Origin of the sequence: Streptomyces sp. NPDC002044 (genome assembly GCF_040296725.1) — a bacterium.
GTDB classification, from domain to species: Bacteria; Actinomycetota; Actinomycetes; order Streptomycetales; family Streptomycetaceae; genus Streptomyces; species Streptomyces antarcticus.
In genome coordinates this window covers 1-54928 of record NZ_JBEOXU010000032.1, presented here as the reverse complement: position 1 = coordinate 54928, position 54928 = coordinate 1, and the positions used below count along the sequence as shown (strand labels likewise).

55 protein-coding genes and 1 tRNA gene are annotated in these 54928 nt (G+C 72.2%); 26 read left to right on the top strand and 30 right to left on the bottom strand.

Translation table 11 applies throughout. The features are described from left to right. Nucleotides 1-184: 184 nt before the first annotated feature. Both ABT106_RS11550 and ABT106_RS11545 read right to left on the bottom strand, forming a co-directional pair. The gene (locus tag ABT106_RS11550; RefSeq protein ID WP_030011983.1) at nucleotides 185-388 is read right to left on the bottom strand and encodes a cold-shock protein; all 204 of its coding nucleotides are present in this window, start codon (nucleotides 386-388) and stop codon (nucleotides 185-187) included. Nucleotides 389-704: 316 nt separating this feature from the next. Beyond that, nucleotides 705-968 (bottom strand): MerR family transcriptional regulator, encoded by a 264-nt coding sequence (locus tag ABT106_RS11545; RefSeq protein ID WP_267721227.1) that lies wholly within the window; start codon nucleotides 966-968, stop codon nucleotides 705-707. A 310-nt stretch (nucleotides 969-1278) separates the two neighbouring features. On the opposite strand from ABT106_RS11545, the gene ABT106_RS11540 reads away from it, so the two are divergent. Then, nucleotides 1279-1926, top strand: a complete 648-nt coding sequence (locus ABT106_RS11540) for a response regulator (protein ID WP_351275447.1) — start codon at nucleotides 1279-1281, stop codon at nucleotides 1924-1926. A gap of 52 nt (nucleotides 1927-1978) precedes the next feature. Here the strand turns inward: ABT106_RS11540 and ABT106_RS11535 are convergent, their stop codons facing one another. The 5 genes from ABT106_RS11535 to ABT106_RS11515 form a co-directional block, all read right to left on the bottom strand. Continuing rightward, nucleotides 1979-3292 (bottom strand): sensor histidine kinase, encoded by a 1314-nt coding sequence (locus ABT106_RS11535; protein WP_351275445.1) that lies wholly within the window; start codon nucleotides 3290-3292, stop codon nucleotides 1979-1981. 88 nt (nucleotides 3293-3380) lie between these two features. Next, entirely contained in the window at nucleotides 3381-4847 is a 1467-nt protein-coding gene (locus ABT106_RS11530; protein ID WP_351275443.1) for a serine hydrolase domain-containing protein, read from the bottom strand. A 151-nt stretch (nucleotides 4848-4998) separates the two neighbouring features. Next, complete coding sequence (locus ABT106_RS11525; RefSeq protein WP_351275441.1) at nucleotides 4999-5475, bottom strand: iron chaperone; 477 nt, start codon at nucleotides 5473-5475, stop codon at nucleotides 4999-5001. Next, a complete protein-coding gene (locus tag ABT106_RS11520) occupies nucleotides 5472-5972 on the bottom strand; it encodes a helix-turn-helix transcriptional regulator (RefSeq protein WP_502979309.1) in 501 nt (166 codons plus the stop codon). Before ABT106_RS11520 ends, ABT106_RS11525 begins: the two co-directional genes overlap by 4 nt. A gap of 41 nt (nucleotides 5973-6013) precedes the next feature. Next, nucleotides 6014-6424 (bottom strand): VOC family protein, encoded by a 411-nt coding sequence (locus ABT106_RS11515; RefSeq protein ID WP_351275437.1) that lies wholly within the window; start codon nucleotides 6422-6424, stop codon nucleotides 6014-6016. 590 nt (nucleotides 6425-7014) lie between these two features. Here ABT106_RS11515 and ABT106_RS11510 point away from each other — a divergent pair. From ABT106_RS11510 to metC, 6 genes are all read left to right on the top strand, one after another. Next, nucleotides 7015-8166, top strand: coding sequence for an ATP-grasp domain-containing protein (locus ABT106_RS11510; RefSeq protein ID WP_351275435.1), 1152 nt, complete (start codon nucleotides 7015-7017; stop codon nucleotides 8164-8166). A gap of 142 nt (nucleotides 8167-8308) precedes the next feature. Further along, nucleotides 8309-9523 carry a radical SAM protein gene (locus ABT106_RS11505; protein WP_351275433.1) on the top strand — a complete coding sequence of 405 codons (1215 nt, stop codon included), beginning with the start codon at nucleotides 8309-8311 and terminating at the stop codon, nucleotides 9521-9523. Between the two features lie 22 nt (nucleotides 9524-9545). Continuing rightward, nucleotides 9546-10814, top strand: coding sequence for an ATP-grasp domain-containing protein (locus tag ABT106_RS11500; protein ID WP_351275431.1), 1269 nt, complete (start codon nucleotides 9546-9548; stop codon nucleotides 10812-10814). Further along, nucleotides 10811-11752 (top strand): sulfurtransferase, encoded by a 942-nt coding sequence (locus ABT106_RS11495; protein ID WP_351275429.1) that lies wholly within the window; start codon nucleotides 10811-10813, stop codon nucleotides 11750-11752. Before ABT106_RS11500 ends, ABT106_RS11495 begins: the two co-directional genes overlap by 4 nt. Further along, a complete protein-coding gene (locus ABT106_RS11490; RefSeq protein ID WP_351275427.1) occupies nucleotides 11749-13041 on the top strand; it encodes an MFS transporter in 1293 nt (430 codons plus the stop codon). The genes ABT106_RS11495 and ABT106_RS11490 overlap by 4 nt, the downstream gene beginning before the upstream one ends. Then, nucleotides 13038-14276 (top strand): cystathionine beta-lyase, encoded by a 1239-nt coding sequence (gene metC, locus ABT106_RS11485; protein WP_351275425.1) that lies wholly within the window; start codon nucleotides 13038-13040, stop codon nucleotides 14274-14276. The genes ABT106_RS11490 and metC overlap by 4 nt, the downstream gene beginning before the upstream one ends. Before the next feature lie 203 nt (nucleotides 14277-14479). Here metC and ABT106_RS11480 read toward each other — a convergent pair whose 3' ends face one another. From ABT106_RS11480 to ABT106_RS11470, 3 genes are all read right to left on the bottom strand, one after another. Then, a complete protein-coding gene (locus tag ABT106_RS11480; RefSeq protein WP_351275423.1) occupies nucleotides 14480-15370 on the bottom strand; it encodes a class I SAM-dependent methyltransferase in 891 nt (296 codons plus the stop codon). Nucleotides 15371-15495: 125 nt separating this feature from the next. Continuing rightward, a complete protein-coding gene (locus tag ABT106_RS11475; protein ID WP_351275449.1) occupies nucleotides 15496-16062 on the bottom strand; it encodes a helix-turn-helix domain-containing protein in 567 nt (188 codons plus the stop codon). A 102-nt stretch (nucleotides 16063-16164) separates the two neighbouring features. Continuing rightward, nucleotides 16165-17592 carry a glycosyltransferase family 87 protein gene (locus ABT106_RS11470; RefSeq protein ID WP_351275421.1) on the bottom strand — a complete coding sequence of 476 codons (1428 nt, stop codon included), beginning with the start codon at nucleotides 17590-17592 and terminating at the stop codon, nucleotides 16165-16167. Between the two features lie 114 nt (nucleotides 17593-17706). Between ABT106_RS11470 and ABT106_RS11465 the strand changes: the two genes are divergently transcribed. Further along, a complete protein-coding gene (locus ABT106_RS11465; RefSeq protein WP_351275419.1) occupies nucleotides 17707-18849 on the top strand; it encodes a molybdopterin-dependent oxidoreductase in 1143 nt (380 codons plus the stop codon). Next, nucleotides 18849-19289 (top strand): hypothetical protein, encoded by a 441-nt coding sequence (locus ABT106_RS11460; protein WP_351275417.1) that lies wholly within the window; start codon nucleotides 18849-18851, stop codon nucleotides 19287-19289. The genes ABT106_RS11465 and ABT106_RS11460 overlap by 1 nt, the downstream gene beginning before the upstream one ends. Here the strand turns inward: ABT106_RS11460 and ABT106_RS11455 are convergent. Genes ABT106_RS11455 through ABT106_RS11445 form a run of 3 tightly spaced genes read right to left on the bottom strand, consistent with a single transcriptional unit; the run spans nucleotide 19245 to nucleotide 21234 of the window. After that, nucleotides 19245-19919, bottom strand: a complete 675-nt coding sequence (locus tag ABT106_RS11455; protein WP_351275415.1) for a class I SAM-dependent methyltransferase — start codon at nucleotides 19917-19919, stop codon at nucleotides 19245-19247. The genes ABT106_RS11460 and ABT106_RS11455 overlap by 45 nt on opposite strands. Beyond that, complete coding sequence (locus tag ABT106_RS11450) at nucleotides 19901-20521, bottom strand: TIGR04282 family arsenosugar biosynthesis glycosyltransferase (RefSeq protein WP_351275413.1); 621 nt, start codon at nucleotides 20519-20521, stop codon at nucleotides 19901-19903. The genes ABT106_RS11455 and ABT106_RS11450 overlap by 19 nt, the downstream gene beginning before the upstream one ends. Next, the gene (locus ABT106_RS11445; protein WP_351275411.1) at nucleotides 20518-21234 is read right to left on the bottom strand and encodes a glycosyltransferase family 2 protein; all 717 of its coding nucleotides are present in this window, start codon (nucleotides 21232-21234) and stop codon (nucleotides 20518-20520) included. Before ABT106_RS11445 ends, ABT106_RS11450 begins: the two co-directional genes overlap by 4 nt. Nucleotides 21235-21469: 235 nt before the next feature. Between ABT106_RS11445 and ABT106_RS11440 the strand changes: the two genes are divergently transcribed. After that, on the top strand, nucleotides 21470-22042 hold the full coding sequence (locus ABT106_RS11440) for a dihydrofolate reductase family protein (protein WP_351275409.1): 573 nt from the start codon (nucleotides 21470-21472) through the stop codon (nucleotides 22040-22042). 66 nt (nucleotides 22043-22108) lie between these two features. On the opposite strand, the gene ABT106_RS11435 is transcribed toward ABT106_RS11440, so the two are convergent. Beyond that, a complete protein-coding gene (locus ABT106_RS11435) occupies nucleotides 22109-23173 on the bottom strand; it encodes an NAD-dependent epimerase/dehydratase family protein (RefSeq protein WP_351275407.1) in 1065 nt (354 codons plus the stop codon). Between the two features lie 90 nt (nucleotides 23174-23263). Continuing rightward, on the bottom strand, nucleotides 23264-24241 hold the full coding sequence (gene sigJ / locus ABT106_RS11430) for an RNA polymerase sigma factor SigJ (protein ID WP_351275405.1): 978 nt from the start codon (nucleotides 24239-24241) through the stop codon (nucleotides 23264-23266). A gap of 197 nt (nucleotides 24242-24438) precedes the next feature. On the opposite strand from sigJ (ABT106_RS11430), the gene ABT106_RS11425 reads away from it, so the two are divergent. Next, on the top strand, nucleotides 24439-24846 hold the full coding sequence (locus ABT106_RS11425; protein ID WP_351275403.1) for a hypothetical protein: 408 nt from the start codon (nucleotides 24439-24441) through the stop codon (nucleotides 24844-24846). 13 nt (nucleotides 24847-24859) lie between these two features. Here the strand turns inward: ABT106_RS11425 and ABT106_RS11420 are convergent, their stop codons facing one another. Together ABT106_RS11420 and sigJ (ABT106_RS11415) are read right to left on the bottom strand one after the other, a co-directional pair. Continuing rightward, on the bottom strand, nucleotides 24860-26083 hold the full coding sequence (locus tag ABT106_RS11420; protein ID WP_351275401.1) for an NAD(P)/FAD-dependent oxidoreductase: 1224 nt from the start codon (nucleotides 26081-26083) through the stop codon (nucleotides 24860-24862). 115 nt (nucleotides 26084-26198) lie between these two features. Next, a complete protein-coding gene (gene sigJ / locus ABT106_RS11415; protein WP_351275399.1) occupies nucleotides 26199-27152 on the bottom strand; it encodes an RNA polymerase sigma factor SigJ in 954 nt (317 codons plus the stop codon). Nucleotides 27153-27212: 60 nt separating this feature from the next. Between sigJ (ABT106_RS11415) and ABT106_RS11410 the strand changes: the two genes are divergently transcribed. The 3 genes from ABT106_RS11410 to ABT106_RS11400 all read left to right on the top strand — a co-directional run bounded on the left by ABT106_RS11410 (nucleotide 27213) and on the right by ABT106_RS11400 (nucleotide 28794). Continuing rightward, nucleotides 27213-27731: a hypothetical protein gene (locus tag ABT106_RS11410; protein ID WP_351275397.1), complete on the top strand. Its 519-nt coding sequence runs from the start codon at nucleotides 27213-27215 to the stop codon at nucleotides 27729-27731. Next, nucleotides 27728-28168, top strand: coding sequence for an NUDIX hydrolase (locus tag ABT106_RS11405; protein ID WP_351275395.1), 441 nt, complete (start codon nucleotides 27728-27730; stop codon nucleotides 28166-28168). Before ABT106_RS11410 ends, ABT106_RS11405 begins: the two co-directional genes overlap by 4 nt. Nucleotides 28169-28287: 119 nt before the next feature. Next, nucleotides 28288-28794: a DinB family protein gene (locus tag ABT106_RS11400; protein ID WP_351275393.1), complete on the top strand. Its 507-nt coding sequence runs from the start codon at nucleotides 28288-28290 to the stop codon at nucleotides 28792-28794. 12 nt (nucleotides 28795-28806) lie between these two features. Here the strand turns inward: ABT106_RS11400 and ABT106_RS11395 are convergent, their stop codons facing one another. The 5 genes from ABT106_RS11395 to ABT106_RS11375 all read right to left on the bottom strand — a co-directional run bounded on the left by ABT106_RS11395 (nucleotide 28807) and on the right by ABT106_RS11375 (nucleotide 31454). Further along, a complete protein-coding gene (locus tag ABT106_RS11395; RefSeq protein WP_351275391.1) occupies nucleotides 28807-29061 on the bottom strand; it encodes a hypothetical protein in 255 nt (84 codons plus the stop codon). Between the two features lie 167 nt (nucleotides 29062-29228). Further along, the gene (locus ABT106_RS11390) at nucleotides 29229-29522 is read right to left on the bottom strand and encodes a DUF7701 domain-containing protein (protein ID WP_351275389.1); all 294 of its coding nucleotides are present in this window, start codon (nucleotides 29520-29522) and stop codon (nucleotides 29229-29231) included. Further along, entirely contained in the window at nucleotides 29519-29986 is a 468-nt protein-coding gene (locus tag ABT106_RS11385) for a RipA family octameric membrane protein (protein WP_351275387.1), read from the bottom strand. Before ABT106_RS11385 ends, ABT106_RS11390 begins: the two co-directional genes overlap by 4 nt. Beyond that, nucleotides 29983-30366, bottom strand: a complete 384-nt coding sequence (locus ABT106_RS11380; protein ID WP_351275385.1) for a hypothetical protein — start codon at nucleotides 30364-30366, stop codon at nucleotides 29983-29985. Before ABT106_RS11380 ends, ABT106_RS11385 begins: the two co-directional genes overlap by 4 nt. 158 nt (nucleotides 30367-30524) lie before the next feature. Next, nucleotides 30525-31454: a hypothetical protein gene (locus tag ABT106_RS11375; protein WP_351275383.1), complete on the bottom strand. Its 930-nt coding sequence runs from the start codon at nucleotides 31452-31454 to the stop codon at nucleotides 30525-30527. A gap of 585 nt (nucleotides 31455-32039) precedes the next feature. Between ABT106_RS11375 and ABT106_RS11370 the strand changes: the two genes are divergently transcribed. Together ABT106_RS11370 and ABT106_RS11365 are read left to right on the top strand one after the other, a co-directional pair. After that, entirely contained in the window at nucleotides 32040-33041 is a 1002-nt protein-coding gene (locus tag ABT106_RS11370; protein WP_351275381.1) for a hypothetical protein, read from the top strand. Between the two features lie 412 nt (nucleotides 33042-33453). After that, nucleotides 33454-34101: a hypothetical protein gene (locus ABT106_RS11365; protein WP_351275379.1), complete on the top strand. Its 648-nt coding sequence runs from the start codon at nucleotides 33454-33456 to the stop codon at nucleotides 34099-34101. Nucleotides 34102-34396: 295 nt separating this feature from the next. Here ABT106_RS11365 and ABT106_RS11360 read toward each other — a convergent pair. Further along, nucleotides 34397-34467, bottom strand: a tRNA-Gly gene (locus tag ABT106_RS11360). Between the two features lie 480 nt (nucleotides 34468-34947). Between ABT106_RS11360 and dcd the strand changes: the two genes are divergently transcribed. Next, nucleotides 34948-35535 carry a dCTP deaminase gene (dcd, locus tag ABT106_RS11355; RefSeq protein ID WP_351275377.1) on the top strand — a complete coding sequence of 196 codons (588 nt, stop codon included), beginning with the start codon at nucleotides 34948-34950 and terminating at the stop codon, nucleotides 35533-35535. After that, nucleotides 35532-36029, top strand: a complete 498-nt coding sequence (locus ABT106_RS11350; protein ID WP_351275375.1) for a phosphoribosyltransferase — start codon at nucleotides 35532-35534, stop codon at nucleotides 36027-36029. The genes dcd and ABT106_RS11350 overlap by 4 nt, the downstream gene beginning before the upstream one ends. 103 nt (nucleotides 36030-36132) lie before the next feature. On the opposite strand, the gene ABT106_RS11345 is transcribed toward ABT106_RS11350, so the two are convergent. The 3 genes from ABT106_RS11345 to ABT106_RS11335 form a co-directional block, all read right to left on the bottom strand. Then, nucleotides 36133-37044 (bottom strand): YIP1 family protein, encoded by a 912-nt coding sequence (locus ABT106_RS11345; RefSeq protein ID WP_351275373.1) that lies wholly within the window; start codon nucleotides 37042-37044, stop codon nucleotides 36133-36135. Nucleotides 37045-37260: 216 nt separating this feature from the next. Then, nucleotides 37261-39912, bottom strand: coding sequence for a heterodisulfide reductase-related iron-sulfur binding cluster (locus tag ABT106_RS11340; protein WP_351275371.1), 2652 nt, complete (start codon nucleotides 39910-39912; stop codon nucleotides 37261-37263). Nucleotides 39913-40023: 111 nt separating this feature from the next. Beyond that, nucleotides 40024-40554: a sugar transferase gene (locus ABT106_RS11335; RefSeq protein WP_351275369.1), complete on the bottom strand. Its 531-nt coding sequence runs from the start codon at nucleotides 40552-40554 to the stop codon at nucleotides 40024-40026. Between the two features lie 343 nt (nucleotides 40555-40897). Here ABT106_RS11335 and dnaK point away from each other — a divergent pair, with 343 nt between their 5' ends. The 4 genes from dnaK to ABT106_RS11315 are packed head-to-tail and all read left to right on the top strand — an operon-like array spanning nucleotide 40898 to nucleotide 45127. Beyond that, entirely contained in the window at nucleotides 40898-42745 is a 1848-nt protein-coding gene (gene dnaK / locus ABT106_RS11330) for a molecular chaperone DnaK (RefSeq protein WP_267721082.1), read from the top strand. After that, on the top strand, nucleotides 42745-43422 hold the full coding sequence (gene grpE, locus ABT106_RS11325) for a nucleotide exchange factor GrpE (protein WP_351275367.1): 678 nt from the start codon (nucleotides 42745-42747) through the stop codon (nucleotides 43420-43422). The genes dnaK and grpE overlap by 1 nt, the downstream gene beginning before the upstream one ends. 39 nt (nucleotides 43423-43461) lie before the next feature. After that, nucleotides 43462-44673 carry a molecular chaperone DnaJ gene (dnaJ, locus tag ABT106_RS11320; RefSeq protein ID WP_351275365.1) on the top strand — a complete coding sequence of 404 codons (1212 nt, stop codon included), beginning with the start codon at nucleotides 43462-43464 and terminating at the stop codon, nucleotides 44671-44673. Nucleotide 44674: 1 nt separating this feature from the next. Further along, complete coding sequence (locus ABT106_RS11315) at nucleotides 44675-45127, top strand: heat shock protein transcriptional repressor HspR (protein ID WP_351275363.1); 453 nt, start codon at nucleotides 44675-44677, stop codon at nucleotides 45125-45127. A gap of 119 nt (nucleotides 45128-45246) precedes the next feature. On the opposite strand, the gene ABT106_RS11310 is transcribed toward ABT106_RS11315, so the two are convergent. Then, complete coding sequence (locus ABT106_RS11310; RefSeq protein WP_267721086.1) at nucleotides 45247-46239, bottom strand: helix-turn-helix transcriptional regulator; 993 nt, start codon at nucleotides 46237-46239, stop codon at nucleotides 45247-45249. Nucleotides 46240-46688: 449 nt separating this feature from the next. On the opposite strand from ABT106_RS11310, the gene ABT106_RS11305 reads away from it, so the two are divergent. Next, entirely contained in the window at nucleotides 46689-47003 is a 315-nt protein-coding gene (locus ABT106_RS11305; protein ID WP_351275361.1) for a (2Fe-2S)-binding protein, read from the top strand. A 164-nt stretch (nucleotides 47004-47167) separates the two neighbouring features. Here the strand turns inward: ABT106_RS11305 and ABT106_RS11300 are convergent, their stop codons facing one another. After that, entirely contained in the window at nucleotides 47168-47581 is a 414-nt protein-coding gene (locus ABT106_RS11300; RefSeq protein WP_351275359.1) for a pyridoxamine 5'-phosphate oxidase family protein, read from the bottom strand. A gap of 138 nt (nucleotides 47582-47719) precedes the next feature. On the opposite strand from ABT106_RS11300, the gene clpB reads away from it, so the two are divergent. Both clpB and ABT106_RS11290 read left to right on the top strand, forming a co-directional pair. After that, on the top strand, nucleotides 47720-50320 hold the full coding sequence (gene clpB, locus ABT106_RS11295) for an ATP-dependent chaperone ClpB (RefSeq protein WP_351275357.1): 2601 nt from the start codon (nucleotides 47720-47722) through the stop codon (nucleotides 50318-50320). 124 nt (nucleotides 50321-50444) lie between these two features. Continuing rightward, on the top strand, nucleotides 50445-50990 hold the full coding sequence (locus tag ABT106_RS11290; RefSeq protein WP_351275355.1) for a type III secretion system chaperone family protein: 546 nt from the start codon (nucleotides 50445-50447) through the stop codon (nucleotides 50988-50990). Between the two features lie 10 nt (nucleotides 50991-51000). Here the strand turns inward: ABT106_RS11290 and ABT106_RS11285 are convergent, their stop codons facing one another. Beyond that, nucleotides 51001-52191 carry a glycosyltransferase family 39 protein gene (locus ABT106_RS11285; protein WP_351275353.1) on the bottom strand — a complete coding sequence of 397 codons (1191 nt, stop codon included), beginning with the start codon at nucleotides 52189-52191 and terminating at the stop codon, nucleotides 51001-51003. 160 nt (nucleotides 52192-52351) lie between these two features. After that, the gene (locus tag ABT106_RS11280; protein ID WP_351275351.1) at nucleotides 52352-53542 is read right to left on the bottom strand and encodes a pyridoxal phosphate-dependent aminotransferase; all 1191 of its coding nucleotides are present in this window, start codon (nucleotides 53540-53542) and stop codon (nucleotides 52352-52354) included. Between the two features lie 772 nt (nucleotides 53543-54314). Here ABT106_RS11280 and ABT106_RS11275 point away from each other — a divergent pair. Next, nucleotides 54315-54928: DUF2617 family protein (locus ABT106_RS11275; RefSeq protein ID WP_351275349.1), on the top strand; the 614-nt coding region annotated here is incomplete at its 3' end.

Here is a 54928-nt window from a genome sequence, read left to right as displayed (position 1 = left end):
CGGGGCGGCGCGTGGTGAACGCTGCCGCCCGGCCGGACGTAGAAGCGGGCCGGCTGCCGAGGGCACGCCGTCACCCGCCGCCCGTGCGGGCCGGTGGGAACCGGCGGGGCATGGGGAGGGGAAATGCAACGAGCTGGGGCCCGCACCCCAAGGTGCGGGCCCCAGCTGCGTGTACGCGTCAGCGTCAGGCGGGAACGATGTTCTCGGCCTGCGGGCCCTTCTGGCCCTGCGTGACGTCGAAGGTAACCTTCTGGCCTTCCTGAAGCTCACGGAAGCCAGAGGAGGCGATGTTCGAGTAGTGAGCGAAGACGTCAGCGCCGCCGCCCTCCTGCTCGATGAAGCCGAAGCCCTTTTCCGCGTTGAACCACTTCACGGTGCCAGATGCCATATGAATTCTCCTTTGGGGCAGTGCCCGGAATCGCACTGTGCGATTGCCGGAGTCGCCGCGATGATTGCCCCGACCGGAAATAACACCGGCTAAATAAAAAGTGCGCCCGCCGGAAAAATCCGGTGAGAGCACTTGTAAGTTTTTGGGAACCACAACTGCAACTGAGATCACAGTAGCACAGGGGGGTCGGGCGGCCGGGGAGACTTCGCCTCACCGGCCGGTCGTGCCGGGGAATATTCCGGGAGCTCCTTCGAAATTCTGTATCTGCAAGAATAGATATCCGTGCTCCGAAGTCATATGAACGGCGCCGCTGGACTCAGGAAACCCCGGGGCGCCGGTGCATCCGCTCGTTCAGCCGGAGGGCCTCCTCGAGCTGGTCCTCCAGCACGATGATCCGGCAGGCCGCGTCCACCGGGGTGCCGCCGTCGACGAGCTCCCGGGCCCGGGCCGCGATGCGCAACTGGTAGCGGGAGTAACGGCGGTGGCCGCCGGAGGAGCGGAGCGGGGTGATCAGGCGGGCCTCGCCGATGGAGCGGAGGAAGGCGGGGGTGGTGCCGAGCATCTCCGCCGCCCGGCCCATCGTGTAGGCGGGGTAGTCGTCGTCGTCCAGGCTGTCGGCGATCGGGGACTTCTCAGAGGTCACACAAGAGACGCTAACGCCGATGAGCAGGCATGTCTACTCTGACCAGCACAGCTTTTCTCCCCGATGCGCATCCGGAGTTCTTGCCCGGCTGGATTGCTTTTCTCCGCGGGGCCTTCCCGAATTCACGCTCCGGGCGGCCGGTCCGGGGCGCACGGTGAGCTGACGGACCCGGCGGAGCCGATTGCGGCGGTCCGTTCGAAGGGTGTGTACTCCCGGAGGAACGCCGGGCGATCGTGGGGGATTCGACATGCGTGTGGTGCTCGCCGAGGACCAGTTCTTGCTGCGCGAGGGGCTGACCCGGCTCCTGGAGCCGCACGGGTTCGAGGTCGTCGCCGCAGTCGGCACCGGCCCCGAGCTGATCGAGGCGCTCGCCGTGCACGAGCCGGACGTCGCCCTGGTCGACATCCGGATGCCGCCCACCCACACCGACGAGGGGCTGCGGGCCGTCCTCGACGCCCGGCGCCGGCGCCCCGGGCAGCCGGCGGTGCTGCTCTCGCAGTACGTCGAGCAGCTCTACGCGCAGGAACTGCTGGCCGACGGCGCCGGAGGGGTCGGCTACCTGCTGAAGGACCGGGTGTTCGAGAGTTCCTCGTTCGTCGGGGCCCTGCGTCAGGTCGCCGCGGGCGGCACGGTCATGGACCCGGACGTGGTGTCGCGGATGATGAGCCGCAACGCCCAGGACCGGCAGGTGTCCCGTCTCACCGACCGGGAGCGCGAGGTCCTCGGGTACATGGCGGAGGGCCGGTCCAACGCGGCCGTCGCCGCCGCCCTGGTCATCACGGAGAAGGCGGTGGCCAACCACATCAACAACATCCTGGCCAAGCTGGACCTGCCGCCGTCGAAGGACGACAACCGCCGGGTCATGGCCGTACTGACGTACCTGAACCGGAGCTGACCCCCCCCTTACGGGCGGGGCCGGCTCCGGCGGGGTGCGCGGGTCCCGCGGCTCAGCGGGCCGGGGTGGGGGCGGCGGGCGCGTCCCGCAGGATCCCGCACGCGATCTCGAAGGCGGCCGTGGTGGGGCCGCCCGGGGGGCTGGTGACGGCGAGGACGCCGTCGAAGGCGGCCAGCCGGCGTTCGACCCCGGCCAGCCCGGTGCCGTTCGAAGTGTCGGCGCCGCCGACACCGTCGTCGTGGACGGCGACGCGCAGGCCCTCGTCGGAGTACCGGACGTCGACGGTGACCTCGGAGGCGCCCGAGTGCTTGGCCGCGTTGCCGAGGAGTTCGGCGACGGCGAAGTACGCGGCGGACTCCACCGGGGCGGGCAGCCGGCCGGGGACCGCACCGGTGACGTGGACCCGCAGGGGGAGCTCCAGGCCGAGGGTGCGGACGGCGTCGACCAGGCCGCGGTCGGCGAGGAGCGGGGGGTGCACCCCGTGCACCAGGTCGCGCAGCTCGCGCAGGGCCTTGACGGAGTTCTCCTTGGCCTCGGCGAGGAGGGCGCGCACGGCCTCCGGGTTCCGCTCGACCAGCGATTCGGCGGCGGAGAGGGTCATCCCCAGAGCCACCAGGCGTACCTGGGCGCCGTCGTGGAGGTCGCGCTCGATCCGGCGCAGCTCGGTGGCCTGGTGGTCCATGGCGTCGGAACGGGAGTGGGCGAGGTGCTCGACGCGGCTGCTCAGCGCGGCCCGGGTGGAGCCCAGCATCAGCCGTACCCAGCGGCCGTGCAGCGGCAGCGTCAGGCGGGGCAGCAGGGTGAGTCCGGCCGCGATCTCCACGAAGCCGAGGGCCGCCGCCAGGCTCGCCGTGGTCGCGCTGTCGACGGGGATGAAGGTGAACCAGACGCTGTCCCAGGACGCGGGCAGGTCGTCCCACAGGAAGGGCAGGCTCAGGCCCCACAGCCCGCCGAGGACGGCGGCCGCGGGAAGCAGCGCCGGCAGCAGTCCGACGATCGGGTTGACCAGGGTCCAGAGCAGGTCCCGCCAGGTGGCGGCGTCCCCGAGCATCCGGTGGGCCCGCTTCCACACCGGGCCCGGGTCGCCCGCCGGCCCGGCGGCGTACGAGGACTCGACGCGGACCCCGGACCAGCGTCCGGCCAGGGCGCGCTGGGTCCGGGCCTGCCGGCGGACCGCGTTCAACGCGCCCGGCAGGAGCGGGAGTCCGACTCCGACGCAGGAGAGGCAGACGACGAGGGACAGCCACAGGAGCAGCAGCGTCTCGTAGAGCGCCAGTCCCCCCAGGGCCACGCCCCGCAGCACCATGGCCGCCGGTCCGCCGAGTTCCCGGCCTGGTGCGCCGATCCCGTTCACGTGCTCACTCATGTCCCGCCCCGTTCCGTGCCGACCGCTGTTTCGGTGTGGTTCCAGCATGGCGAGCGGAGCGGGGGAACTCAGGGGTGCTAGTACCCCTCTATGGGGCGGGTGTGGGGCTGGGAGCGGGCGTGGGGGCGGGGCCGGTGGGGAGGGAGAGGCCCGCGTAGATCTGGTTCAGCACGGTGGGCAGCAGGGCCTGGGCGGTGGTCCGCCCGTCCGGCGACCGGGTCAGGTTCGTCCAGATGACGAGGGTCACGTCGTTGTCCGGGTCGTGGCCGATGAACGAGTTGAAGCCGGGGAGTTCGCCTCCGTGGTAGTACATCGCGGCGTCGGGGGCGAAGCGCTGGTAGGCGATCCCGTACCCGTACTTCTGTCCGTCGGGCGCGGCCGGGTTCTCGGCCTGCGGGCTGCCGAGCCACCGCTTCTGGGACCCCGCGTCCAGGACCTCGCCCCTCACCAGGGCCCGGATCCACGCGGCCATGTCGTCGGCGGTGGAGACGGCGTTGCCGGCGCCGAAGGCGTAGGAGGGGTTCTGCCGGGTGTAGTCCACGGGCGCGAGCTGCCCCGACCGGGCCTGGGCCGTCATCGTGGCGGGGTAGGGCCGGTCGACCAGGGCGTAGGCCGTACCGCCGTACATGTAGCCGTGGGAGTACGGGGCGGGCAGGGACAGTTCGTCGGCGGCGGGGAGCGAGGTCCCCTTCAGTGCGAGCGGGGCGAACAGCCGGTCCTGGAACTGGCGGGCCAGGGAGCCGCCGCCAGCCTTCTCGGCGATCAGGCCCAGCAGCACGTAGTTGGTATTGCTGTACTCGTAGGAGGCGCCGGGCGCGAAGTTCGGCGGGTGCCGGAACGCGATGTCCAGCATCTGGCGGGGTGTCACGGCCTTCCCGGGATCGGCGTCCAGCGCAGCGGAGAGCTCGGGGGCGTCGGTGTAGTTGTAGAGCCCGCTGCGCATCTTCAGCAGCTGGGCGACGGTGATCCGGTCACCGTCCGGCACCCCGTCGACGTACGCGGACACCGGGTCGCCCAGCCGGAGCCTGCCGTCCTGGGCGAGCAGGGTGACGAGCGCCGCCGTCATGGTCTTGGTGTTGGAGGCGACCCGGAAGTGGTCGGCCGTGGTGGGCTGTTGGGACGCGCCGCGTTCGGTGGTGCCGACGGTCGCCTTGTAGGTCCCCTGGGGCGTACGCAGCAGGACCATCGCGCCGGGAACCAAGAGCTGCTCCGCCGCCTTCTGCACGGCGGACTGGAAGGCGGCCGGATCGACCGGCCTGAGGGCCGACGGGGTGGGGGCGGGGGCGGAGGTGCCCGCCGTCGCCGCGGGCGCGGACGGCGCGCCGGAGAGTGCCGCGGCGCTCGCCCCGGGGGGCAGGGCGCAGAGCGCGACCAGCAGCGCCGCGCACGGTGCGACCAGGGCGGCGCGGGGGGTGCGGGGGGTGTGGGCGGCGCGGGGTCCGGCGTGCGGGGGCCGGGTGGGGGTGCCCGTACGCGGCGGGCGGTCCGGGGCCGGGTCCGGGGGGTCCTCGGCTCGGGGGACCTTTGCGCCCGCGTCGGCTCGGGGAGCTCTCATACCCGCATCACAGCCTCGTGCCCCGCGCTCGGCGATCCGGCACCGCGGCCGGGGGGCGGGCGGCGGGCCGGAGCTTCCTCCACGGACAATCCACCCTATTTCACATCATTCGATCCGGCGAGAGGCCGGTGGCGACGGCCCCTCGCCGGACTCAGCCCACCGCTTTCGCGATGAGCGCGCCGATCCGCGCCTCGTCGGCGGCGGTCAGCTCCGTGAGGGCGTAGGAGGTCGGCCACAGGGTGCCCTCGTCGAGCCGCGCCAGGTCGCTGAAGCCGAGGGTGGCGTACCTCGTCTTGAACTTCTGAGCGCTCTGGAAGAAGCAGACGACCTTGCCGTGGTCGGCGTACGCGGGCATGCCGTACCAGAGCTTCGGGGAGAGGTCCGGCGCGCTCGCCTTGACGAGGGCGTGGAGCCGCTCGGCGAGGACGCGGTCCGCCTCCGGCATCTCGGCGATCTTCGCGAGGACCTCGTCCTCCGGGTCGGCCCTGGCCGCGCGCGGGCCGCGGCGCGCGGCCGCCTTCAGCTCCTTGGCGCGCTCCTTCATCGCGTCGCGCTCCTCCTCGGAGAAGCCGTCGTACTGTTCGCCGGCCGCGCCGGAGCGGCCGGCGGACGCCTTCTTGTCCGTCATCGCGGACTTCCCTTCGCAACGGGGGTGGTGGTCGGTCCGGGCGGGGGCGGGTCCGCCGGTGTCCCGTGGTTCCTGACCGGTCGGGTCACCTGCTTCGCCACGCACGAGGGGATTCCCTCCACCCCGCCCGCGGCCCGGCTCCGGTAGACGCTGGGCGGCATGCCGACGAGCTCGCTGAAGCGGGTGCTGAAGGTGCCCAGGGACGAGCAGCCGACCTCGAAGCAGACCTCGGTGACGCTGAGGTCGCCCCGGCGCAGCAGCGCCATCGCGCGCTCGATGCGCCGCGTCATGAGGTACGAGTACGGGGACTCGCCGTACGCCTGGCGGAACTGCCGGCTGAGGTGTCCGGCCGACATGTTCGCGCCGCGGGCGAGGGCCTCGACGTCCAGCGGCTGCGCGTACTCCCGGTCGATCCGGTCGCGTACGCGGCGCAGTCGCGCGAGGTCGCTCAGGCGCTGCGCCGCGGTCAGTGCGCTCATCCACGCAGGATGGCACATGGGGGGACTCCTCCGGTGGTGTGCGGCGGCCGCCGGACGGTTCAGCGGATCTCCTGGATGCGGATCAGGTTGCCCGCGGGGTCGCGGAACGCGCAGTCGCGGAGGCCGTACGGCTGCTCGGTCGGCTCCTGGACCACCTCGGCGTCCGCCGCCTGCACCTTCTCGAAGGTGGCGTCGAGGTCCGGGGTGGCCAGCAGGATCCAGCCGTAGGTGCCCTTGGCCATCATCTCGGTGATGGTCCGGCGCTCGTCGTCCGTGATCCCGGGGTCGGCGGCCGGCGGCGCGAGCAGGATCGACGTGCCGGGCTGTCCTGCGGGGCCGACGGTGATCCAGCGCATCGTGCCCTGTCCGACGTCGCTGCGTACCTCGAAGCCGAGGGCGTCGCGGTAGAACGCCAGGGCGGTCTCCGGGTCGTCGTGCGGGAGGAAGGTCGCGTGAATGGTGAGGTCCATGGCCCTCACGCTAGTCCCGCCCGATGAGGGCCGCTTCTCGATTCCTGACCGGTCCCGGGCCGGGGGCGCGGGGCGCTCGGCGGTGGTGAAGAGGCGGTCCGGGGGGTGGGGCGAAGGGGGCGTCCCGGGCGTTTCGGATCTGGCCGGTCGCGCGCCGAACAGACCGCGACCAGCCGGATTCCGGCGTCCGGGCCCCCGGGCGGCCCGATTGGCCGAAACCCCGCTACTGGCGGGTACTCCGGTCTGCGGTTTTGTGAACGGAATGTGTCGCCGGCGCCGCCAAGTTGGCCGGAACGGCGCGGAAAGGCTTGCCTTCGTGGCGCTCGGGCGCGGCTGGTCTCCCGGTCGGCGGATTCCTTGAGCGGGACTGGAGATCATGGGCCCGACGCAGGTCAGAGCCGGTTCGAGGGCCGAATCGCGGCCGTTTGTAAAGCTATTGACAGTCCCCGATCCCCTTGCGATGTTTTGCTCGCCGCGCCGCTCGATCGAGCCGTCGGCGAGGGGGCCGGGGAGGCGAAGTGGGCGCAGTGGGGGCTGTTGACGGACCGCGGGAAGACCGCCCGCGGGGCACGGACAGCACGACGACCCTCGTGGTCGTCGGTGCCAATCCGACCGTCGCCTGGGAGGCCGCGACCCTGCCCGGCGAGGTGATCCACGTACAGCTGCCCGGCGCGCCCGCGCTCGGCCCCGAGGACCGGGTCCTGACCGCCGACTTCCTGGACCCCGCCGCCTTCCGCTCGTTCGCCGAAGCGGTCCTGCGGCCGCTGGCCCCCACCGCCGTCGTCTCCCTCACCGAACTCGGCCTGGAGCCGGCCGCGCTGGCCGCCCGCCGGCTCGGCGCCGCCGGCGTCGACCCCGCCGTCGTACGGGCCACCCGCGACAAGCTGGAGATGCGGCGCGTCCTGGAGCGCCGGGCCCCGCACCTGAACCCGGCCTTCGCGGCGGGCGACGACCCGGAGTCGGTGGCGCGGCTGTTCGCCGCCTACGGGCGGGCGGTGGCCAAGCCGGTCGACGGGGTCGGCAGCACCGCCATCGCCCTGGTGGAGGGCGCGGACGCGCTGCCCGCCGACCGCCGCACGGCGGGGACCCTGCTCGAACAGTTCGCCGAGGGGCGCGAGTTCAGCGTGGAGGCGCTTTCGGCGGGCGGTCGGCACACGGTCCTCGGCATCGCCGAGAAGGGCACCGCGGGCGGGTTCGTCGAGGTCAGCCACATGATGCCGCCGCCCTCCCTGGACCCGCGCCGGCAGGAGCTGGTGGCCCAAGCGGTCGGCGAGCTGCTGGACGCCCTCGGCCTGACCGACGGGCCCAGCCACACCGAGGTCATGGTCGACGGTGACAAGATCGTCGTCATCGAGACCCACACCCGGCTCGGCGGCGACGGCATCGCCGACCTGGTCCGCCTCACCACCGGGGTCGAATGGCGGCGCGCCGCCCTCGGCTGGGCGGTCGGCGCGGGAATCACCCGGGGCCCCGCCGCCGCGGCCGCGGCCGCCACCGTCTTCCTCACCGCCCCGCCGGGACGGGTCACGGCCGTCGGGCCGCCGCCCCGCCTCGCACACGGGGACGTGCACGCCTGGGACCTCACCGTCCTGCCCGGTGACACGGTCCACCCGCTGCGCTCCTCCTCGGACCGCCTCGGCATGGCCGTCCTGACCGCCGCGGGCACCGACGCCTGCGCGGCGGCCGTCGCGGAACTGATCGCCCGTCCGGTGGTCACCACCGCCCCCGGCCCGGCCGTCTGACGGCCCCGGGCCCTCGCACCGTACCGCCCCGCCCGGCCCGCTCTTTTCGCTCTCTTCGACGCCACCATCACCACACGGGGGACACATGTCTGTCCAGAACGATCCTATTTCCTACGATTTCCACGGTGATGCTCCGTTCTCGATGCCCTTCAAGGACATCAAGCCCGAGGAGATCCACATCTACCTCGACCTCGACACCAAGGTCGGGAAGAACACCTGCGGTCAGAAATGCACCCACTGTTGGTTCGTCAACTACGAGAAGGTCTACGACAAGTCCTTCGCCATGGAGGAGGGCCCCCGGATCCTGGAGGGCCTCCAGTCGCACGGCTACCACGTCTACCCCCGCTACGTGGACAGCTTCGCCTACGACGGCGAGTTCATGCGGATCTACGGACCGGCCAACAACCGTGAGTTCCGCCAGGAGTCCGACCACAAGCCCACCGAGACGATGGAGAAGGGCGACGCCTGGACCAGCGGCCGCCCGCTGCTCGCCGACAACTCCACCGAGCTGCTCGACCTGGCCTCGGAGAACGGCTACGGCACCATCTCGATCACCTACCACGGCGTGATCGACGAGAACCTCCAGGTCACCGACCACAAGACGTACCCGATCAAGGGCGTGTTCTCCGGCGCGGACACCGAGGAGGTGCTGCGCCGCATCGCCGCCTACAACGAGGGCGTCGACCCCGAGAACGCCTTCCGCGTCAACATCGGCGTCACCGTCGGCCGCCACAACCACGGCCGCACCTCCCTGGAGCGCTACGCCCACTACTTCAACCAGCTGGGCGTGGCCACCGTCCGGTTCAACAACTTCACCGACCACGGCGGCCGCCACCCCGAACTGCGCCTGTCCCGCGAGGAGACCGAGCAGGCGTACCGCGACTTCAAGTGGATCCACGAGTCGGTCCCGCTCGGCTTCCAGCTCGGCGTCAGCGAGGACTTCGGCACCTTCGGCATCAAGGCCATGGGCTTCCCGGCCCACGTCGGCTGGTGCCGGGCCGGCCGCCAGCTGTTCGCCGCCATCCCGGCGCGGGAGGAGGTCCTCTCCGACGGTCCCGAGGGCCGCCGCGAGAAGATCGGCGACGTCGTCGGCTGCGTCAACACCTTCGAACCGCACCTGGGGATCCTGGTCCGCACGGTCACCGCCGGCGAGCCCGACGGGTCGGGCGGGACGGGCGAGCGCCACACGTACGACGTGGAGTTCGACCACGACGAGATCGAGGCGTTCACCGCCAAGCGGCTCTCCGGCACCTACAAGGACGGCTGCTTCGCCACCGAGCTGTCCGAGGAGCTCGGCCTGATCTCCCGCGTCCCCGAGCGGCGCCGCCTGCCGCTCCTCGTCAACTCCCCGTCCTGACCCCGAGAGGAACCCCGCCGCGATGCGCCACGTCCTCGTCTTCGCCAAGACGCCCTACGCCAAGACCCCGTACGACCGGTGGCTGGCCGGCTCGGGGACCGTCCCGGTCATCGTGACCGCCGCCGAGTACGCGGCGGGCTATTCCCACCTCCCGCACGTGCACGCCTTCCCCGCGTACGACACGAACCAGCTGGTCGAGAAGACCGCGCTGCGCCTGGCCCGCGAGTTCGCGGTCGAGGCGGTCTTCGCCCGCGCCGAGGCCGACATCGTGCGGGCCGCCCAGCTGCGCGAGCTGCTCGGCCTGCCGGGCCAGCACACCGCGAGCGCGGTCGCCTTCCGCGACAAGGTGGTCATGAAGGACCAGCTCGCGGGCGGGCCCGTCGACGTACCCGCCTACCGGCGGCTCGACTCGGCGTACACGGCGCTGGCCTTCGTCGCCGAACACGGCTATCCGGTCGTGGTCAAGCCGGTGTCGGAGTCGGGCTCGCTGGGCGCGGCGATCATCCGCGACGAGGCGGACCTCGACGCCTGCCTGGCCAGCCCGTGGCGGGGCACCAGCGAGATCGAGGCGTTCGTGCCCGGCCAGATGTACCACGTGGACGGGCTGGTGGCGGGCGGCGAAGTCGTCTTCGTCCACCCCTTCCGCTACCTCAACGACTGCCTGTCCTTCCGGGACGACGACTGGGTGGCCAACCTCCCGCTCACCCCGCAGGACCCCTCGTACGACCGGCTGGTCAAGGCGGCGCGGGCGGTGCTCGCCGAGCTGCCGACGCCGCCGCAGACGGCCTTCCACGCCGAGTTCTGGATCACGCCCGACGACCGGCTGGTGTTCTGCGAGATCGCCAGCCGCACCGGCGGCGGCATGATCAGCGCGATGGTCCGGCACGCTTTCGGGATCGACCTGGACAAGGAGTGGCTGTACGCGGAGTGCGGCCTGCCGTCCACCCTCGGCGCCCCCGCGTACCGGCCGGCCGGGGCGCTGTGCATCCCGCCGCGGAACGGGGTGCTGGAGCGGCTGCCGACGGACGGGAGCGGCCCGGGTGCCGGGGCGGACGCCGGTGCCGGAGACGGTTCCGGCGCCGAACTGCCGGACTGCGTACGGGAGGTGACGCTGACCGGGGCGGCCGGCCAGGAGTTCCACGGCGGCGTCAAGTCCGGCCTGTTCCTGGCCGGCTACGTGGTCGACGGGGACACGGAGGAGGATGTGGCAGCCAATCTCGAACGCGTGGCGGGCTGGTTCTCCGACAACACCCGGTGGCGGCCCGCCGATTCCTCCGGAGGTACCGCATGAGCGCGACGACACCCCCCGACACCGCCGCCGGGCCGGCCGGCCCGTTCACCGGCCCGCTCGTCGGGACCGAGTGGCTCGCCGCACGGCTCGGGGAGGGCGTCGTCCTCTTCGACGCCTCCGTCGGCGCCCACCGCGGCGCCGCCGCGCGGCTCCCCGGGGCCCGGCCCTTCGACCTCGACGGGGACCTGTCGGACCACACCGCGGCGGCGCCGCACACCATGCCCGGCGCGGAGGCGTTCACCGAGGCCGTGCGCGCGCTCGGCCTGCACGACACCGACACGGTCGTCGTCTACGACGCGCAGGGCGTGTACTCCAGCGCCCGCGCCTGGTGGATGCTGCGCGCCATGGGCTTCGACCGGGTCGCCGTCCTCGACGGCGGCCTGCCCGCCTGGACCGCCGCCGGCCACCCGGTCGAGGCGGTGCCCGCCGCGTACGACGGGCCGCGCGGCACCTTCACCGCCCGGCCCCGGCCGGGCCTGGTCGTGGACGCCGACACCGTCGCGGCCGCCCTCGCCGACCCGGCCGCCGCCGTCCTCGACGCGCGGACCGCCGGGCGGTACGCGGGCACCGCGCCCGAGCCGCGCGAGGGCCTGCGCGGCGGCCACATGCCCGGCGCCGCCAGCCTCCCGTTCGGGGACCTCCAGCGCGACGGCGGCCTGATGCGGCCGGTACCCGAACTGCGTACGGCGTTCGAGGCGGCGGCCGGGGAGCGCCGGCGGCTGTACGTCAGCTGCGGCTCCGGGGTCACCGCCTGCGTCCTCGCGCTCGGGGCGACGCTGGCCGGCTACCGCGACCTCGCCGTGTACGACGGCTCGTGGAGCGAGTGGGGCCTGCCCTCGGACCGCCCGGTCGTCACCGGCGCGGCCGTCGGCACGGCCCCCGTCGCACCGGGCGGTGGTGCGGCCGGCGGGGCCGCGGGCGGGGGCGGCTCGCCGTGACCGCGGGAGGGAGCGGTGCCGGACCCACCGCGAAGTGGCGGATCTTCACCGGCCTGCCCGCCGGCCTCAAGGCCCTGATCGGCCTGTCCTTCGTCGTCGCCCTCGGCAGCTACATGGTCACCCCGTTCATCGGGGTGCTCATGGTCGAGGCCGTCGGCATGGACATCCGGGTCGCCGGGGTCCTGGTGGCCGTGGCCACCTTCATCCAGTTCGGCGGCAGCATCCTCGGCGGCGCGGTCGTGGACCGGCTCGGGCTCAAGCGGACCATGGTGGGCGCGCTCGCCCTGCGCACGGCCGGGCTGGTCCTGCTCGGGCTGGCCGTGAAGGTGCCCTGGGCCGCGTACCCGGCCGTCGTCCTCGTCGCGGCCGGACCGGCGCTGTACCTCCCGGCGAACAAGGCGTACATCGTCACCAGCGTCTCCGACGAACTGCGCCCGCTCTTCCTCGGGGTGAGCAGCGCCGCCCTCAACGCCGGCATGGGGCTGGGCCCGCTGCTCGCCGCGCTGCTGATCGACGCGGACCCGGTCGTGCTGCTGATCGGCCTCGCCGCCCTGTTCGCGCTGATCACCGCGGCCCACCAGGCCGCCCTGAAACCGGTCGCGCGCCGGCCGGCGGCCCCGGTGGCCGGCCCGGGGACGGAGGCGGCCGGCGCCGGGGCGCGGACCGGGAAGCGGGCGGCGCTGCGCGGCGCGCTGCGCCCGGTCCTCTTCACCGGTCTCGCCTTCTACCTGTTCTTCTTCTTCCAGAGCTTCATGGGCCTGTACGCGGTCGGGGTGTCCGACATCCGGCTCCTCGGCTGGGTGATGCTGCTCAACTGCGCCATGGTCGTGGTGCTCCAGCCGGTGCTCGCCGACCGCATCGCGCGTGCCGACTACCGCCGGCTGGTGGTCGTCTCGTTCGCCCTGATGGCGCTCGGCACGGCGGCCATGGCCCTGGGCGGCACCCCGGCCCTGCTGGGCGGCACGGCCCTCTTCACCCTCGGCGAGGTCTTCCTCTTCCTGCGGTGCGACCTGGAACTCGTCGACCGCGTGCCGGACAGTCCCGCCTTCGCCTTCGGCGTGCAGCGGCTGACCGCCGGTATCGGCGGACTCCTCGCGGGCGTCGTCGGCGGATTCGTCTTCGCCCACTACGAGGCCGCCGGCGACCTGGGCGGGTTCTGGCTGGTGGTGGCGGCGCAGTGCGCGGGCGCGGCCCTGCTCGCCCTGCTGCTGGGCGGCCGTCGCCGGGCCGCCGCCGCCGGACCGCCGCTGCCCGAGGCGTCGTCGGCCGGACGGGCGGTGGTCCGGTGAACGGGCCCGCCCGCTCGGGGGAGGCGCTGCCCGAGTCCGTCCCCACGCGGGAGACGCGGTTCGTGCACGCCGCCTCCGATCCGCGCCGGCAGGGCGGTTACGTCAACCCGCCCGTGCACCGCGCCTCCACCGTCCTCTACCAGGACACCGCCGAGATGGACGCCTCCCAGGCGGACCCGCTCAAGCGCGGCCCCCAGGTCTACGGCCGCTTCGGCACCCCCACCGGCCGCGCCTTCGAGGAGGCGCTGACCGAGCTGGAGGGCGGCCACGCGGCGGTGGCCACCTGCTCCGGCCTCGCGGCGATCACCACGGCGATCCTCGCGTACGTCCGCTCCGGCGACCACATCCTCGTCAGCGACTCCGTCTACCTGCCGACCCGCACGTTCTGCGCCTCGCTCGCGGTGCTGGGCGTGGAGACCGAGTACTACGACCCGGCCGCGGGCGGCGCCGCGATCGAGGGGCTGATCCGCCCCGCGACCCGGCTGCTCTACCTGGAGTCCCCGGGCTCCACCACCTTCGAGGTGCAGGACGTACCGGCGCTCACCGCCGTCTGCCGGGCCCGCGGGGTGGCCACCGTCGCGGACAACACCTGGGCCACGCCCGCCTTCTGCCGCCCGATGGCGCTTGGCGCGGGAGTGGACGTGGTGGTGCACTCCGCGACGAAGTACCTGACGGGTCACGCGGACAGCATCCTCGGCGCGATCGTCTGCACGCGGGAGAGCTACCCGGTCATCCGCGGCGCGGCGATCCGGCTCGGCCAGTGCGCGAGCGCCGACGACGTCTACCTCGGCCTGCGCGGGCTGCGCACGCTCGGCGTACGGATGAGCTGGCACCAGGACCAGGGGCTGGAGCTGGCCCGCTGGACCGCGAAGCAGGAGGGCGTGGCGGCGGTCCTGCACCCGGGACTGCCCGAGGACCCCGGCCACGGCCTGTGGCGGCGGGACTTCAGCGGGGCGGCGGGGCTGTTCGGGGTGGAACTGGAGCCGCGGTTCGGCAAGCCGGACGTGGACGCGATGCTCGACCGGCTGCGGGTCTTCGGCCTGGGCCACAGCTACGGCGGCTACGAGAGCCTGGTCGTGCCGGCCGACCCGGTCTCCCACCGCCTGCCGGGCACCTGGGCGGGGCGCGGTCCGCTGATCCGGGTGCACGTCGGCTTCGAGGGCCTGGACGACCTGAAGCAGGACCTGACGGCGGGCTTCGAAACCCTGCTGGGCGGCGGCCGCCCGGCGCCGTGATCCGGCCGGCGGCCAGGACACCACCCGACCGGCCGCCACGGCGCCGTCACGCGACCGGCCGTCAGGAGGCCGTACCGGGACCGGCCCCGCCGCCGCGACGAGCCCGCCCCGGCGTCAGTCGACCGGCCGCAGGGACCGCTCGGAGCGCAGGCCCGCCCAGGCCGCGGTGGCGGCCACGGCGGCGGCGAGCGCGAGGCCCCCGGTCAGGGGTGGGGGATCGGGCGGCGGCGGGCGGTCCAGGCGGTGCGTTCGGTGCGGACCGCGAGGTCCTCGCGGCGCAGGAGGCTGCCGGGGCCGCCGGTGTCGAGCAGCCGGTCCAGGGAGGCGAGGTCCTCGGCGGCCAGGACGGGAGCGGCGGTGTCGCGCAGGCGCCTCAGGCCGCTGAGGGCGTAGCGGCCGACCGCCTCGACGCGGGAGCCGTCGACGTTGACGGTGATCGTGCGCCGGCCCTCGACGCTGAACCCGGCGGCGACCAGCGCGGGCCCCCAGTCGGCGCCGCGGTGCGGTACGTGCTCGGCGTGCCGGCCGGCGAGGGCGGCGTGGCAGCGCTCCTCCAGGCCGGGCCGGTCCTCCGGGGCGTCGCCGGGCAGGAAGCGCGGGAAGCCGGCCAGCTCGACGACGGCGAACAGGCCGCCGGGCGCGAGCAGTTCACGGACCATGCGCAAGGTGCGGCCGGGGTCCGCCATGTGGTGCAGCGAGGCCGACGCCCAGACGAGCTCGGGCCGGCCGAGGCCCGGCCAGTCCGCGTCGAGATCGGCCTCTACGGTGCGCACCCGGTCGGCGAGGCCGAGCTCCAGGGCCCGCTCCCGCAGCCGGCGCAGATGGACGGCGGACGCGTCGACGGCGGTCACCTGCGCCTCGGGGAAGCGGGCCAGCAGGGCGAAGGTGCCGGCGCCGGTCCCGCACCCGAGGTCCACGATGTGGCGCGGGCCCCCGGCGGCGACGGGGAGCCAGGCGGTGAGGGAGGCGGTGTGCCCGGCGAGTACGTCCGCGTCCAGGTCGAGGATCTCCGCCTGGTCGTCGGAGCCGGGGGTGTGCCGGGCGGCGGGGTGGTGCGCGCCGCCGTGGGCCGCGTGGGGAGGGGAGTGGGTCATGCCGCCACGCTAGGAGCACGGTGCCCGGGCGGCACCATGGTTCCCGGGGTGCGCAAGACGAAGGCCCGCCGCGCTGCCGTACGCGCAAGGCCGGGCTTCCGCGGGGCCCGGTGTGGTGCGGGGTGTCAGGTGCCGTCGGCGCTCTGGTGGCCGCGGCGGGCGTCGCGGTCGAAGACGCCCAGGATCTCGCAGGGCCCGCCCTCGGCGCCGATCGCGTGCGGCAGCATCGTGGGGAACTCCACCGCCTGGTTCGTCTCCACGCGCAGGCGCCGGTTGCCCAGCAGCAGGACCGCGGTGCCGGACAGCACGACGAGCCATTCGCGGCCCGGGTGGGCCCGCATGCGCGCGGGGTTGTCGGGCGGCGGGTTCGTCATCCGCTGGCGCACGACGCTCATGCCGGGTTCCGCCTTCATGGACCAGCGCATCAGCCCGCGGGCCGCGTCGATCACCGGGTTGGTGACGACGTCGTCGGCGGCGGTCTCGACGAGCTGGTCCAGGGAGGTGTCCAGGGCCCGGGCGAGGACGACGAGCTGGTCCAGGGCCAGACGGCGCCCGCCGTTCTCGATGCGGCTGAGCGTGGACTGGCTGAGGTGGGCGCGGGAGGCCAGTTCCGCCAGGGACCAGCCCTGCGCCACGCGCAGGGCCCGGATCCGCTTCCGGACCAGCCCGTCCAGTCCGTCCGGCCCGTCCAGTCCGCTCGGCCGGTCCAGTCCGCTCGGCCCGTCCTGTCCGCCCCGCTCGCCCCGCCCGCCCGGTCCGCCGTTGTCTTGCGTCACGGGCAACAGCGTATGCCGTCACCGCACGGCGCCGACCGGCGCCGGAGTTCCCGTGCCGCGCGCCGCGGCCCGCCGCCGGAGCCAGGACGCCACCAGGACGACGGCGGCCGCGGCTCCGTACGCGAGGGTGGCGGGCACCGCCCCGTGGCCGACGGCCGGCCCGAGGACGTAGACGGCGGCGCCGGCCAGGGCCACGCCCAGCCATTCCCCGCGTCCGTCCAGGGCCACGAGCGCGACCAGCAGCAGGGCGTACCAGGAGTAGCCGGGCGTGAGGAGGAGGAAGGCCCAGCCGGTGACCAGGAGGGCGCCGCTCCACGGGCGCCGCGGGTCCCCGCGCCACATCACGTACAGGCACACGCCCGCGACGACGGCGACCAGCACGGGGAACGCCCAGGCCTCGGGGAGGACCAGGCGCAGGAGCGCGTAGCGCGACCCGGCCGAGGCGTCGTCGTAGCCCTCCTCCTCCACGTACCCGCCGAGGTAGCCGAAGACCGAGCCCCGCGAGAGCAGGACGTACGGGAGGTAGGCCAGTACGGCGAAGGCCGCGGCGGGCAGCAGCACGGCCGCCGCGTCGCGGACGCGGCGGACCCCGGACAGGGCGCCGGGGAGGACGACGGCGGGCATCAGCTTCGTGGCGACGGCGGCGCCGATCAGCAGGCCGCCCGCCGCCCGCCGGCCCAGGGCCCGGGAGGCCACGAGGCCGAGTCCGACGACCGCCAGGAGCACGCCCAGGACGTCGACGTGCGCGTTGTTGACGGCCTCGACGGCGACGGCCGGGCACCACGCCCAGAAGGCGGCCTTGCGCGGGTCGTCGCCCCGCCGCCGCAGGATCAGCAGGAGCGCTCCGGTCACGCCGAGGGAGACCAGGCCGGCCGCGGCCTGGAGCGGCTTGTGCCGGGCGCCGGCGGGTGAGAGCCGGTCGACGGCCAGGAAGTACGCCTCGGCGACGGGCGGGTAGAGGGTGGGGACGGCGGGCCGGTTGATGCGGGTGCAGTGGGGGCGCGCGCCGCCGGTGTCCGGGACCGGCGCGAGGTCCGGCACGGGCGCGAGGTCCGGTCCGGCGCAGGCGGCGCCCGTGGGGAACAGCCAGGTGTCGCGCAGCCGCGCCACCGCCGGGTCCTGCGGAGGGTGGTCGTACGGGGAGACGCCCGCGGACTGGACCCGGCCGTCCCAGGCGTAGCGGTAGGAGTCGGTGCTCGTCCGCGGCGGCGCCACCAGCCCGGTCACCGTGACGGCGACGGCCCCGGCCACGACCAGCGGCGTGACGTACCGCGCCGGGACCCGGCGCAGCGCCGCCAGGGCCGCCGCGAACAGCGCCCAGCACACCGCGTACCACCGGAACAGGCCGCCGGGATCGGTGAAGAGGCCGTCGTACCGGATGGTCAGGACGAGGGCGGCGGTGAGGGCGGCGAGGACGGCGGAGGCGAGGACGGTGCGCGGGTTCACCTGCGGAAGCGTTCCACCACGGGGCGCCCCCGAAGGGCCCGACGCCCGGGCCGTCCGCGTTTCGTAAGGTGTCGCGGACCCCCTCGGGCACCTGGCCGGGGGTGTGATGGAGGCATGCGCCCCACACTGCCCCCCGGCCCGCCGGTCACCTTCACCGCGCGGCTCCACGACGCCCGTACCGCGACCACGATCGGCCGCTGGCTGGGGCTCGCCTTCGCCGTCTGCTTCGCGACCGGTGTGCTGAGCCACGTCCTCCAGCATCCGCCGGGATGGCTGGCGGACCGGCTGCCGAGTCGTCCCTACTGGGGCTACCGGCTGACCCAGGGGCTGCACGTGGCCTCCGGGACCGCGGCGGTCCCGCTGCTGCTCGCGAAGCTGTGGGCGGTCTACCCGCGGCTGTTCGCCTGGCCCCCGGTGCGCTCGGCGACGCACGCGCTGGAGCGCCTGTCGGTGGCGGTGCTGGTCGCGGCCGCGCTGTTCCAGCTGTTCACCGGGCTGCTGAACACCTTCCAGTGGTACCCGTGGCCCTTCAGCTTCGTACCGGTGCACTACGCGGTCGCCTGGGTCGTGACGGGCGCCCTGCTGCTGCACGTCGCCGTGCAGTGGCCGAGGATCCGGGACCACTTCACCCCGGACTCCCCCGGAACCCTGGCGCTGCCCGCGGCCGACGGCCCGAACCGGCGCCAGCTCCTCTACGGCGTCGCCGCCGCGGTGGGAGCGGTCACGCTGACGACCGTCGGACAGTCGGTGACCGCGCTCGGCCGCCTGGACCTGTTCGCCCCGCGCAGCCCCGCCCACGGCGTGCAGGGGCTGCCCGTGAACCGTACGGCCGCCGCGGCGCGCGTGACCCGGGCCTCGCTGGCCGGCTGGCGGCTGACCGTGGACGGGCCCCGGCCGTACGCCCTGACGCTGGACGAACTGCGTGCCATGCCGCAGCACGAGGTGACGCTGCCCATCGCGTGCGTCGAGGGCTGGAGCAAGTCCGCCCGGTGGACCGGGGTACGCGTACGGGACCTGCTGGAGCGGGCGGGCGGCGGCCCGGGCGCACGGGCCCGGGTGGTCTCCCTGGAAGCGGCCGGCGCCTACCGGGTGATGGACATGGGCCGCCTGTACGCGCAGGACCCGCTCACGCTCCTGGCCCTGCGCCTCAACGGCGAGACGCTGTCCCTGGACCACGGCTACCCGGCGCGGATCATCGCCCCGAACCGGCCGGGCGTGCTCCAGACCAAGTGGGTCGCCCGGCTGGAGGCCGTGTGATGACGCTGCGACGCGCGGCGGGCGCCTGCGGGCTGCTCCTCATGGCCTGGGGGGCCTGGCTGCTGGTCCGCCAGCCCGAACCGTGGCGTATCGCCCTCTGGCTCGCGGGCGCGGTCGCCGTGCACGACGGACTCGTCGCACCCCTCGTGTTCGCGGTCGGGGCCCTGGCCGCGGCGGCGGGCCTGCGCCTGCGCGGGGTCCCGCGGGCGGCCCTGATCGTCGCGGGCTCCCTGACCGCCGTCGCCCTGCCCCCGCTGCTGCGCCCCGGCGCCGCCGCCAACCCGACCGTGCTGCCGCTGGACTACCTGCGCAACTGGCTGCTGACGATGGCGGCCATCGCCGTCCTGACGCTCCTGTACCTGGGAGCGCGGGCCGTGCGGCGCCGGGCCGGGAGGTCAGCGCCGCAGGTGGACGAAGTGCCGCCCCGCCGCCTGCCATGACCCGTACGGGGCCCAGCCCGCGTCCGCCGCCGCGACGGACAGGGCCCGGGCCCCGAGCCGGGACCACCAGAAGGACGCCCCGCGGCCGCCGTTGCCGTCGTCGACGTACACCTCGACGCGCTCGTCGACGTCGGCCTCGGCCACCTCGACGAGCAGGGAGCCGCCGGAGGCGGTCAGTTCCGAGGTGCGGCGCAACAGCGCGGCGGGGTCGCCGCCGATGCCGATGTTGCCGTCGATGAGCAGGACCGTGCCCCAACGGCCCTCCCGGGGCAGCGGGTCGAACACCGACCGGCACAGCGCGCTGCCGCCCGCCCGCACGGTCCGGGCCACCGCCTCGGGGGTGACGTCCACGCCGAGGGCCTTGTGCCCGAGCCCGGCCAGGGCGGCGACCAGCCGGCCCGGCCCGCAGCCGATGTCGAGGACCGGGCCGGCGCAGCGGCTCAGGACGGTGCCGTCCGCCGCGTCGGGTGCGGCGCACCAGCGCTCGACGTCCAGCGGCAGCAGCCAGCCGTCGCGGCGGCGCAGGTACAGCGGCCCCCGCCCGGTGCGCAGGGCGTCGGCGTACGGGTCGGCCTGCCAGGTGCGGGTGGGCGGACCGGCGAGCCGGGCCGTCACCGGGTCACCGCGCACAGGCCGCAGTGCAGGGCGGCGAAGCGGGTCCGCGGGGCCGCGGCGGCGACCCGTTGCGCGTCGGCCGGGGTGTCCACGTCGCACAGCTCGGGCAGGTCGCGCACCACCAGCCCCGCGTCGGTCAGCCGCGCCCGCTGCACCGCGCCCGTCTCCGGTACGGACATGGGGACGCCGAGCAGCAGCGCCGGGTCGGGGGCGGCCAGGCCCAGCGCCCAGAACCCGCCGTCGTCGGCGGGCCCGAACCAGGCGTCCGCCCCGGTGAAGTCGAGCCCGGGCGCGAGGAGGCCGGGCGTGACCTGCGGGGTGTCCATGCCGATCAGCAGGGCCGGCCCCTGTGCCAGGGCGAAGGCCGCCGCCAGCCGGACGTCCAGGGCGCCCGCGCACTGCGGGACGACCTCGATGCCGTCCGGGACCCATGGCCCCGGCCGCCCGTCCAGGACCAGGACACGGCGCCGGGCCGGGGTGGCCAGGACCGCCGCGAGGGTGTCCTCCAGTGCGGCGCGGGCCAGCCCGGCGGCCTGCCGCGGGGTGAACACCGTGGTCAGGCGGGTTTTGACGCGGCCCGGCACGGGGGCCTTGGCGATGACGAGGAGGGTGCTCACGCGGAAGCCCTCCCGGCCGGCGCGACGGCGGCGCCCGGCGGTTCGGCCAGGACGCGGCGCATGTCCCGTACGGCGTGCCAGGTGCCCCGCCAGGTCCCGGTGACCTTGGACTTTCCCGAGCGGGGCAGGTAGGGGACGTCCGTCTCGGCGACCCGCCAGCCCGCGTCGGCGGCCCGTACGACCATTTCGAGCGGATAGCCGCTGCGCCGGTCGGTCAGCTCCAGACCGAGCAGCGCCTCGCGGCGCGCGACCCGCATCGGACCGAGGTCGTGCAGCCGCAGCCCGGTCCGGCGCCGCAGCATGCGGGCCAGGGCGAGGTTCCCGGCCCGGGCGTGCGCGGGCCACGCGCCCCGCCCGCGCGGGCGGCGCCGGCCGAGGAGCAGGTCCGCCTCACCGGCCGCGACCCGCTCGGCCATCGGGGCGAGCAGACCGGGGTCCATGGAGGCGTCGCAGTCGCAGAAGCAGACCAGCTCGGCGCGCGCGGCGAGCAGTCCGGCGTGGCAGGCGGCCCCGAAACCGCGCCGGGACTCGTGCACCACGGTGGCACCGAGGCGGCGGGCGATGTCGGCCGAGCCGTCGGTGGAGCCGTTGTCGACGACGATGGCCCGCCAGGTGGCCGGCACCCGCGCCAGCACCCAGGGCAGGGCCTCGGCCTCGTCGAGGCACGGCAGTACGAGGTCCGCGCGGGGCGGACGACAAACAGAAGAGGTCACCCTCCACACGGTAGGAACCGCAGGGCGGGGAAAGGGGCTCGGAGACCTTACGAAACGCGGACGCTGTCGGAGACCGCCGCGGCGGACCGGGCGAGAACGGCGGGATTCCGCGGGACCGATGAGTTTCCAGGTGATCCGCGGTCGGAGAACATGACGGGGCGCGGCACCGCTCGCGGGCCCCGGCCGCGCACCGACCGATCGCCGGGACACAGGCACGAGACACCGAGGAACCACGATGCGTACCCTGATCAGCACCGCCTTCATCTCCCTCGACGGCGTCATGGAGGCCCCGGGCGGCGAGCCCGGCTACCGGAACTCCGGGTGGACCTTCAAGGACGTCGAGTTCCTCCCCGAGGCGTTCGACATCAAGGGCCGGGAGCAGAGCGAGGCCACCGCGATGCTGCTGGGCCGGACCAGCTACGAGGCGTTCAGCCCGGTGTGGCCGGACATGGCGGACTTCGCCGGCTACAAGGTGATGCCGAAGTACGTCGTCTCCACGACGCTCACCGAGGGTGAACTCGTACCGGGCTGGGGCGAGACCACGATCCTGCGCTCGCTCGACGACGTCGCCGCGCTGAAGGAGACCGAGGGCGGCCCGGTCATCGTCCACGGCAGCGCCGCCCTGAACCGGAGCCTCTCGGACGCGGGCCTGATCGACCGGTACCACCTGCTCGTCTTCCCGCTCCTGCTCGGCGCGGGCACGCGCCTGTTCAGCGCCACGGACAGGGACACCCAGAAGCTGCGGCTCGTCGAGCACGAGGCGTACGCCAACGGTTTGCAGAAGAACGTCTTCGACGTCATCCGCTGACCGGGGGGCGTCCCCCGGCCCGGCCCTGCCCGGCCACCGGCCCGGCTGAGCCCGGCTGAGCCCGGCTCAGCCCGCGGCAGCCGCCGACGTGCGCTGGCCGGCTCGCGCGAACCCGGCCATCCCCTCACCGAACCCCACCTGCGGACGCCAGCCCAGCTCGCGGCGCAGCCGGGCGGAGTCGGCGGTGACGTGCCGTACGTCACCGAGGCGGAACTCGCCCGTGACCACCGGGGCCGGCCCGCCGTACGCCGCGGCCAGCGCGGCCGCCATCTCGCCGACCGTGTGCGGATCCCCGCTGCCCGTGTTGTACGCGGTCAGCGTCCCGGGGGCCAGGCCGCCGACGGCCCCCAGGGCCACCGCGTTCGCCGCGGCCACGTCGCCGACGTGGACGAAGTCCCGCCGCTGCGCGCCGTCCTCGAAGACCCGCGGTGCCTCGCCCCGGGCCAGCGCGGACCGGAAGAAGGAGGCCACCCCGGCGTACGGGGTGTCGCGCGGCATGCCCGGCCCGTACACGTTGTGGTAGCGCAGCGACACGGCGCGGCCTTCCACGCAGCGGGCCCAGGACGCGGCGAGGTGCTCCTGGGCCAGCTTCGTCGTCGCGTACACGTTCCGCGGATCCGTCGGCGCGTCCTCGCCGACCAGGCCCGGCGCGAGCGCGGCCCCGCAGTCGGGACAGCGGGGCTCGAACCGGCCCGCCGCGAGGTCCTCGGCCCGGCGCGGCCCGGGGCGCACCGTCCCGTGCCGCCCGCAGGTGTACCGGCCCTCCCCGTAGACCACCATCGACCCGGCGAGCACCAGCTCCCCCACCCCGGCGGCGGCCATCTCCGCCAGCAGCACCGCGGTCCCGAGGTCGTTGCACCCGACGTAGGCGGGGGCGTCCGCGAAGTCCTTCCCCAGGCCGACCATGGCCGCCTGGTGGCACACCGCGTCCACCCCGCGCAGTGCGGACCGGACGGCGCCGGCGTCCCGTACGTCCGCGCGCAGGAACTCCGCGTCCGGCGGGGCCGGCGGGTCCGGGTGGGCGGCGGGCAGCAGGGCGTCGAGGACGACGGGCTCGTGCCCAAGTGCCGTGAGGGCGTGGACGATGTGGGAGCCGATGAACCCGGCTCCTCCGGTGACGAGTACGCGCATGCCGGGGACGGTACGCACGGCTCCCGTGCGAAGGCGGTTCCCACGCGCGGACGTAAGACTTCCGTCAGGAGGGCGCCCTCTTCCGTCCGGTCAGCCCCTTCCGTCCTGCCCGTCCTGCCCGTCCTGTCCGTCCTCGGTCCACGGGCGGAGCTTCTCCGGGTTGCGGACCGCCCAGATGCGGGTGATGCGGCCGCCGGCGAGGCTGAACGCGGCCACGGTCACGGTGACGCCGGCGTGCTGGGCGACCAGGCCGGGCCGGCCGTTGACCGTCCGTTCCAGGAGGGTCAGTCCGGGGGCCTTGGCGGCGATGTGGACCAGGTACCGCGCGATGGCCCCGCTGCCTTCGACCGGGCGCAGGACGGTGCCGACCAGGCCGCCGCCGTCGGCGGTCATCGTGGCCCCGGGGTCGAGGAGGCCGACGAGTGCCTTGATGTCCTGGGCCTCCCACGCCTCCTTGAAGTCCCGTACGAGACCGGCCTGTCCGGCCGACGGAACCACCGGGGTGTGCGCGGCGCGCATGCGACGGCGGGCCGAGGACGCCAGTTGCCGGCAGGCCGCGGGGGTCCGGCCGACGATCGCGGCGATGTCGGCGAAGGGATAGCGGAAGACGTCGTGCAGGATGAACGCCACGCGTTCGGCCGGTGTCATCGACTCCAGAACGACGAGGAAGGCCATGTTCACCGACTCGTCCAGGGTGATCCGGTCGGCGGGGTCAGCCGACGCGGCGCCGCCACCCGCCCGTCCGCTGATCCACTCCGTGCGGTCCGGCAGCGGCTCGGGTATCCACGCGCCGACGTACCGCTCGCGCCGGGCCCGCGCCGAGCCGAGCACGTCCAGGCAGATGCGGCCGGCCACCGTCGTCAGCCAGGCACCGGGCGATTCGACGGCCTCCCGGCGCTGCGGCGACATCGCGTACCAGCGGGTGTAGGTCTCCTGCACGGCGTCCTCGGCCTCGGCCAGGGAACCGAGCAGCCGGTAGGCGAGATTGATCAGCTGGCGCCGCTCGTCGACGATCGTGCTCAGGCCCGGTTCGAGCCCGTCGTGCCCTGCCTCGGATGGAGTCCTCATGGTCCTGTCCGCTCCCTGGTTCTTCTCGTCCGCTTCGGCTCTCGCTACTCCGACGAAACACCTCACCGGATGGTGAGGTCCACGCGGCGCCTCACATTTCGCGGGCCCACGTCGTCGGACCGGCGAGACGGTGACCGTCCACAGCGACGGTCCACCGTGACGATCCACCGCCGCGAGGCAGAACAGGGGGCCGCGCCATGGCCACGCAGACGACGGCAGTACCGGGCCGGTTCACGTTCCTCCAGGCGGCGATAGCCCTGCAGACCGCCGCCCTCTTCTTCCAGGCGGCCACCGCCGGACTGCTGCTGTCCTCGTCGTACGGCGCGACCCTGCACGACGTCGGCTCGCGCGTGATGTACGGCGCCTCGATGCTGTACGTACTCGTCGCGGTCCTGGCATGGCGGCCGGGCGGCGGCCCGGCCCGCCCCGCCCTGTACGCGACCGGTTTCCTCGTCCTGGCTTCGGCGCAGGTGGTGCTGGGCATCGCGCACGTACCGTCGCTCCACGTCCCCCTGGGCATCCTGATGTTCGGCCTGAGCGTGCTGGATCTGGGCCGGGTGCTGTCCACCGCGCGCTCGGCGGGGCGCCCCGCCGAGCGGCCGTGACCGTCCGGTGCGCTCACACCGTCGGCGCGGCGGGCGCCTGCGGCCGTACGGGGCTCGGCGCCTGCGGGCGTACGACGCGCCGGCGCCGGGTCGGCAGGCCCAGCGTCGGGTGGGCTACGCCCCAGGCGGCGCCCTTGCAGATCAGCTCCTTGTAGAGGGCGGCCACGCGGCCCGTCAGGGCCCGGTCGACCGCGCGGTCGTCGGCGGTGACGAACTGGATCAGCCCCTCCGCGCGGCCGAGGGAGACGCACTGCTGGGCGTAGCGGATGGAGACCCGGGGCACCTCGGTCCCGGCGAGCCGGGCCGCGAGGGCGTCGGCGGCCTGCCAGGCCATGGGGATGCCCGAGGCACACGACATGCGCAGGGGGCCGCCGCCCGGACCGGTCGCCATCGCCGCGTCGCCGACGGCGTACACGTCCGGGTGGGAGACCGAGCGCATCGTGGTGTCGACGACGATCCGGCCGTGGCCGGTGGTCTCCAGGCCGGTGGCCCGGGCGATCGGGTGGACGGCGAAGCCGGTGGTCCAGACGGTGACCTCGGCGGGGAGGGTCCGGCCGCCGGCGGTCGTCACGCCGTCCGCCTCGACGGCGGTGACCTCGGTGTGCTCGTGGACCGTGATGCCGAGCGTGTCCACCACCCTGCGCAGGTGGGCGCGGCCCTTCGCCGAGAGCCAGTCGCCGAGGGCGCCGCGGGCGGCCAGGGCGACGTCGAGGTCCGGGCGGGCCTCGGCGATCTCGGCCGCGGCCTCCAGACCGGTGAGGCCGCCGCCGACGACGACCACGGGCCGGCCGGAGTCCAGGGCGGCCAGGCGCTCGCGGAGGCGGAGGGCGCCGGGCCGGCCGGAGACCTCGTACGCGTGCGCGGCGGCGCCGGGGACACCCCCGTCGTCCCAGCCGCTGCCGAGCGCGTAGACGAGCGTGTCGTACGGGACTTCCTCAAGCCCCCCGGCCCGGGGGCCGTTCGCGGCGGCGACCGTCACCGCCTTGCGGTCCACGTCCACGGCGGTGACCGCTCCGAGCTTCAGTTCCACGCCCGTGCCCGCGAACATCTCGCCGAAGGGACGGGGCCTGAGGTCCTCGCCGGCCGCGAGCTGGTGGAGCCGGACGCGCTCGACGAAGTCGGGCTCGGCGTTGACGAGGGTGAGGGTGACGTCCTCGCGGCGCAGCCGCCTGGCGAGGCGGCCGGCGACGATGGCGCCGGTGTAGCCGGCTCCGAGGACGACGATGCGGTGCTGCATGTCCGTGCTCCTGTCTGGGCGGGGGCCGCCGTGGTCCGGCGTGGTTGCGCCCCTTGAACCGGACAGCCCCCCGATCCCTGACAGGTGCCGGAGGTGACCTGCGTCACGCCGGGGTTCAGAGGGTGTGGAGCGGTGCCTCTCCGCGGTCCGCGGCGGCCCAGTGCCCGGTCGCGCGGACGAGCTTGTCGGGGTTGGCCTGGCTGCGGACCGCGGCGACGCCCTCCGCCGTGACCTCCAGGCAGATGACCCCGACGACCCGGCCGTCCACGACCGCCACGATGGCGGGCCCGCCGTTCGCGGTGGTGGCGTAGATCCCGGCCGCGCCGCCCACATGGGCCCGCTTGGCGGCGCCGGGCTTGAACATGCCCCGCAGGAACGTGGCGACCGCGAGCGCGCCCTCGAACCCCTTCGCGCGGGCCGGCACCTTCCCGCCGCCGTCGCCCACCGCGACGGCGTCCTGGGTGAGCAGCCGCAGGAGCGGTTCGGTCCGGCCACTGGTCGCGGCGGCCAGGAACTCCTCGACGATCCTCCGGGCGGCGCCCTCGTCCACCTCGGCGCGTGCCCTGCGTGCCCTGCCGTCCGCGATGTGCTTCCTGGCCCGGTGGTAGGTCTGCTGACTGGCGGACTCGGTGATCTCCAGGACCTCGGCGATCTCCCGGTGCGGGTAGTCGAAGGCTTCGCGCAGCACGTACACCGCCCGCTCGCCCGGCGACAGGCGCTCCAGCAGGACGAGGACGGCGTACGACACCGAGTCGCGCTGCTCGGCGGTGTCGGCCGGTCCGAGCATCGGGTCCCCGGCGAGCAGCGGCTCGGGCAGCCACTGCCCCACGTACGTCTCGCGCCGGGCGCGCGCCGAAGTGAGCACGTTGAGACACCAGTTGGTGAGCACCTTCGTCAGCCATGCCTCCGGCACCCCGATCCGTCCGACGTCGGCCGCCTGCCAGCGCAGGAACGTCTCCTGCACGGCGTCCTCCGCCTCGCTCGCGGAGCCGAGCAGCCGGTAGGCGATGGCCTCCAGCCGGGGCCTGGCCGCCTCGAACCGGTCCACGTCACTCATGATCAGGGCCATGCCGGCGATCCTAGGGTGTGCCGCACGGAACAGCACCGAACCAGACGAGCAGGTAACCGTATGACGACGATCGTCCGCCTGTGGGAGGACTTCGTACTTCCCGTCGGAGACGCACTCCACTGCGCCGACGGATACTCCTGTGCCGTCGCCCTCGACCCCGGCGCGCCGGGCGGCGTGCGGGTGGGTGCCCCGTTCGACCTGGACGACCTGCTGCGGCGCGACCCGTCGTGGGTGTCCTCGGTCGACGGACTGACCGCGGTGGACCTCGGGAGCGGGGGGCTGCTGTGGGGCGGCGAGGGTTCGCACGGGTCGGAGGGCTTCATCGCACGGCTGACCGCGGACCGTGCCCTCGTCTGGGCGATGTTCTTCGCGGAGTCCAACCCGTTCGACCGCATCCGGCTGTCCCGGAACACCGCCACCGCCACCGCCACCTTCACCTCGACCGCGGGCTACGCGATAACGGTGAACGCGGACGATCCCCGCACCCCACCCCCCGGGCTCCGCCGGCACCCGCGCCCGTGGACGGCGGCCGGCTGCTGCACCGAGACCGTCACCGAGCAAGGAGACAGAGCGAAATGATCGAACGAGTCCGAGCCGTCCTCGTCACCGCGGACGACACGATGCTGGTCATCCGCCGGACCAAGCCCGGAACCCCCGTGTACTGGGTGCTGCCCGGCGGCGGGGTCGAGGAGAGCGACGCGTCCCGGGAGGCCGCTCTCCACCGGGAGATCCACGAGGAGATCGCGGGGAAGGCCGGCATCGTCCGCCTCCTGCACACGATGGAGTCCGACGCTGAACGTCAGCTCTTCTACCTCGCCCGCATCACGACCTGGTCCTTCGAAGACCGCACCGGCCCCGAGTTCAGCGCCGAGGGCCGCGGCGCATACGCGCTGGAGGAGATCCCGCTGACCGTGGAAGCCCTCGACGGCATCAACCTCAAGCCCGAGGAGATCGCCCACGTCCTGCGCGGCGCCATCGGCGCCGGCACGCTCAGGGCCGGGGCCGTGGTCAGGTAGCGCTGCGTCAGCTGGTGTCGTAGGGCTGTCTCGGGCTGTCTCGGGCCGGGTTGTCGGCAGGTCGGGCCCGCCGCTAAATGCCTCGACATCGGGCGCGGCGATCGGGGACGCTTCGCGCGATGACAAGAATCGACGACACGCCGCCCGCGTGGGACGAGCGCACCCAGCTCACCACGTTTCTCGACTACGCACGTGACACCGCCCGCGCCAAGTGCGATGGCGTCTCGGTGGCGAACGCCCGCAAGGCGCTCCTGCCGGGCTCACCGCTGATGACCATGAGCGGACTGATCAACCATCTCCGCTGGGTCGAGTACTACTGGTTCCAGGTGGTCTTCCTCGGCGAGGAAGACCAAGGCCCCTGGACCGAGGAGGACCCCGACCGCGAGATGCGCATCGCCGTCGACTTCCCGCTCACGCAGTTGCTCGACGCATACGCCGAACAGAGCGCCCGATACCGCGAACTGGTCGCCGGGAACAGCCTGGACACCCAGGCCAAGGGAGCCGTCCGCGACGGCCTCCATGTCGACCTGCGCTGGATCCTCCTTCACCTCACCGAGGAGACAGCCCGCCACAACGGCCACCTGGACATCCTGCGCGAGATGCTCGACGGCACGACCGGCGACTAGCTCCGGCGGAGATCACGGGCGAAGCCGGACTGACGACGCCGTCGCCGTTGTGGCCTTCACGCCGGCTCCCCGGTCGCCGCCTCTAGCCCTCGCTTGCTTGTACCAGGTGAGGGTCACGGTGACGCCGCCGACAGCCTTGTCCCGCGCGTACTGCGGCAGTTCGGCGTTGTCGAACTCACCGGTCTCGAAGGCATTGGACGTGACGGAATCAAGTTCCCGGAAGGCGGCAAGGATCCGTGCCTTGGCCGGGTCCTCCCCCGACTTCACCGGCTCGGCCGACGGCTTGGCGGACGCGATGAGGGCCGGTTGTGGTCGCGCCCTTCGCACCCTCTTGGGAGCTGGAGGAACAGCCGGGGTGTCTGACCGCATCCAGCCCTTCCGTTGAAGTGCGCTGGCCTCAGGGAGGTGTCCGCTGTGTCAGACCGGCGCGCGGTCTACCTACCGCGCATCTGGCGGGCCGCTCTGCGGATGGCTTCCGCATACGGGGCATCGAAGGCGCGAGTCTCTGGCGTCAGGTCCTGGAAGGGAACCAGTGCCTCGTGGGAGCTGTCCACTGACTGCATCCAGGCAGACCAGGCATCATGGACATCTTCGTCGGCTACCTGCTCCCCCTTGGCTTTCAGCAGTACGGCGTACATGCGGAACAGGTCGGCGGAGTCCTCAGGAGGCTCAGCTTCCGGGGGGAGACAGGACCGGATCAGGTGGGCGAGCGGATCGAGGTAGGTCACACGGTCAGTGTGCCCACAAGCAGAAGCACATGCGCTGCCACGAACACCAGAGGAACGACGCGTTCGGAGTCCCCGAGCTCGGCGTAGCGCTTGCGCCAGCCGGTGATCGGATCCGTCTTCAGCTCCTCCCACTCGTCAGCGAAGATTTTGACCGGGAGGCGTTCTTCGATCTTGTTGATGCCCTTGAACTTCGCGGTGTTGAGGTCCCGGTAGCTGCGTAACTGCAGCCACCAGGTAGCCGACAGAGTGACGCCGGCGAGAGCCACCGCCACCGGCGCCCACCAGGGAGACTTGGCGAGCTCCGGAAAGCCGAAGCCGACCAATGCCACGAACGTGGTCTGCACCGACAGGAAGAAGGCATTGGCGGTTCCCCGGCGAGCGGAGACGCGGTCGGCCATCTCGACGGCGAGTTTGTAGAGCTCGAGGACCTCTGCCCGCTCGATCGGTTCAGGGGGATTCGTCACCGCCCGCCTCCGACCAGGGTCTTGAGGTTCTCCCAGGTCCACTCGTAGATCTTGTCGCTGGCCTTCGCCGTGGTCGTCTTCTTGCCGGTCTTGCCGCTGTACCCGTTCAGGAGGAAGTAGTCGATCTTCTCCCCCTGGGCGGTGCCGAGTTCGCTGGCCACACCGACGGCCTTGTCCGTGTGCTCACCGCAGATGACGACGACGATGTCCGACGCCCTGATCCTGGCGCGAGCCTTGGCCTTCCAGTCCGGCGAGGCCACCTTGACAGACCAGTCATGGATTTCGAAGGGTGAGTCGGGGTTCTTGGCCTGCCCGATCAGGAGGTCCTTGAGGGCCTTGTCGTAGTCAAAATCTAAACGGACGAACACTCGCTTGGCCACCGGCGTTCCTTACTCCGAATGGATGTACGTGCGCGCATCGTAAGGGTCGGTACTGACAACAGTCATCGGAACGGAGACTCTTCGAAGCGGAACAGGAACCTCCCTGCCGGGCGGCGGCCGTACGGCCGCCGCGCGCAAGTGGCCCGAGGTGTTCTGCGTCAGGCGTTGTCTCGCTGGAGGGGAGATGCTCTGGTCACTGGGCCCAGGGACAGCCTGCCCAGGACCGGTTCCAGTTCACGCCTGACCAGTCGGCGCAACGTCCAGACCATGCGAATCCTCGGCACTACCGGATCGAATCGGTTGAAGGTTGCATTCCAGTTCTCATCGAAAGAGACGATGCCTTTCAACCCCAGCTCCCAGCGCTGACCTTTGGCCCGGGGCAGCGGCGGCGGGAAGGCCGGGAGCTCAGGCAACTGCGGCCACACCCCGGTGTCCTCCTGCGCCGACCGCAGGACGTACCCCTGTGTGACAGCCTTGCCGAAAGCGGCATAGTCGGCCGGGTCGCCATAGACCAGGAGAACCAATCGGGCGGGAGGGATCGTCCGTAGGGCTTCTGTGAACTCCCAGACCGTTCCCGGTCCCGGAGCCGCAGTCATCATCACCACGTGGGCACCCTGGATCATCTCGCTGACGGTGTCCTGCCAGTTGTCGATGGGAAGGTACCCCCGCTTCGCTCCGAGCTGAGGGAGCCGCTCGCCTGGTTGGCCGACTGCGATCACGCGGCCGAGGCCCTTGAACTGCCTGACGAGGAAGTCCTCTTGTGTCAGCCCGGGTATCTCGAATGGAGAGCGGGTGAAGGCACCTGGGGCTTCGGGCACGGGTGAGGCCATCAGTGCGTCGAGACCGAAGGGGCGTAAGTAGAGGACATACGGCTCCCCAGAGAGATTCCCGAAGGAGCCGACGGTTCCGGACCGGTGGCGTCTTCCTCGGATGATGAGGCGAAAGCTGCCATAGAAGAGTGCAGCCCCAGCCACACAGACGGACAGTATGATCAACAGGCGCAGCCAGAGGGAGAGGTGCGCTATGCCTTCATCCGGTTTGTAGATGAGTGACTTCCACAAACCGCCGCCACTGAACATCATGGTCATGCCGATAGGGCCGACTATCCAACCCAGCCCAGTCAAGGTACGCCCTCGGGCCGTGCTCTGTGCCGACCGAGCCGGTAAGCCTTTATCGCACCGCGTCTCCACCCTGTCCCCCGCCCAGTCAGGCTGACGCCTCTCCAGCGAACAGCAAGTGTGAGGGCGGCGTGCGACGAGTGGCAATAGCGCCACCGTTCGCCCGCCACGCGAGCCGCTCGCTCCCGGAGGTCTTGGGCCTCGGGGGCTCCGTTGTACCGCCGCAGGCGGACGCGCGCGTCCTGGAGCGCGGCCTGGACCTTGACGGAGCGGATGCCGTCCGCGCAGTCGAGGGAATCGCGCCAGGTGGCCATGACTCCGTCGACGTCGCCTTGGCGCAGGCGTACGCCGCCGCCTCCGCTCCGCTCGGCTCGGCTCGGCTCGGCCTGGACGCAGCCACCGGAATCTGGTCCGTGCCCGTGCCTGTCATCCGTGGTCGGTCGTCATCCGCAGGGTCAACTGCCCGTCATTACCCCTGAGGTAATCGTTTTCTCTGGCGCCCTCGAAGAATCTTGATCCATCGAAGCGATCAAGCGATCACGAACGGGGAACGACATGAACATGCGGCGGTACACGCGCACCGGAGTGTTCGCGGCGGCCACTCTCCTCGCAGGCCTCACCATCGGTGCCACGCCGGCCACCGCCACCGCCGAGGGCGGCGAGTGCGCCGAGGTCCGCGAGAAGGTAGACCGGCTCGAAGGGCGGATCACCCCGAACGCCTGCGCCTTCATGAAGCGGCAGATCGTCTTCGGCGAGGCCCCCAGCCTCCAGACCTACCTGGACATCTTCGACGAGGAGGCCAGCCTCTGGGAGGCCGGCGGCAAGCCCCAGCGCGGCCACGAAGTGATCGGCGCCTCGATCAGCAACTCGCTCCGCCTTGTGCCGGACCTCCGCTACCGCGGCACGAACGTGGTCGCCGACGGCGCCGTGATGATGTTCGGCCAGCAGAACACGGTCACCCTCAAGGGCCACAAGGTCAGCTACCCGCAGATCGCCCGCAACGTCCTCGGCGATGACGGCAAGACCATCCAGGCCCGCCGCTACTACGACCGCTACGAGCTGTTCCGGGTCTTGCCCGAGTCTCAGCGGCCCCGCCCCCTCTTCGCCGGCATCGCCGACCCGGCCGGCCCCGGCCCGCGCGGAGCGGCCCCCGGCCGGTTCCACGCCCAGGAAATCCCCGCCCGTCTCGCCGCCTGGAACAGCGGGGACGCTGCCGCGCTGGCCGCCCGTACCGGCAACGCCAAGCTGGCCGGACCTGGCCTGGACCGGTCGCTGACCACCCAGAAGGGCAAGACCGCCTACCTGCTGCGGCTGTTCGAGAACGCCGACGTCGAGTTCAAGGCGGGCCAGGTCGCCTTCGGCCGCACCACCACCTACATCGAGTGGCATGGCACGATGACCGCCTCCAACGGCACCGACTCCAAGGGCACTGACATCCCCTTCGGGATCGTCGAGCGCATTGGTCCGAAGGGCGAGTGGGAGCTCTCCTTCGACACCCTGCCGGTGATCGCGGACGCGGACGAGATCCGCGGCCTGTTCAAGGCCCTCGCGAGCTAGGGGCGGCCGTGCACCGGCCGCTCCCCGAGCCGGCCTCCGGCCCGCCGGAACAACGCCGGTTCAGTACGGACGAAGGACGCCGGTGGGGAGACAACGAAGCAGGCCCAGGTCGCTGACCTGGGCCTGCTTCAAAGAGCGGATGACGGTAATCGAACCCGCGCCATAAGCTTGGGGATTCCCGCTCCGTGGAGCGTGATCACGCCTTTGAGCTGCGTGTTTGCAGAGATCGGCGACCGGCGTGCAGACCTCCGATGCCGCGTGGTCGATGCTGATGCCGGTCTTGTGACTGGTCCTGTCGACGGCGCCTTTGGCGTTGTGATGTCAGATGCCGGGTTTGACGACGCGTGGCCGGACGGGGACGCGCCTGGCCGGCATGAGGGAGGCCAGGACCCGACGGTACTAGCCTGTCCCGATGGGACTCGACATCACCGTTCTCATGGTCGACTGGGAGCACCTGGCGCGGATACCGGCGGAGGACAGGGTGACCGTACTGGGCGATGCCACCTGCCCCGACTTCTGCTGCGAGGCGTGCGAAGACGCCGACTACGCCGTGACGGGCGGCTTGGTGTGGCAGCGGCAGGTGTCCTGGTGCGCCGAGTACCGGTTCCACGGAACCACCGGTTCCTACGGCTGGCATCCCCGATTGGGCAATGCCTGGGAGGACGTCCGGACCTCGGTGGCGCCCGAACTGCGCGACGCCCTGGACCACTTCCTGTGCGGTCTGTTCTGGGACGACCCGGACGACCTCACGGGGATGGACCCCACGGCCGCCGAGGAGGAGGAACGGCCCGCCGCGCGCGGCTTCCCCGACGACCCCGCTCCGTGGCGCCCCCGGGTGCTCCTGCTCAGCGCCCCCGACGAGGTGTCGCAGCTGGTCCGCTCCTGGCAGGTGGCCGCGCCCCGGCTCGAGGAACTGCGCGGGCCCTTCGAAGCCGAGGCCGCCGGCTGGGCGGGCCGGCCCGCCGGCTTCGACGCCGCCGCAGCGCTGTTGCGCGAATGGGGCGACGTGGTCAGGGAGGCCGCCGCCCGGCGATGGGGCCTGGTCGGCCTCCCCTTCTAGGCCACCCTGGCCTGAGGCCCATCAGAAGGCGCATCATCCGAGGAGAGGGCGCAACCCGGCCAGCGTGAGCCCTGTTTGCGGATCGGGTTCGACACGGGCCGCGCGAATGACGCAGGGCCCGGCCTCCAGGTCGAATCGGATGGAACGACTGGTCCCGGCACCTGCCAGAACACCTCTGACTCCGCCGCCGACCGCAGGCCGCGCAGGGTCAAGTGGTGCGCAAGTGGTGTGGGACTCCTGATCCGGGCTAGACAACGACGAAGCCCCAGGTCGCTGACCTGGGGCTTCGTAGAAGAGCGGATGACGGGAATCGAACCCGCGCTATAAGCTTGGGAAGCTCATGTTCTACCATTAAACTACATCCGCACAGCGGTCCAGTTGCCTGGATCCGTCTCATTCGTCACTCTACCCCATCGTCGACCCCCGGTGAATTTGCCCCGGGGTCGCTGTCGTGTGTGGCGTACACGGGGGCGTGTGGGGGCGGGAGTTGGGGCGTACCGTGTGAGGGCGGAGCGGCGGCTGGAGTGGGTCGCGAACATCCCTTAATGTGGCGATTCGTCGCAGTGCGCAGCACGGCTCGTTGGGGAAAGGGACTCGATGGAGCACACCGTTGTCCGTTGTGCCGAAGGGCACGTTTTCAGTACCGCCTCGTTTCCGCTGCAGCACCTCGGTGCCGGCCGGATCGGGCCGGGGCGGCTGCTGCGGTGTCCGCGCTGTGCGCGGCTGAGGCAGTCGGTGCCCGTGGGTGGCGGCGTCGCCAAGCGGTAGGCGTAGGGGACGTACGGCCGGGCGCGCGGGCGTCGCTCCGATTGGGGGTGGCCCGCGCGCTCTGCGTATCCTCGGGACGTGCTTCTCTCTGACAAAGACATCCGGGCCGAGATCGACAGCGGACGGGTCCGCATCGACCCGTTCGACGCGTCGATGGTGCAGCCCTCCAGCATCGATGTACGGCTCGACCGGTTCTTCCGGGTCTTCGAGAACCACCGGTACGCCCACATCGACCCCGCCGTCGAGCAGTCCGACCTGACACGGCTGGTCGAGCCCGAGGGCGACGAGGCGTTCATCCTGCACCCGGGCGAGTTCGTGCTGGCCTCCACGTACGAGGTCATCTCGCTGCCCGACGACATCGCCTCCCGCCTGGAGGGCAAGTCCAGCCTGGGCCGCCTCGGGCTGGTGACGCACTCGACCGCCGGGTTCATCGACCCGGGCTTCTCGGGGCACGTGACCCTGGAGCTGTCGAACCTCGCCACCCTGCCGATCAAGCTCTGGCCGGGGATGAAGATCGGGCAGCTGTGCCTGTTCCAGCTCAGCTCGTCCGCGGAGTTCCCGTACGGCAGCGACCGGTACGGGTCCCGGTACCAGGGGCAGCGCGGGCCGACCGCCTCGCGCTCCTTCCAGAACTTCCACCGCACCCAGGTGAGGCACGAGGCATGAGCGAAGTACGCGAGAACCTCAACTACGAGGGGTTCGGGCGCGCCGTCCGCGAGCTGGCGCAGACCATCGCCGACGACGGCTACGAGCCCGACATCATCCTGAGCATCGCGCGCGGCGGGGTGTTCGTCGCCGGCGGGCTGGCGTACGCGCTCGACTGCAAGAACATCCACCTCGTGAACGTGGAGTTCTACACCGGCGTCGGGACCACGCTGGAGATGCCGGTCATGCTGGCGCCCGTGCCCGAGGCGATCGACTTCACGGACAAGAAGGTCCTGATCGCCGACGATGTCGCCGACACCGGCAAGACGCTCAAGCTGGTGCACGACTTCTGCCTGGGGCACGTCGCCGAGGTGCGGTCCGCGGTCGTCTATGAGAAGTCCCACTCCCTCGTGAAGTGCGAGTACGTGTGGAAGAAGACCGACGAGTGGATCAACTTCCCCTGGTCGGTCGAGCCGCCCGTCGTCAAGCGCGAGGGCCAGATCCTCGACGCCTGATCCGGACCGGCAACGGTTTCGTACGGACGAAGGGCCCGCCGCGCAGGTGACTGCGCGGCGGGCCCCTCGTCGTGTTCGGCGGGGTGGTCGCCCCGGTCGGCCGTTACAGCGTGCCGAGCTTGATGATCGACAGCAGTGCGATGAGCTGGATCGCCGACGCGCCCAGGGCCTTCGGCCACGGCAGGTCGTGGGACTTGCTGATCAGCGACGTGAACAGGGCGCCGGCCGCGACCCAGGTGGCCCAGCCGAGGACCTGCACGACCATGTTGTCGCCGCCGAGGAACACGGCGAACAGCAGGCGCGGCGCGTCCGTGATGGACATCACCAGCATCGACAGGCCCACGGTGGGCTGCCAGGAGCCGTCGCCGCCCATCTGGCGGGCCAGGGTGTGCGTCACCGCGCCCAGGATCAGCCCGCAGATCACGAAGGCCGCGCCGGTGCTGAGGACGATCGGGATGGCCGAGCCGAGGGGCGCCTTGATGGCGTCCTCACGGGCGTTGTCGAAGCCGAACACCGCGAGCATCCCGTAGAGGAAGGTCACGGTCAGCGCCGGGCCCCAGACGGCGAAGTCGCGCATCTGGAGGAAGGTCTGCCCGGGGCGGGTCACGATGCCGCGGAGCAGTTCCTTCCACGGCAGCCGCGGGCCGGACGGCGCCGCCGCGGCCGAGCCGGCCTGGTAGGTCGCGCCCTGGCCGTACGGGTCCTCGCCGATGGAGAACGCCCGGGTGTGCCCCGGGTTGTCGTTCCCGTACGCCGGCCCGGGCGCGGGGGCGCCGGGTGAGCCGGGGGCTCCGTGACCGTACGGGGGCCGCCCCTGCGGGTGCTGACCGTACGGGTCGAAGTACTCGGGCTCGCCTTGGTCTCCCGGGGCCTGCGAGGGCCACTGCTGTTGCGGGGGGTAGGGCTGCTGGCCGTACGGCGGCGGCGGTTGCTGCTGACCGTACGGCTGCTGCTGCGGGGGTTGTTGCGGGGTGCGGTTGTTGTCCCGGCCGCGTCCGATCCTGAATCCAGCCACGTGATCGAACGTACCTGGTCCCGCGGGTCCCGGTGGCCGGGCGGCCGGAACACGCGGCCTTTGCGGCTGACCTGTGACATCCCCTAGGGGAACCCCGGGGGGTTCTCCCCACCCCCGCGTGATGTCCGGTGTGGAGTGAAATGGCTCTACCGCGGAACGCGCGACGGCCGGCCCCCGGGTGGGGGACCGGCCGTCGCGGTGGTCGGCTGGGGGCGGTTACTTGCCGCTCTCCGCCGTCTGGGGCTTGCCTTCCGCCTCGGGCTCCTTGGCCTCGGGCTCCGCGGCCTCGGGCTCGGCCTCGGGCTCGGATTCCTTGGCCTGGGGCTCCGGCTTCGCCTCGGCCTCGGGCTCCGGCTTCGGCTCGGCCTCGGGCTCCGGCTTCGCCTCGGCCTCGGGCTCCGGCTTCGGCTCGGCCTCGGCGACCGGTGCCGCTTCTGCCTTCGGCTCTGCCTTCGGCTCTGCCTTCGGCTCGGCCTCGGCAGGAGCCGGGGTGGGCTCCGCCTTCGGCTTGGCCACCGCGGCCGGCTCCGCCTTCGGCGCGGCCGTGACGGCAGCCGTCGTAGCCGTAGCCGTAGCCGCAGGCGCCTCCGCCTTCGCGGCGGGGGCCACCACCGGCTCGGGCTCGACCAGCGGCTCGGGCTCCGGCTCCGCCACCGGCTCCGGGGTCCTCACCGACTCCAGCAGCAGCTGCGCCACGTCCACGACCTGCACGGACTCCTTGGCCTGGCCGTCGTTCTTCTTGCCGTTGACCGAGTCCGTCAGCATCACCAGGCAGAACGGGCACGCGGTCGAGACGATGTCCGGGTTGAGGGACAGGGCCTCGTCGACGCGCTCGTTGTTGATGCGCTTGCCGATCCGCTCCTCCATCCACATCCGCGCGCCACCGGCGCCGCAGCAGAAGCCCCGCTCCTTGTGGCGGTGCATCTCCTGCTGGCGCAGGCCCGGCACGGCCGACATGATCTCGCGCGGCGGCGTGTAGATCTTGTTGTGCCGGCCCAGGTAGCACGGGTCGTGGTACGTGATGAGGCCCTCGACCGGCGTCACCGGCGTCAGCCGGCCCTCGTCGATCAGGTGCTGGAGCAGCTGCGTGTGGTGGATGACCTCGTACTCGCCGCCCAGCTGCGGGTACTCGTTCGCGATGGTGTTGAAGCAGTGCGGGCAGGTCGAGACGATGCGCTTCGCCGACTTCGGCTTCTTCGTCGACGGGTCCTCGTCGTCCTCGCCGAAGGCCATGTTCAGCATGGCCACGTTCTCCTGGCCGAGCTGCTGGAACAGCGGCTCGTTGCCCAGGCGGCGCGGTGAGTCACCCGTGCACTTCTCGTCGCCGCCCATGATCGCGAACTTGACGCCCGCGATGTTCAGCAGCTCCGCGAAGGCCTTCGTCGTCTTCTTGGCCCGGTCCTCCAGCGCGCCCGCGCAGCCGACCCAGTACAGGTAGTCGAACTCCGAGAGGTCCTCCGCGTCCTTCCCGATGATCGGGACCTCGAAGTCGACCTCCTTCGTCCACTCGACGCGCTGCTTCTTGGCCAGGCCCCAGGGGTTGCCCTTCTTCTCCAGGTTCTTGAGCATCGTGCCCGCCTCCGACGGGAACGCGCTCTCGATCATCACCTGGTAGCGCCGCATGTCGACGATGTGGTCGATGTGCTCGATGTCGACCGGGCACTGCTCCACGCACGCGCCGCAGGTCGTGCAGGACCACAGGACGTCCGGGTCGATGACGCCGTTCTCCTCGGCCGTCCCGATCAGCGGGCGCTCGGCCTCGGCGAGGGCGGCCGCGGGGACGTCCTTCAGCTGCTCCGCCGTGGCCTTCTCGTTGCCCTCCATGTCCTTGCCGCCGCCCGCGAGCAGGTACGGGGCCTTGGCGTGCGCGTGGTCGCGCAGCGACATGATCAGGAGCTTCGGGGACAGCGGCTTGCCGGTGTTCCAGGCGGGGCACTGCGACTGGCAGCGGCCGCACTCGGTGCAGGTGGAGAAGTCGAGGATGCCCTTCCAGGAGAACTGCTCGACCTGGGAGACGCCGAAGACGTCGTCCTCGCCCGGGTCCTCGAAGTCGATCTCCTTGCCGCCGCTCGTCATCGGCTTCAGCTCGCCGAGTGCGACCGCGCCGTCGGCGTTCCGCTTGAACCAGATGTTCGGGAAGCCGAGGAAGCGGTGCCAGGCGACACCCATGTTGGTGTTGAGCGAGACGACGATCATCCAGACCAGCGACGTGCCGATCTTGATCATCGCGGTGAAGTAGATGGCGTTCTGCAGGGTGCCGAGCGAGAGTCCCTTGAAGGCCAGCACCAGCGGGTACGACACGAAGTACGCCGGGTCGTACGAGTCCACGTGGTGGATCGCGCCCTCGAGGCCGCGCAGGGCCAGGATCGCCAGGCCGATCGTCAGGATGATGTACTCGACGAAGTACGCCTGCCAGGCCTTCGAGCCGGTGAAGCGGGACTTGCGGCCGGCCCGCGACGGCAGGTTCAGCAGCCGGATCGCGATCAGGACGACGATGCCCACGACCGTCATCAGGCCGATGAACTCGATGTACATCTCGAACGGCAGGAAGCCGCCGATGACCGGCAGCGTCCAGTCGGCCTGGAAGAGCTGGCCGTACGCCTGCGCCAGCGTCGGCGGCAGGGTCAGGAAGCCGATCGCGACGAACCAGTGCGCGAAGCCGACGATGCCCCAGCGGTTCATCCGGCTGTGGCCGAGGAACTCCCGGGCCAGGGTGAGCGTTCGAGCCTTCGGGTCGTCCGTACGGCTGCCCGCGGGTACGGGCTGGCCGAGCTTCACGAACCGGTAGATCTGCGCCACGGCTCGTGCGAGCAGCGCGACGCCGACCACGGTCAGGACCAGCGACACGATGATCGCGGCGAGTTGCATGGAAGGGCTCCTCGGGCGGGGACTTACTAAGCGGTAACTTATTGAGTCAAGGCTTGAGGTTACCCATTCTCCGCGCCGCAATGTAGGCGAGCGTGCGGTGATCTGTGTCGCTCAGGCATACCTGTGCCGGTAGGCCGCGCGAGGGGTCTGAGCGAGGATCGCGAGATCCATCCCCAGCCAATGGCTCTCCACATAGTGCCGGTCGAGCAGGGCCATCTCCTCCCAGGGCAGGTCAGAGCGCGCGCTCACCTGCCACAATCCGGTCATTCCGGGGCGAACGAGCAGCCGGTCGGGCCGGTCCGTACGCGGCTCGGGGCGCGGGCCGACCAGGGACATCTCGCCGCGGAACACGTTGAGGAGCTGCGGGAGCCCGTCGAGGGCGCACCGTTCGACCGCCGCCCCGGCCCGGCCCGCGCCGTCCGTGCGCAGCCGGTACGCCAGGAACGGGCGCCCGGCGAGCCCCGCCGCGGGCTCCCGTACGAGGATCCGCCGGCCGTGCGCGGTCGCGAGCGCGGCGGCGGCCAGGGCGAGCGGCGCCGCGCACAGGGCCAGCAGGATCGCGGCCCCGATGAGGTCGAGCACCCGTTTCGCCGGCGGCCGGACCGGCCGCGGGAGGGGGAGGGCGGCGAGCGTCAGAGGCATGCCGAAACGGTCCCGCACGGCGACGGCGCGCCCGGCACGCCGCGCGGCGGGCGGGGGCCGGACGGGTGCCAGCGCTGAGCCGTTCGGGTGGAACCGCGCCCCCGGCGGCATCCCGCGGGCGTCCCCGGGGCGTCTGCGGGGTGTCCCGTGGATCGCGCGGCGAGCCCGCCGGGAGCCGGTCCCCGGCCCCGCCGCCGCACGCTTCGGCGGGCCGGGCCGGGGTCGGTAGTTGCGCGTAAGGATGGCTTAAAGGTTGAGTCGGCTCGACTCAGCTCTGTTGACGCACGCGCGACGATCATGCATGGTTGAGTCTGTTCCACTCAAGTCAGCTGGAGGAATCGAAATGGCACGTGCGGTCGGCATCGACCTGGGCACCACTAACTCCGTCGTCAGCGTTCTGGAAGGCGGCGAGCCCACCGTCATCACCAACGCCGAGGGCGCCAGGACCACGCCGTCCGTCGTCGCCTTCGCGAAGAACGGCGAGGTGCTCGTCGGCGAGGTCGCGAAGCGCCAGGCGGTCACGAACGTGGACCGGACCATCCGCTCCGTCAAGCGCCACATGGGCACTGACTGGAAGATCAACCTGGATGGCAAGGACTTCAACCCGCAGCAGATGAGCGCCTTCATCCTGCAGAAGCTCAAGCGGGACGCCGAGGCGTACCTGGGTGAGAAGGTCACGGACGCGGTCATCACCGTCCCGGCCTACTTCAACGACTCCGAGCGTCAGGCGACGAAGGAAGCCGGCGAGATCGCGGGCCTGAACGTCCTGCGCATCGTCAACGAGCCGACGGCCGCCGCCCTGGCCTACGGTCTCGACAAGGACGACCAGACCATTCTGGTCTTCGACCTCGGTGGCGGCACCTTCGACGTCTCGCTCCTCGAGATCGGCGACGGCGTCGTCGAGGTGAAGGCGACGAACGGCGACAACCACCTCGGTGGCGACGACTGGGACCAGCGCGTCGTCGACTACCTCGTGAAGCAGTTCCAGAACGGCCACGGCGTCGACCTGGGCAAGGACAAGATGGCGCTCCAGCGCCTGCGCGAGGCCGCCGAGAAGGCGAAGATCGAGCTGTCCTCCTCCACGGAGACCTCGATCAACCTGCCCTACATCACGGCCTCCGCCGAGGGCCCGCTGCACCTGGACGAGAAGCTCACGCGCGCCCAGTTCCAGCAGCTCACCTCGGACCTCCTGGACCGCTGCAAGACCCCGTTCCACAACGTCATCAAGGACGCCGGCATCCAGCTGTCCGAGATCGACCACGTGGTCCTGGTCGGCGGCTCCACCCGCATGCCGGCCGTCGCCGAGCTCGTCAAGGAGCTCACCGGCGGTCAGGACGCCAACAAGGGCGTCAACCCGGACGAGGTCGTCGCCATCGGCGCGACCCTCCAGGCGGGCGTGCTCAAGGGTGAGGTCAAGGACGTCCTGCTCCTCGACGTGACCCCGCTGTCCCTCGGTATCGAAACCAAGGGCGGCATCATGACCAAGCTCATCGAGCGCAACACCACGATCCCGACCAAGCGGTCCGAGATCTTCACGACGGCCGAGGACAACCAGCCGTCCGTGCAGATCCAGGTCTACCAGGGCGAGCGCGAGATCGCGGCGTACAACAAGAAGCTCGGCATGTTCGAGCTGACCGGCCTGCCGCCGGCCCCGCGTGGCGTCCCGCAGATCGAGGTCTCCTTCGACATCGACGCGAACGGCATCATGCACGTCACGGCCAAGGACCTCGGCACGGGCAAGGAGCAGAAGATGACCGTCACCGGCGGCTCTTCGCTCGGCAAGGACGAGGTCGACCGCATGCGCCAGGAGGCGGAGCAGTACGCGGACGAGGACCTGCGCCGCAAGGAGGCCGCCGAGTCCCGCAACCAGGGCGAGCAGCTCGTCTACCAGACGGAGAAGTTCGTCAAGGACAACGAGGACAAGGTCCCGGCCGACGTCCGGACCGAGGTCGAGACGGCCGTCTCCGAGCTCAAGGAGACCCTCAAGGGCGAGGACACCACCGCGATCCGCACCGCGACGGAGAAGCTCGCCGCGGTCAGCCAGAAGCTGGGCCAGGCGATCTACGCCGACGCGCAGGGCGCCCAGGGCGCGGCCGGCGCCGCCGGTGACGCGGGCCAGGCCAAGGCCGACGACGACGTGGTCGACGCCGAGATCGTCGACGACGAGAAGCCGAAGGGTGGCGCTGCCTGATGTCGGAGGAGACCCCGGGATTCGACGAGAAGCCCGAAGTCCCCGCCGACGGCACGCCCGACGAGCCGAAGGCCGCCGACTCCGCCAAGGAGGAGGCGGCGGCCCCGGCCGGGGACGACGCGCAGGCCGCCGGCCAGGAGACGGCGCTGCTGGCGCAGCTGGACCAGGCCCGTACGGCGCTCTCCGAGCGCACCGCGGACCTCCAGCGGCTTCAGGCGGAGTACCAGAACTACCGGCGCCGGGTGGACCGGGACCGGATCACCGTCAAGGAGGTCGCGGTCGCGTCCCTCCTGACCGAACTGCTCCCGACCCTGGACGACGTCGGCCGGGCGCGGGAGCATGGCGAGCTGGTCGGCGGTTTCAAGTCGGTGGCCGAATCGCTTGAGACGGTCGCCGCCAAGATGGGCCTCCAGCAGTTCGGCAAGGAGGGCGAGCCCTTCGACCCGACGATCCACGAGGCCCTCATGCACTCGTACGCGCCGGACGTCACCGAGACGACCTGCGTGGCGGTCCTGCAGCCGGGCTACCGGATCGGCGAGCGTACGATCCGCCCCGCACGGGTCGCGGTGGCCGAGCCCCAGCCGGGCGCGGCCCCCAAGTCCGCGGGCTCCGACTCCGCCGACGCGGAGGGCGAAGCACCGTCGGACAAGGACGCGGATGCCCCCGACAAGGGCTGATGCACCACACGTAGAGGCACGAGAGGAGGGACACCGGGGATGAACACGAAGGACTTCGTCGAGAAGGACTACTACAAGGTCCTCGGTGTCCCGAAGGACGCCACCGAGGCCGAGATCAAGAAGGCGTACCGGAAGCTCGCCCGCGAGTTCCACCCGGACGCCAACAAGGGCGACGCCTCGGCCGAGGAGCGCTTCAAGGAGATCTCCGAGGCGAACGACATCCTCGGTGACCCCAAGAAGCGCAAGGAGTACGACGAGGCCCGCTCCCTGTTCGGCAACGGCGCCCTCTTCGATCGTGGCGGTCGTCCCGGTCCGGGCGGGGGCGGCGGCTCGTTCAACTTCGACCTCGGCGACCTCTTCGGCGGCCAGCAGCCGCAGCAGGGCGGCCCGGGCGGCGGCTTCGGCGGCGGTCTGGGCGACGTCTTCGGCGGCCTGTTCAACCGCGGCGGAGCCGGCGCCGGCGCCGGTACGGGCACCCGTACCCAGCCGCGCCGGGGCCAGGACGTCGAGTCGGAGGTCACCCTCTCCTTCACGGAGGCGGTGGACGGGGCCACGGTCCCGCTCCGGATGTCCTCGCAGGCGCCCTGCAGGGCCTGTTCGGGCACCGGCGACAAGAACGGCACCCCCCGGGTGTGCCCGACCTGTGTCGGCACCGGCCAGGTCTCGCGGGGCAGCGGCGGCGGCTTCTCCCTGACCGACCCGTGCGCGGACTGCAAGGGCCGCGGCCTGATCGCGGAGCACCCCTGCGACATCTGCAAGGGCAGCGGGCGCGCCCGCAGCTCCCGCACCATGCAGGTCCGGATCCCGGCGGGCGTCTCCGACGGCCAGCGGATCCGGCTGCGGGGCAAGGGCGCGCCGGGCGAGCGCGGCGGTCCCGGCGGCGACCTCTACGTCGTCGTGCACGTCGACGCGCACCCGGTGTTCGGTCGCAAGGACGACAACCTGACGGTGACCGTCCCGGTGACCTTCGCCGAGGCCGCCCTGGGCGCCGACATCAAGGTCCCGACCTTGAACGGCCCCTCGGTGACGCTGAAGCTGCCGCCGGGCACGCCGGGCGGCCGCACCATGCGGGCCCGCGGCAAGGGCGCGGTCCGCAAGGACGGCACCCGCGGTGACCTGCTGGTGACGGTCGAGGTGGCCGTCCCCGCGGAGCTGTCGGACGAGGCGCGCGAGGCGTTGGAGAAGTACCGCGAGGCGACCGGGGCGGAGGACCCGCGCTCCGCGCTGTTCGAGTCCGCGAAGGGAGCATGACATGGACGGCCGCCGGAGGAATCCCTATCAACTGACCGACGAGACCCCGGTCTACGTGATCTCGGTGGCCGCCCAGCTCTCGGGTCTGCATCCGCAGACCCTGCGGCAGTACGACCGGCTCGGCCTGGTCTGCCCGGACCGCACGGCGGGCCGCGGCCGGCGCTATTCGGCCCGGGACATCGAACTGCTCCGCACGGTGCAGGCGCTGTCCCAGGACGAGGGCATCAACCTGGCGGGCATCAAGCGGATCATCGAGCTGGAGAACCAGGTCACCGCGCTCCAGCAGCGCGTGGCCGAGCTCGCCTCCGCGGTGGACGGCGCGGCCGCCGCGCTCCAGGCGCGCGAGGCCCAGGTGCACGCCTCGTACCGGCGCGACCTGGTCCCGTACCAGGCCCCGCAGCCGGGCAGCGCCCTGGTGGTGTGGCGCCCGACGCCGAAGCGTCCGCTGGACTGACGTTCGCCGTACGCCGAAGGCCCCGCCCGGGAACGCTCCGGGCGGGGCCTTCGCGTACGCGCGGCGCATCGGCCCTACAGCGTCGGCCCCTACAGCGGCGGCCCCTACAGCGTCGGCCCCTACAGCGGCGGCCGGCCGGCCGGGCCCGAGACGCGGCCGAGGATGCCCGACTGGGCGATCAGGTAGCCCAGCTGGGCGCGGCTGCCGCTGCCCAGGGCGGTGGCCAGCTTGGCGATGTGCGCGCGGCAGGTGCGGACGTTCATGCCGAGGCGGCGGGCGATGGCCTCGTCCACGTGTCCCTCGACGAGGAGCTGGGCGATGGAGCGCTGCACGCCGGAGATCCCGGAGGGCGTCGGGTCGTACGGGATCTGCTCGTTGAGGGGGGTGGCGCGGCGCCACAGCTGCTCGAAGACGCGGACCAGGTAGCGCACGAGTGCCGGGTGGCGCAGTTCCAGGGCGATCTGCTGGTCGTCGCTGGCCGGTATGAAAGCGACCGATTCGTCGCAGATGATCAGCCGCTCGACCAGTTCCTCGAGTGTCCGGATTTCGACCTTGCCACTGGCCATCCGGTCGACGTAGGCCATGGTGCCCCGGCTGTGCCGGACGGTGTGCTGGTACAGGGTGCGCATGCTGACGCCCCGCCGGATGAGCGGCTGGTCGCGCTCGATCGCCTGGTTGAGTATGTTCTCCGAACGCCCGCCGCCCGGCTGGATGGTGAGCATCTCCGCCTGGCACTCGGCGGTGGCGACGTTGAGCGCCGCGTTGATCCTGTTGAATCCCTCCAGCACCGTGATCGCGTGCGTGGGCGCGGGAGTCAGCGCGCTGATGGCCATGAATGGCTCAAACGCTTCGGCGAGCTCGATCGAGGAGCGCCTGCGGTGCAGGATCTCCCGTTCCAGCGGGTGGAGCCGTTGGGCCAGTGCGACCGACGGTGGAACCGGGCGGAGCCAGTTGTCGTCGTCGGGATCAGGGTGCAGCAGCGCGAATTCCAGCAGGCAGGGCACCTGATCGACCTCCTCGCGGGCGATTCGGCCGGAGCTGAGGGCACTTGCGTACAGCTCTGCCCCCAGGTCGCACAGGTCCGTCACCGCATGGGGATGTGTCTGGTTCATGCGCATAATCGGCAAATCTCCCACCCCCAGGGTCCTGCATGTACAGGAACATGATGCATCGCCACGGTGGCAATGGCGTGGCTCGATCAGTCATCGTCTGAGATGCGGGGGAGAGGAATCCATCAAGTGAGGACAACGTCGACCATGTACAAGAAATTGCTTCGCTCGGTGGCTGCCATTGCTCTCTCTACGGCTGCTGCTGTCGGTGGAATCTCGCTCGCGGACAGCGGCTGGGGCAGCGCTCCCGCCGACAGCGGCTGGGGGGCCGGTGTCACCAGTGATGACAGCGGCTGGGGAACACCCGGCAAGAGCGACAGCGGCTGGGGAAGTGTCCGGGCCGACAGCGGCTGGGGACCGTCGTCGCCCAAGGACGACAGCGGCTGGGGCAGCGCGCCGGCCGGCGCGCGGTCCGACAGCGGCTGGGGTGTGGGTGGGAAGTCGTCGGACGCATGACCCCCGACGACCGCGGTTTCCGCCGCGAAATGGCCTCTGCCTACCGTTCCGGCTGGCAGTTCATCGACCTTGCCACCGCGATCCCGTACTCCGGGGACTCGCTGATGGTCACCCTGTTCGGTCAGCCGATCGTCGTCGTGCGCGAGGAGGACGAGGACGTACGTGCCTACCGGTGCCTGCGCCGTCCCAGGGGCGCACCGCAGCCCGTCCGCTGCGAAGTGCGCTACGGAATGGTCTTCGTCAATCTTGATCAGCGCGATCACCAGCTCTTCGAACCCGACATCACCACCGCCACCCCCCGCAGTGCCTGAAGCGATTCCCCCGTCGTTGCAGATCGCTCAGGCGCTACCCCCACACAGCGGCGCCATCGTGGACCTGACCACGATGGCGCCGTTGTGATGTCCGCGTCCAGTGATCGACCGGACAAGTTGAAAGTGGTGCGGCCCGGTTCCGCCCCTGGTGGCGCCGTGCGCCCTCAGGCCCGGCCCATGGCCCGTTGCAGGGTGATCTCCACGACCACGCGGTCGGGGTTGGGCGAGGGGGTCCGCCCGTAGCGCACCGCGTAGCGCGCCACCGCGTCGGCGACCGACGCCTCGTCCGTACGGACCACCGCGCGCCCCTCCAGGGTGGCCCAGCGGCGCCCTTCCATCTGGCAGACCGCGACCCTCGCCCCGCCCGGCTCCGCGGCGGCGGCCATCAGGATGTTGCGGACCTTCCTGCTGTGCCGGTTGCTGATCACCCGGGCCAGGCCGGCCTCCGGGTCGTACGTCACGCCGACCGGCACCACGTGGGGGGAGCCGTCGGGGCGGTGCGTGGTCAGCGTGCAGACGTGCCGTTCCCGCCAGAAGGCGAGGTACTCGGGCGTCGGGTTGAGTACGTCATGGGACATGGCCCGAAGCGTACGTCCACGGCCGGACGCGCCTACGGGTGCCCGCAGGAGTACCGTTCTTCACCTTGAGTGGACTAGACTCAACTTTGCATAAGTCGACTCTGTCATGGTTACCCCTTGGGGGAGAGGAGAAGCGCAGTGGACGCCGAGCTGACCAACAAGAGCCGGGACGCGCTGAACGCGGCCACCAGCCGGGCCGTCAAGGACGGCCATGCCTATCTGACCCCCGCGCACCTGCTGCTGGCCCTGCTCGCCGGCGAGGACAACGAGAACGTCGTCGACCTGCTCGTGGCCACGGACGCCGACCAGGCGGCCGTACGGGCCGCGGCCGAGCGGCTGCTCGCCGCCCTGCCCAGCGTCACCGGCTCCACGGTCGCGCCGCCGCAGCCCACCCGCGAGCTGCTCGCCGTACTGGCCGAGGCCGACGCCCAGGCCGGGAAGCTCGGCGACGACTACCTCTCCACCGAACACCTCCTCATCGGTACGGCCGCCAAGGGCGGCGCCGCCGGTGAGGCACTTTCCGGCCAGGGCGCGAGCGCGAAGAAGCTGCTGGCCGCCTTCGAGAACGCACGAGGAGGACGGCGGGTGACCAGCCCCGACCCCGAGGGCCAGTACAAGGCCCTGGAGAAGTTCGGCACCGACTTCACGGCGGCCGCCCGCGAGGGCAAGCTCGACCCGGTCATCGGCCGGGACCAGGAGATCCGGCGCGTCGTCCAGGTGCTCTCGCGCCGGACGAAGAACAACCCGGTGCTCATCGGCGAGCCCGGCGTCGGCAAGACCGCCGTCGTCGAGGGCCTGGCCCAGCGCATCGTCAAGGGCGACGTCCCCGAGTCGCTGAAGAACAAGCGGCTCGTCTCCCTCGACCTCGGCGCGATGGTCGCCGGCGCCAAGTACCGCGGCGAGTTCGAGGAGCGGCTCAAGACCGTCCTCGCCGAGATCAAGTCGAGCGACGGCCAGATCATCACCTTCATCGACGAGCTGCACACCGTCGTCGGCGCGGGCGCCGGCGGGGACTCCGCCATGGACGCGGGCAACATGCTCAAGCCCATGCTGGCCCGCGGCGAGCTGCGCATGGTCGGCGCGACCACCCTCGACGAGTACCGCGAGCGGATCGAGAAGGACCCGGCGCTGGAGCGGCGCTTCCAGCAGGTGCTGGTCGCCGAGCCGTCCGTCGAGGACACGATCGCCATCCTGCGCGGGCTCAAGGGCCGCTACGAGGCCCACCACAAGGTCGTCATCGCCGACAGCGCCCTGGTCGCGGCCGCCACCCTGTCCGACCGGTACATCACCTCCCGTTTCCTGCCCGACAAGGCCATCGACCTCGTCGACGAGGCCGCGTCCCGGCTGCGCATGGAGATCGACTCCTCCCCGCTGGAGATCGACGAGCTCCAGCGCTCCGTGGACCGCCTGCGGATGGAGGAGCTGGCGCTGAAGAACGAGTCCGACCCGGCCTCCCGCGAGCGCCTGGAGCGGCTCCGCAAGGACCTGGCGGACAAGGAGGAGGACCTGCGCGGCCTGACCGCCCGCTGGGAGAAGGAGAAGCAGTCCCTCAACCGGGTCGGCGAGCTGAAGGAGCGCCTGGACGACCTGCGCGGTCAGGCCGAGCGAGCCCAGCGCGACGGCGACTTCGACTCCGCCTCCAAACTGCTCTACGGGGAGATCCCCGGCCTGGAGCGCGAGCTCGCCGAGGCCACCGAGGAGGAGGCCGAGGCGTCCAAGACCGGCGCCGCCAAGGACAGCATGGTCAAGGACGAGGTCGGGCCCGACGACATCGCCGACGTGGTCGGCGCCTGGACCGGCATCCCGGCCGGCCGCCTGCTGGAGGGCGAGACGCAGAAGCTGCTCCGCATGGAGGACGAGCTGGGCCGCCGCCTGATCGGCCAGGGCGAGGCCGTACGGGCCGTCTCCGACGCCGTGCGCCGCACCCGGGCCGGGATCGCCGACCCGGACCGCCCGACCGGCTCGTTCCTCTTCCTGGGCCCGACCGGCGTGGGCAAGACGGAGCTGGCCAAGGCCCTCGCCGACTTCCTCTTCGACGACGAGCGGGCCATGATCCGCATCGACATGTCGGAGTACGGCGAGAAGCACAGCGTGGCCCGCCTCGTCGGCGCCCCGCCCGGCTACGTCGGCTACGAGGAGGGCGGCCAGCTCACCGAGGCCGTCCGCCGCCGCCCGTACAGCGTGGTGCTGCTGGACGAGGTCGAGAAGGCCCACCCGGAGGTCTTCGACGTCCTGCTGCAGGTCCTGGACGACGGACGCCTCACGGACGGCCAGGGCCGGACCGTGGACTTCCGCAACACCATCCTGATCCTGACCTCCAACCTCGGCAGCCAGTTCCTGATGGACCCGGCCACCCCGGTGGAGCAGAAGAAGCAGCAGGTCCTGACCGTGGTCAGGAGCTCCTTCAAGCCGGAGTTCCTCAACCGCCTGGACGACCTGGTGGTCTTCTCCGCGCTCAGCGGCGACGAGCTGGCGCACATCGCCCGGCTCCAGATCGGCCGCCTGGCCAAGCGGCTCGCCGAGCGGCGCCTCACCCTCGACGTCACGCCCGAGGCCCTGGCCTGGCTGGCCGACAAGGGCAACGACCCGGCGTACGGAGCCCGGCCGCTGCGCCGCCTGATCCAGACGGCGATCGGCGACCGCCTCGCGAAGGAGATCCTCTCCGGCGAGGTCCGCGACGGCGACACCGTACGGGTCGACGTGGCCGGCGAGGGCCTGCTGGTCGGCAAGGTCCTCTGACGTCCGTCCGCTCCCGCCCCCTGGGGTTCCCCTGTCCGCCCGGAGCGGATCGGGCCCCCGGGGGTGGACACGGGGTGGGCGCGATGGGGGAGGATGCAGGTATCCGCACGAAGGGAAAATCACGGTGAGCATCGACCCGGCCTCGATTCCGAACTTCGGAGGGCAGCAGCCCGATCCGCAGGCCACAGGACCGGCGGGCCCCGTCGTCCCCGACCAGGATCTGGTCAAGCAGCTGCTGGAACAGATGGAGCTCAAGTACGTCCTCGACGACGAGGGTGACCTCGCGGCGCCGTGGGAGGAGTTCCGCACGTACTTCATGTTCCGCGGCGAGGACGAGCAGCAGGTCTTCTCCGTGCGGACCTTCTACGACCGCCCGCACAAGATCGACGAGAAGCCGCAGCTGCTCGAGTCGATCGACGACTGGAACCGCCGCACCCTGTGGCCGAAGGTCTACAGCCACACCCACGACGACGGCTCGGTCCGTCTGATCGGTGAGGCGCAGATGCTGATCGGCACCGGCGTGAACCTGGAGCACTTCGTGTCCTCCACGGTCAGCTGGGTCCGCGCGTCCATCGAGTTCGACAAGTGGCTCGTCGAGCAGCTCGGCCTGGAGAAGGACGTCGACTCCGCCGAGGGCGACGAGGACAAGAACGACGACGCCGGCAACTAGCCGTCGCCCGTCACAGCGGTACGCGCGCCACGAGCAGCAGGTACAGCCCGTAGCCGTACGAGAGCCCGGCCAGCCCCGCGGTCACCACGACCGAGGTGCGCGGCCGGGCTCTCGCCATCGCGGCGGCCGCCGGCAGCAGCAGCGGGAACGCCGGGAGCAGGAAGCGGGGCTTGGACTCGAAGAAGCCGGCCCCGCCGAAGGCCATCAGCAGCAGTACCCCGGTGTACGCGAGCAGCGGCAGCGGCGTGCGGTCCAGCAGCAGGCCCGCCGCGAGCAGGCCCGCCGCGGCCAGGAGCACCACGGTCACGGTGGTCGCGAGGGTCACGTGCCCGCCGGTCAGCACCCGCTCGGCGGAGCGCAGCGCCCCGGCGCCGAAGTCGAAGCGCGAGCCCCACTGCCGCTGCACGGCGAAGTAGCCGCCGAGGAGGTCTCCCGTCCGGGCCCCGACGGCGAGGACGTACGCCGCCCAGCCCGCGGGCGCCAGCAGTGCGGCCGCCCACACCGCGGGCGCGCGGGACCCGCGTACGGCGACCGCGTACAGCGCGGCGGCGCACACGGCGGCCGCGACGGCGAGCCCGGTGGGCCGGGTCAGCCCGGCGAGGACGGCGAGGCCGGCGGCCCACAGCCAGCGGTCGCGCAGGAGGGCGTACAGGGCCCAGGCGGCGAACGCGGCGAGCAGGGCCTCGGTGTAGGCGAGGGTCAGCACCACGGCGTGCGGGAGGGCCGCCCACAGCCCCACGAGGAGCAGCCCGGCGCGGGCGCCGAGGAGCCGCTCCCCGACCCGGTAGACCCCGACGGCGGCCGCGGCGGCGGCGACCCAGGCGACGAGGAGCGCGGCGGGCGCGGGCCCGCCGGGCAGGACGGCCGCCACGAGCCGGATCAGCGCCGGGTAGAGCGGGAAGAAGGCCGTGTCGCTCTGGACGGCACCGGTGCCGGTGACGGCGTCGGGCCACATCAGGGTGCGGCCGTAGCCGCGGGCGGCTATCCCGAGGTACCAGCCGGAGTCCCAGGACGCGCCGAGCACCTTGAGCGGGTCGCGGCCGGCCCACCAGGAGCCGAGGCCCACCACGAGCACCCCGGCCCCGCGGACGGCGGCGAACACGCCGAGCGCGAGCACGGACGCCGGGGCGGCGGCCCGGACGGCGCGCAGCGCGCGCATCTCCAACGGAGACGCGGACACCGCGGCTCGGCCCGTTGCCATGTGTCCCGACTTTCCGGCTCGTCGTTCGTACGCTCATCCGATGATGAGAGCTTCGGGCTCCTTCAAAGCCGCCAGCTTCACACCGGCCTCGCCCACCCCGCAAGCGCCTCCGGAAACCGCCCTCCGGCCGACCGCCCGTGCGGCGGGCCGCCCGAACGGTCTAGAGGCGGCGCAGGCGCTGCGCCGCCTCCTGGAGCACCTCGGTCTTCTTGCAGAAGGCCCAGCGGACCTGGGTGCGGCCGGCCTCCTGGTCGTCGTAGAAGACCTGGTTGGGGATGGCGACGACCCCACAGCGTTCGGGGAGGGCGCGGCAGAAGGCCAGGCCGTCCTTCTCGCCGAGCGGGGTGATGTCGGTGGTGATGAAGTACGTGCCGCGCGGGCGGAAGACCTCGAACCCGGCCGCCGTCAGGCCGTCGGCGAGGATGTCGCGCTTGGCCGCCAGGTCGGTGCGGAGCCCGTCGTAGTAGGCGTCCGGGAGGGCGAGGGCCTCGGCGATGGCGTACTGGAAGGGGCCCGACGCGACGTACGTGAGGAACTGCTTCGCCGAGCGGACCGCCGCCACCAGCTCCGGCGGCGCCGTGACCCAGCCGACCTTCCAGCCGGTGAACGAGAACGTCTTGCCGGCGGAGGAGATGGAGACCGTGCGCTCGCGCATGCCGGGCAGGCCGGCCAGGGGGACGTGGGCGCCCTCGAAGACCAGGTGCTCGTACACCTCGTCCGTGACGACGAGGAGGTCGCGCTCGACCGCCAGTTCGGCGACCGCCGTCAGCTCGGCGGGGGTGAGTACCGTGCCCGTCGGGTTGTGCGGGGTGTTGAGGAGGATCAGGCGGGTGCGCGGGGTCACCGCCGCGCGCAGCTCGTCCAGGTCCAGTGTGAAGGCTCCCGCGTGGGGGCGCAGGGTGACGGGGACACGCACCGCGCCGGCCATGGCGATGCAGGCGGCGTACGAGTCGTAGAACGGCTCCAGGGCGACGACCTCGTCGCCCGGTTCGAGGAGGGCCAGGAGGGTGGCGGCGATGGCCTCGGTGGCGCCCGCCGTGACCAGCACCTCGCTGTCGGGGTCGTAGCCGAGGCCGTAGAAGCGCTGTTGGTGGGCGGCGACGGCGGCGCGCAGCTCCGGGACGCCGGGGCCGGGCGGGTACTGGTTGCCCAGGCCGGTGAGGACCGCGCGGGAGGCCGCCTCGGCGATCCGCGCGGGGCCGTCGGTGTCGGGGAAGCCCTGGCCGAGGTTGATGGCTCCGGTGCGGGCGGCGAGCGCCGACATCTCCGCGAAGATCGTGGTCCCGAAGGCCGCCAGGCGGCGGTTCAGGAAGGGGCGGTTGCTGCTCACGGGTGCGGTCATGGGCGCCATCCTGCGGGCAACCTCTGGACTTGCTCAAGTGCGCTTTGGGGCGTGGGGCCGATGGGAATCCCCCTGTCACGCGGGACGCGGGGATCCCGTTCCCCCGGGAAGACCGGGGTGTGAGAGAGGGGCGGGCATCATGTTCGTCTTCGGAATGATCCTTCTTGTCATCGTCGTCGCCGTCGCCGTGATCCTGGCGATCTGGGCCGTCAAGCGCGCCGTGACGTCCGCCTCGGGAGGGGGCTCCGGCAGCGGTGGGAGCGGCGGCAGCGGCAGCAGCTGGTGGGCGGGCGGAAGCGGTGCGTCGCACTCGTGTTCGAGCAGTTCGTCCTCGTGCGGGTCCTCCTCGTCCTGCGGAGGGTCGTCGTCCTCCTGCGGTGGCGGCGGAGGGGGGTGCGGTTCCAGCTGAGGCGGGGGCGGCGGGGGACCGCGCACGCGCGGGCGTGAAGGCGGGCGCTGAGGCGGGCGGGAAAGCGGCTGTGAAAGCGGGCGTCCGAGGGGGTCCGGAACTCCTCGGACGCCCTCCCGCCCGCCCCGCACGGCGACGCGCGGGACGCAACTCGTTGAACACGTGAACTGTGGAGCCCCCGGGGGGATGTAAACCCCTTCAAGTTGGGTAAAACCGCTGTGAGTGCCGTGCCTTTCATGATTCCCTCGGTTGAGTAGACCAGTCCTCGGACCTCCCTGGACTTCCTGTGGACCCGTGCCGGTGTCCCCCCACCCGTTGACTACCGCTGGCGGGCCCCGGCCCATCTCCCTCGCGCGTTTGCGGAGCCGACTCATGCTCACGACCCTCCAGACCTCATACACCGACACGCGTGCCGCCGACCTCGCCTGGGCCCTGGGTCGGGACCGGCTGCCCGCCCTGGCCGTACTGAATCTCGAACTGGATGGCGCAAAGGTTGAGTTGCGCCTGCTGGGGGCCTCCCATCAGGTGCTCCTCGAGGAGGGCGACGTGCTCTGCTCGGAGACGGTCGCCTGCATGCCGGGCAGCAGTACGCCGCTGCCGCTCGGCGTGGCCAAGCGGGTGGGCGACTGGGAGTACGAGTTCGCCGCGCGGGTCGAGACCCTGTCCCAGGGGTCCTTCGCCGGACGGGCGCAGGAGCTGCTCGCCCTGGTCGCCGACCACCCGAACGGGCTAGCGGGTACGTTCCCGGGCAGTCCGCACGCCTTCACGGCCCTGCTCGCGCAGCGGTACGAGGGGCAGGTGCGCTGGCGGACCTGGCACGCCTATCCCCAGGAGGGCCAGCTCGTGGCCACCCGGACCCGGGTGGGCGTACGGATGGGTGCGGCGGCCGCGGCGGCCGCCGCGGCCGCCGCCCCGGTGGCCAGCCCCGGGGTGCTCGAGGGCGGGCCGCCGCGGGCGGGCCGGTGCCGGTGCGGGGCGGGGCGGGT

Bases quoted from the DNA above. Each gene is read 5' to 3' on its own strand.
- ABT106_RS11550 (WP_030011983.1), bottom strand. From the start codon at position 388: ATGGCATCTGGCACCGTGAAGTGGTTCAACGCGGAAAAGGGCTTCGGC.
- ABT106_RS11545 (WP_267721227.1), bottom strand. From the start codon at position 968: ATGGGCCGGGCGGCGGAGATGCTCGGCACCACCCCCGCCTTCCTCCGC.
- ABT106_RS11540 (WP_351275447.1), top strand. From the start codon at position 1,279: ATGCGTGTGGTGCTCGCCGAGGACCAGTTCTTGCTGCGCGAGGGGCTG.
- ABT106_RS11535 (WP_351275445.1), bottom strand. From the start codon at position 3,292: ATGAGTGAGCACGTGAACGGGATCGGCGCACCAGGCCGGGAACTCGGC.
- ABT106_RS11530 (WP_351275443.1), bottom strand. From the start codon at position 4,847: ATGAGAGCTCCCCGAGCCGACGCGGGCGCAAAGGTCCCCCGAGCCGAG.
- ABT106_RS11525 (WP_351275441.1), bottom strand. From the start codon at position 5,475: ATGACGGACAAGAAGGCGTCCGCCGGCCGCTCCGGCGCGGCCGGCGAA.
- ABT106_RS11520 (WP_502979309.1), bottom strand. From the start codon at position 5,972: ATGTGCCATCCTGCGTGGATGAGCGCACTGACCGCGGCGCAGCGCCTG.
- ABT106_RS11515 (WP_351275437.1), bottom strand. From the start codon at position 6,424: ATGGACCTCACCATTCACGCGACCTTCCTCCCGCACGACGACCCGGAG.
- ABT106_RS11505 (WP_351275433.1), top strand. From the start codon at position 8,309: ATGCCCTTCAAGGACATCAAGCCCGAGGAGATCCACATCTACCTCGAC.
- ABT106_RS11500 (WP_351275431.1), top strand. From the start codon at position 9,546: ATGCGCCACGTCCTCGTCTTCGCCAAGACGCCCTACGCCAAGACCCCG.
- ABT106_RS11495 (WP_351275429.1), top strand. From the start codon at position 10,811: ATGAGCGCGACGACACCCCCCGACACCGCCGCCGGGCCGGCCGGCCCG.
- ABT106_RS11480 (WP_351275423.1), bottom strand. From the start codon at position 15,370: ATGACCCACTCCCCTCCCCACGCGGCCCACGGCGGCGCGCACCACCCC.
- ABT106_RS11465 (WP_351275419.1), top strand. From the start codon at position 17,707: ATGCGCCCCACACTGCCCCCCGGCCCGCCGGTCACCTTCACCGCGCGG.
- ABT106_RS11460 (WP_351275417.1), top strand. From the start codon at position 18,849: ATGACGCTGCGACGCGCGGCGGGCGCCTGCGGGCTGCTCCTCATGGCC.
- ABT106_RS11440 (WP_351275409.1), top strand. From the start codon at position 21,470: ATGCGTACCCTGATCAGCACCGCCTTCATCTCCCTCGACGGCGTCATG.
- ABT106_RS11435 (WP_351275407.1), bottom strand. From the start codon at position 23,173: ATGCGCGTACTCGTCACCGGAGGAGCCGGGTTCATCGGCTCCCACATC.
- sigJ (WP_351275405.1), bottom strand. From the start codon at position 24,241: ATGAGGACTCCATCCGAGGCAGGGCACGACGGGCTCGAACCGGGCCTG.
- ABT106_RS11425 (WP_351275403.1), top strand. From the start codon at position 24,439: ATGGCCACGCAGACGACGGCAGTACCGGGCCGGTTCACGTTCCTCCAG.
- ABT106_RS11420 (WP_351275401.1), bottom strand. From the start codon at position 26,083: ATGCAGCACCGCATCGTCGTCCTCGGAGCCGGCTACACCGGCGCCATC.
- sigJ (WP_351275399.1), bottom strand. From the start codon at position 27,152: ATGGCCCTGATCATGAGTGACGTGGACCGGTTCGAGGCGGCCAGGCCC.
- ABT106_RS11410 (WP_351275397.1), top strand. From the start codon at position 27,213: ATGACGACGATCGTCCGCCTGTGGGAGGACTTCGTACTTCCCGTCGGA.
- ABT106_RS11405 (WP_351275395.1), top strand. From the start codon at position 27,728: ATGATCGAACGAGTCCGAGCCGTCCTCGTCACCGCGGACGACACGATG.
- ABT106_RS11400 (WP_351275393.1), top strand. From the start codon at position 28,288: ATGACAAGAATCGACGACACGCCGCCCGCGTGGGACGAGCGCACCCAG.
- ABT106_RS11375 (WP_351275383.1), bottom strand. From the start codon at position 31,454: ATGACCATGATGTTCAGTGGCGGCGGTTTGTGGAAGTCACTCATCTAC.
- ABT106_RS11370 (WP_351275381.1), top strand. From the start codon at position 32,040: ATGAACATGCGGCGGTACACGCGCACCGGAGTGTTCGCGGCGGCCACT.
- ABT106_RS11365 (WP_351275379.1), top strand. From the start codon at position 33,454: ATGGGACTCGACATCACCGTTCTCATGGTCGACTGGGAGCACCTGGCG.
- ABT106_RS11350 (WP_351275375.1), top strand. From the start codon at position 35,532: ATGAGCGAAGTACGCGAGAACCTCAACTACGAGGGGTTCGGGCGCGCC.
- ABT106_RS11340 (WP_351275371.1), bottom strand. From the start codon at position 39,912: ATGCAACTCGCCGCGATCATCGTGTCGCTGGTCCTGACCGTGGTCGGC.
- ABT106_RS11335 (WP_351275369.1), bottom strand. From the start codon at position 40,554: ATGCCTCTGACGCTCGCCGCCCTCCCCCTCCCGCGGCCGGTCCGGCCG.
- dnaK (WP_267721082.1), top strand. From the start codon at position 40,898: ATGGCACGTGCGGTCGGCATCGACCTGGGCACCACTAACTCCGTCGTC.
- grpE (WP_351275367.1), top strand. From the start codon at position 42,745: ATGTCGGAGGAGACCCCGGGATTCGACGAGAAGCCCGAAGTCCCCGCC.
- dnaJ (WP_351275365.1), top strand. From the start codon at position 43,462: ATGAACACGAAGGACTTCGTCGAGAAGGACTACTACAAGGTCCTCGGT.
- ABT106_RS11315 (WP_351275363.1), top strand. From the start codon at position 44,675: ATGGACGGCCGCCGGAGGAATCCCTATCAACTGACCGACGAGACCCCG.
- ABT106_RS11310 (WP_267721086.1), bottom strand. From the start codon at position 46,239: ATGAACCAGACACATCCCCATGCGGTGACGGACCTGTGCGACCTGGGG.
- ABT106_RS11305 (WP_351275361.1), top strand. From the start codon at position 46,689: ATGACCCCCGACGACCGCGGTTTCCGCCGCGAAATGGCCTCTGCCTAC.
- ABT106_RS11300 (WP_351275359.1), bottom strand. From the start codon at position 47,581: ATGTCCCATGACGTACTCAACCCGACGCCCGAGTACCTCGCCTTCTGG.
- ABT106_RS11285 (WP_351275353.1), bottom strand. From the start codon at position 52,191: ATGGCAACGGGCCGAGCCGCGGTGTCCGCGTCTCCGTTGGAGATGCGC.
- ABT106_RS11280 (WP_351275351.1), bottom strand. From the start codon at position 53,542: ATGGCGCCCATGACCGCACCCGTGAGCAGCAACCGCCCCTTCCTGAAC.